Origin of the sequence: Maribacter caenipelagi (assembly GCF_004364175.1) — a bacterium.
GTDB lineage: Bacteria > Bacteroidota > Bacteroidia > Flavobacteriales > Flavobacteriaceae > Maribacter > Maribacter caenipelagi.
This window is the reverse complement of record NZ_SNZW01000018.1, coordinates 57672-115342: the sequence shown is the minus strand read 5'-3', so window position 1 is coordinate 115342 and position 57671 is coordinate 57672. Positions and strand designations below refer to the sequence as shown.

General features: G+C 35.5%; 51 protein-coding genes and 1 tRNA gene (2 of these 52 cut by a window edge). 19 read left to right on the top strand and 33 right to left on the bottom strand.

What is annotated here, in order from left to right; all coding sequences use genetic code 11:
- From DFQ03_RS16715 to DFQ03_RS16670, 10 genes are all read right to left on the bottom strand, one after another.
- On the bottom strand, positions 1–765 hold the 5' portion of the coding sequence (locus DFQ03_RS16715; protein WP_133674387.1) for a glycoside hydrolase family 3 protein. Its footprint begins 1530 nt before the window's first position; the window shows 765 of its 2295 coding nt (coding positions 1–765); the start codon lies at positions 763–765; the stop codon falls past the left edge of the window.
- Positions 766–820: 55 nt separating this feature from the next.
- The gene (locus DFQ03_RS16710) at positions 821–2440 is read right to left on the bottom strand and encodes a carboxylesterase/lipase family protein (protein WP_208295931.1); all 1620 of its coding nucleotides are present in this window, start codon (positions 2438–2440) and stop codon (positions 821–823) included.
- A gap of 24 nt (positions 2441–2464) precedes the next feature.
- The gene (locus DFQ03_RS16705) at positions 2465–3343 is read right to left on the bottom strand and encodes a sugar phosphate isomerase/epimerase family protein (RefSeq protein ID WP_133674386.1); all 879 of its coding nucleotides are present in this window, start codon (positions 3341–3343) and stop codon (positions 2465–2467) included.
- A 30-nt stretch (positions 3344–3373) separates the two neighbouring features.
- Positions 3374–4072, bottom strand: a complete 699-nt coding sequence (locus tag DFQ03_RS16700; RefSeq protein ID WP_133674385.1) for an NUDIX hydrolase — start codon at positions 4070–4072, stop codon at positions 3374–3376.
- Positions 4073–4255: 183 nt separating this feature from the next.
- On the bottom strand, positions 4256–5107 hold the full coding sequence (ablB, locus tag DFQ03_RS16695) for a putative beta-lysine N-acetyltransferase (protein WP_133674384.1): 852 nt from the start codon (positions 5105–5107) through the stop codon (positions 4256–4258).
- Positions 5108–5142: 35 nt separating this feature from the next.
- Positions 5143–6342, bottom strand: a complete 1200-nt coding sequence (locus tag DFQ03_RS16690) for a glutamate-5-semialdehyde dehydrogenase (protein WP_133674383.1) — start codon at positions 6340–6342, stop codon at positions 5143–5145.
- Positions 6342–7130: a glutamate 5-kinase gene (proB, locus tag DFQ03_RS16685; protein WP_133674382.1), complete on the bottom strand. Its 789-nt coding sequence runs from the start codon at positions 7128–7130 to the stop codon at positions 6342–6344. Before proB ends, DFQ03_RS16690 begins: the two co-directional genes overlap by 1 nt.
- Positions 7123–7938: a pyrroline-5-carboxylate reductase gene (gene proC, locus DFQ03_RS16680; RefSeq protein WP_133674381.1), complete on the bottom strand. Its 816-nt coding sequence runs from the start codon at positions 7936–7938 to the stop codon at positions 7123–7125. Before proC ends, proB begins: the two co-directional genes overlap by 8 nt.
- 44 nt (positions 7939–7982) lie before the next feature.
- Positions 7983–8174, bottom strand: coding sequence for a hypothetical protein (locus DFQ03_RS16675; protein ID WP_133674380.1), 192 nt, complete (start codon positions 8172–8174; stop codon positions 7983–7985).
- 144 nt (positions 8175–8318) lie between these two features.
- The gene (locus DFQ03_RS16670; RefSeq protein WP_133674379.1) at positions 8319–9179 is read right to left on the bottom strand and encodes a sigma-70 family RNA polymerase sigma factor; all 861 of its coding nucleotides are present in this window, start codon (positions 9177–9179) and stop codon (positions 8319–8321) included.
- 369 nt (positions 9180–9548) lie between these two features.
- On the opposite strand from DFQ03_RS16670, the gene DFQ03_RS16665 reads away from it, so the two are divergent.
- The 7 genes from DFQ03_RS16665 to DFQ03_RS16640 all read left to right on the top strand — a co-directional run bounded on the left by DFQ03_RS16665 (position 9549) and on the right by DFQ03_RS16640 (position 17716).
- Positions 9549–11201, top strand: a complete 1653-nt coding sequence (locus DFQ03_RS16665) for a sensor histidine kinase (protein ID WP_133674378.1) — start codon at positions 9549–9551, stop codon at positions 11199–11201.
- A 199-nt stretch (positions 11202–11400) separates the two neighbouring features.
- Positions 11401–13197: an alpha-amylase family glycosyl hydrolase gene (locus DFQ03_RS16660; RefSeq protein WP_133674377.1), complete on the top strand. Its 1797-nt coding sequence runs from the start codon at positions 11401–11403 to the stop codon at positions 13195–13197.
- Between the two features lie 178 nt (positions 13198–13375).
- Positions 13376–13909, top strand: a complete 534-nt coding sequence (locus tag DFQ03_RS16655; RefSeq protein WP_133674376.1) for a helix-turn-helix domain-containing protein — start codon at positions 13376–13378, stop codon at positions 13907–13909.
- A 37-nt stretch (positions 13910–13946) separates the two neighbouring features.
- On the top strand, positions 13947–14387 hold the full coding sequence (locus tag DFQ03_RS16650; RefSeq protein ID WP_133674375.1) for a response regulator: 441 nt from the start codon (positions 13947–13949) through the stop codon (positions 14385–14387).
- A gap of 130 nt (positions 14388–14517) precedes the next feature.
- On the top strand, positions 14518–16449 hold the full coding sequence (locus DFQ03_RS16645) for a sensor histidine kinase (protein ID WP_133674374.1): 1932 nt from the start codon (positions 14518–14520) through the stop codon (positions 16447–16449).
- A gap of 119 nt (positions 16450–16568) precedes the next feature.
- Complete coding sequence (locus tag DFQ03_RS18895) at positions 16569–16730, top strand: hypothetical protein (protein ID WP_166637490.1); 162 nt, start codon at positions 16569–16571, stop codon at positions 16728–16730.
- The gene (locus DFQ03_RS16640) at positions 16721–17716 is read left to right on the top strand and encodes a helix-turn-helix transcriptional regulator (protein WP_133674373.1); all 996 of its coding nucleotides are present in this window, start codon (positions 16721–16723) and stop codon (positions 17714–17716) included. Before DFQ03_RS18895 ends, DFQ03_RS16640 begins: the two co-directional genes overlap by 10 nt.
- A gap of 175 nt (positions 17717–17891) precedes the next feature.
- Here DFQ03_RS16640 and DFQ03_RS16635 read toward each other — a convergent pair whose 3' ends face one another.
- The 3 genes from DFQ03_RS16635 to DFQ03_RS16625 form a co-directional block, all read right to left on the bottom strand.
- On the bottom strand, positions 17892–18335 hold the full coding sequence (locus tag DFQ03_RS16635) for a response regulator (RefSeq protein ID WP_133674372.1): 444 nt from the start codon (positions 18333–18335) through the stop codon (positions 17892–17894).
- A 240-nt stretch (positions 18336–18575) separates the two neighbouring features.
- Positions 18576–19097 carry a DUF421 domain-containing protein gene (locus DFQ03_RS16630; RefSeq protein ID WP_133674371.1) on the bottom strand — a complete coding sequence of 174 codons (522 nt, stop codon included), beginning with the start codon at positions 19095–19097 and terminating at the stop codon, positions 18576–18578.
- A 2-nt stretch (positions 19098–19099) separates the two neighbouring features.
- On the bottom strand, positions 19100–19354 hold the full coding sequence (locus DFQ03_RS16625) for a SemiSWEET family sugar transporter (protein ID WP_133674370.1): 255 nt from the start codon (positions 19352–19354) through the stop codon (positions 19100–19102).
- Between the two features lie 207 nt (positions 19355–19561).
- On the opposite strand from DFQ03_RS16625, the gene DFQ03_RS16620 reads away from it, so the two are divergent.
- On the top strand, positions 19562–20011 hold the full coding sequence (locus DFQ03_RS16620) for a DUF6789 family protein (protein WP_133674369.1): 450 nt from the start codon (positions 19562–19564) through the stop codon (positions 20009–20011).
- A gap of 38 nt (positions 20012–20049) precedes the next feature.
- A complete protein-coding gene (locus DFQ03_RS16615) occupies positions 20050–20589 on the top strand; it encodes a hypothetical protein (protein WP_243834529.1) in 540 nt (179 codons plus the stop codon).
- A 55-nt stretch (positions 20590–20644) separates the two neighbouring features.
- Here DFQ03_RS16615 and DFQ03_RS16610 read toward each other — a convergent pair whose 3' ends face one another.
- From DFQ03_RS16610 to DFQ03_RS16600, 3 genes are all read right to left on the bottom strand, one after another.
- On the bottom strand, positions 20645–21076 hold the full coding sequence (locus DFQ03_RS16610) for a BLUF domain-containing protein (RefSeq protein ID WP_133674368.1): 432 nt from the start codon (positions 21074–21076) through the stop codon (positions 20645–20647).
- A gap of 136 nt (positions 21077–21212) precedes the next feature.
- A tRNA-Arg gene (locus DFQ03_RS16605) sits at positions 21213–21286 on the bottom strand.
- A gap of 104 nt (positions 21287–21390) precedes the next feature.
- Positions 21391–21837 (bottom strand): MarR family winged helix-turn-helix transcriptional regulator, encoded by a 447-nt coding sequence (locus tag DFQ03_RS16600; RefSeq protein ID WP_133674367.1) that lies wholly within the window; start codon positions 21835–21837, stop codon positions 21391–21393.
- A gap of 120 nt (positions 21838–21957) precedes the next feature.
- On the opposite strand from DFQ03_RS16600, the gene DFQ03_RS16595 reads away from it, so the two are divergent.
- The 5 genes from DFQ03_RS16595 (at position 21958) to DFQ03_RS16575 (ending at position 27811) form a co-directional block, all read left to right on the top strand.
- Positions 21958–23064 carry a pyridoxal phosphate-dependent aminotransferase gene (locus tag DFQ03_RS16595; protein ID WP_133674366.1) on the top strand — a complete coding sequence of 369 codons (1107 nt, stop codon included), beginning with the start codon at positions 21958–21960 and terminating at the stop codon, positions 23062–23064.
- 64 nt (positions 23065–23128) lie between these two features.
- Positions 23129–24259 carry a 4-hydroxyphenylpyruvate dioxygenase gene (gene hppD, locus DFQ03_RS16590; RefSeq protein WP_133674365.1) on the top strand — a complete coding sequence of 377 codons (1131 nt, stop codon included), beginning with the start codon at positions 23129–23131 and terminating at the stop codon, positions 24257–24259.
- A gap of 75 nt (positions 24260–24334) precedes the next feature.
- Positions 24335–25495: a homogentisate 1,2-dioxygenase gene (locus DFQ03_RS16585; RefSeq protein ID WP_133674364.1), complete on the top strand. Its 1161-nt coding sequence runs from the start codon at positions 24335–24337 to the stop codon at positions 25493–25495.
- 153 nt (positions 25496–25648) lie between these two features.
- A complete protein-coding gene (fahA, locus tag DFQ03_RS16580) occupies positions 25649–26884 on the top strand; it encodes a fumarylacetoacetase (RefSeq protein WP_133674363.1) in 1236 nt (411 codons plus the stop codon).
- A gap of 30 nt (positions 26885–26914) precedes the next feature.
- The gene (locus DFQ03_RS16575; protein ID WP_133674362.1) at positions 26915–27811 is read left to right on the top strand and encodes a flavin reductase family protein; all 897 of its coding nucleotides are present in this window, start codon (positions 26915–26917) and stop codon (positions 27809–27811) included.
- Here the strand turns inward: DFQ03_RS16575 and DFQ03_RS16570 are convergent, their stop codons facing one another.
- Both DFQ03_RS16570 and DFQ03_RS16565 read right to left on the bottom strand, forming a co-directional pair.
- Positions 27812–28684 (bottom strand): cation diffusion facilitator family transporter, encoded by an 873-nt coding sequence (locus DFQ03_RS16570; protein WP_133674361.1) that lies wholly within the window; start codon positions 28682–28684, stop codon positions 27812–27814. It abuts the gene before it with no gap.
- A gap of 67 nt (positions 28685–28751) precedes the next feature.
- On the bottom strand, positions 28752–29294 hold the full coding sequence (locus tag DFQ03_RS16565) for a DUF4287 domain-containing protein (RefSeq protein ID WP_133674360.1): 543 nt from the start codon (positions 29292–29294) through the stop codon (positions 28752–28754).
- Positions 29295–29544: 250 nt separating this feature from the next.
- On the opposite strand from DFQ03_RS16565, the gene DFQ03_RS16560 reads away from it, so the two are divergent.
- Genes DFQ03_RS16560 through DFQ03_RS16550 form a run of 3 tightly spaced genes read left to right on the top strand, consistent with a single transcriptional unit; the run spans position 29545 to position 36322 of the window.
- Positions 29545–32868 (top strand): transglutaminase family protein, encoded by a 3324-nt coding sequence (locus DFQ03_RS16560; RefSeq protein ID WP_133674359.1) that lies wholly within the window; start codon positions 29545–29547, stop codon positions 32866–32868.
- Positions 32868–35429, top strand: a complete 2562-nt coding sequence (locus DFQ03_RS16555; RefSeq protein ID WP_133674358.1) for a circularly permuted type 2 ATP-grasp protein — start codon at positions 32868–32870, stop codon at positions 35427–35429. The genes DFQ03_RS16560 and DFQ03_RS16555 overlap by 1 nt, the downstream gene beginning before the upstream one ends.
- A gap of 2 nt (positions 35430–35431) precedes the next feature.
- Positions 35432–36322, top strand: coding sequence for a transglutaminase family protein (locus DFQ03_RS16550; RefSeq protein WP_133674357.1), 891 nt, complete (start codon positions 35432–35434; stop codon positions 36320–36322).
- Here the strand turns inward: DFQ03_RS16550 and DFQ03_RS16545 are convergent, their stop codons facing one another.
- The 6 genes from DFQ03_RS16545 to DFQ03_RS16520 all read right to left on the bottom strand — a co-directional run bounded on the left by DFQ03_RS16545 (position 36323) and on the right by DFQ03_RS16520 (position 42804).
- Positions 36323–37045 carry a hypothetical protein gene (locus DFQ03_RS16545; RefSeq protein ID WP_133674356.1) on the bottom strand — a complete coding sequence of 241 codons (723 nt, stop codon included), beginning with the start codon at positions 37043–37045 and terminating at the stop codon, positions 36323–36325.
- 193 nt (positions 37046–37238) lie between these two features.
- On the bottom strand, positions 37239–37904 hold the full coding sequence (locus tag DFQ03_RS16540) for a response regulator (RefSeq protein ID WP_133674355.1): 666 nt from the start codon (positions 37902–37904) through the stop codon (positions 37239–37241).
- Between the two features lie 2 nt (positions 37905–37906).
- Positions 37907–39571: a tetratricopeptide repeat-containing sensor histidine kinase gene (locus tag DFQ03_RS16535; RefSeq protein ID WP_133674354.1), complete on the bottom strand. Its 1665-nt coding sequence runs from the start codon at positions 39569–39571 to the stop codon at positions 37907–37909.
- A 254-nt stretch (positions 39572–39825) separates the two neighbouring features.
- Positions 39826–40494 carry a bifunctional 4-hydroxy-2-oxoglutarate aldolase/2-dehydro-3-deoxy-phosphogluconate aldolase gene (locus DFQ03_RS16530; protein WP_133674353.1) on the bottom strand — a complete coding sequence of 223 codons (669 nt, stop codon included), beginning with the start codon at positions 40492–40494 and terminating at the stop codon, positions 39826–39828.
- Positions 40495–40501: 7 nt separating this feature from the next.
- Positions 40502–41722 carry a 6-phosphofructokinase gene (locus tag DFQ03_RS16525; protein ID WP_133674352.1) on the bottom strand — a complete coding sequence of 407 codons (1221 nt, stop codon included), beginning with the start codon at positions 41720–41722 and terminating at the stop codon, positions 40502–40504.
- A gap of 35 nt (positions 41723–41757) precedes the next feature.
- Positions 41758–42804: a sugar kinase gene (locus DFQ03_RS16520; RefSeq protein ID WP_073240465.1), complete on the bottom strand. Its 1047-nt coding sequence runs from the start codon at positions 42802–42804 to the stop codon at positions 41758–41760.
- Positions 42805–42952: 148 nt separating this feature from the next.
- On the opposite strand from DFQ03_RS16520, the gene DFQ03_RS16515 reads away from it, so the two are divergent.
- Positions 42953–43969, top strand: coding sequence for a LacI family DNA-binding transcriptional regulator (locus DFQ03_RS16515; RefSeq protein WP_133674351.1), 1017 nt, complete (start codon positions 42953–42955; stop codon positions 43967–43969).
- A 54-nt stretch (positions 43970–44023) separates the two neighbouring features.
- On the opposite strand, the gene DFQ03_RS16510 is transcribed toward DFQ03_RS16515, so the two are convergent.
- The 9 genes from DFQ03_RS16510 to DFQ03_RS16470 all read right to left on the bottom strand — a co-directional run bounded on the left by DFQ03_RS16510 (position 44024) and on the right by DFQ03_RS16470 (position 57012).
- Positions 44024–44785, bottom strand: coding sequence for an SDR family NAD(P)-dependent oxidoreductase (locus tag DFQ03_RS16510; RefSeq protein ID WP_133674350.1), 762 nt, complete (start codon positions 44783–44785; stop codon positions 44024–44026).
- Between the two features lie 33 nt (positions 44786–44818).
- Positions 44819–46120 (bottom strand): MFS transporter, encoded by a 1302-nt coding sequence (locus DFQ03_RS16505; protein ID WP_133674349.1) that lies wholly within the window; start codon positions 46118–46120, stop codon positions 44819–44821.
- Positions 46121–46240: 120 nt separating this feature from the next.
- Positions 46241–46942: a FadR/GntR family transcriptional regulator gene (locus tag DFQ03_RS16500; protein ID WP_133674348.1), complete on the bottom strand. Its 702-nt coding sequence runs from the start codon at positions 46940–46942 to the stop codon at positions 46241–46243.
- A 272-nt stretch (positions 46943–47214) separates the two neighbouring features.
- A complete protein-coding gene (locus DFQ03_RS16495; protein WP_133674347.1) occupies positions 47215–47583 on the bottom strand; it encodes a RagB/SusD family nutrient uptake outer membrane protein in 369 nt (122 codons plus the stop codon).
- An 823-nt stretch (positions 47584–48406) separates the two neighbouring features.
- Entirely contained in the window at positions 48407–48781 is a 375-nt protein-coding gene (locus DFQ03_RS16490) for a cupin domain-containing protein (protein WP_036156630.1), read from the bottom strand.
- Between the two features lie 19 nt (positions 48782–48800).
- Positions 48801–51029, bottom strand: a complete 2229-nt coding sequence (locus DFQ03_RS16485) for an alginate lyase family protein (protein ID WP_133674346.1) — start codon at positions 51027–51029, stop codon at positions 48801–48803.
- 5 nt (positions 51030–51034) lie between these two features.
- The gene (locus DFQ03_RS16480) at positions 51035–53371 is read right to left on the bottom strand and encodes a chondroitinase-B domain-containing protein (RefSeq protein WP_133674345.1); all 2337 of its coding nucleotides are present in this window, start codon (positions 53369–53371) and stop codon (positions 51035–51037) included.
- Positions 53372–53615: 244 nt separating this feature from the next.
- On the bottom strand, positions 53616–54668 hold the full coding sequence (locus DFQ03_RS16475; protein ID WP_133674344.1) for a polysaccharide lyase family 7 protein: 1053 nt from the start codon (positions 54666–54668) through the stop codon (positions 53616–53618).
- 25 nt (positions 54669–54693) lie between these two features.
- On the bottom strand, positions 54694–57012 hold the full coding sequence (locus tag DFQ03_RS16470; protein WP_133674343.1) for a chondroitinase-B domain-containing protein: 2319 nt from the start codon (positions 57010–57012) through the stop codon (positions 54694–54696).
- Between the two features lie 174 nt (positions 57013–57186).
- On the opposite strand from DFQ03_RS16470, the gene DFQ03_RS16465 reads away from it, so the two are divergent.
- A protein-coding gene (locus DFQ03_RS16465; protein ID WP_133674342.1) for a sugar phosphate isomerase/epimerase family protein crosses the window boundary here: on the top strand, positions 57187–57671 show its beginning. Its footprint extends 499 nt past the window's final position; 485 of the gene's 984 nt are visible here — the first part of the coding sequence; the start codon lies at positions 57187–57189; the stop codon falls past the right edge of the window.

The following is a 57671-nucleotide window of genomic DNA, read 5'->3' as shown; positions in this document are numbered from 1 at the left end:
TTCTGTAGCTAAGTCTATTTGTGGAGAAAGCGATGTTGCAATTCCTAAAGCGCGATACTCTTTAGATCCTATTTCTCCAAATTGTTTCATTAATGCTGGATCAAAAGACGCAGCAATGCCCAAAGTACCAGGCCACATAGAAATGGCACCGCCGGCACCTGCATTAAATTCTGCATAAGAATCACTGCCATGTCGTGGATCCGAACTGTTATTTACTGGAATACCTAAATACAATCCTTCAGCAAAGGCTTGTGCATTATTATTCCATTGAGCAGCAATTGCCGGACTTTCAACAGAGGTAATCAATACATGACGCAAATGATCATCGGTCAAGAATTTCTTTTGCTCATCAGATAGGTCGCTTGCCACAGCACCACCTTCTGGAAAAGGCTTACCGTCATAGGTAGACGATCCAAAACCACGGCTGCTACCAGGCAGGGATTGATGCGAACTATACAGCATAAGGCCCGCAATATCTTCTAAACTCATTTGGCTAGCTAAATCTTTGGCACGTTCCGATACTGGTAAACGCCAATCTTCATATCTGTCAAGCGTTCCATTTTTATTCAAATCTTTAAACGCATATCTGTCTTGCACAATAATGGAAATTCCAGATACTGTTGAGTATCCTAAGGTGGCACCATCTTCATTTTTCACTATAGTAACTCCTTCTTTAATTTCTGCCGTATATTTTTCACCACAACTGGTCATCATCGTAAGTATGATGAGGGTAGCTGTACTAAATTTAAGGGTTGATTTTTTCATTTAATGTATATGTTAAATTGATATGTAAGGAATTTAAATGCTGTCAACAACAGTTTTAATTTCCTAAAACAATATTGAATAATTCTTTATCTAGTTGTGGCTTCACCTCACAAGTAACATTAAAATGCATCGTTGCCGTATTGCTGTCGTTATAAGCGGGCCATTCGGGTAGTCCCATATGATTGGGGTTTCCCGTTTTTGCAAAATTCAGCCAAGCATTACTCATTTTGTCGGCCAATACATGAGCTTCTTTGCCGCCACCGGTCATTTGATTGGCAAGATCAATATTATCAAAGACGAATGGTAATTCCATACAATGTAACGCTTTATATTTGCCATCGAAAACGGGCGATTGCCATGTAAACAAGTACATATAAACATCTGCACCACCGACAAGGGCAGATTTTTCATTCGCTTGTATAACAGCACCAGGTCTAAACATGGTATCTACATCTAGTAAGTCTTTAGGGTCGGTATCATTAGGGTATGCTTTTTTTACCGCCTTTATATAGTCATCAGATTTCTCTTTGTATGTGTTTTTAATATGTTCCATTATTGTTTCTTCTGAAGCACCTACAAAACGCATATTGGCAAAAGGAGCAAATTCGTTTTTTGCCGTGCCTAGCATTAATGGTACATCTTTAGATAAAGCCAAAGCCTCTTTTGCATTCAGTTGATATGGAAGATCGTTACCATCTCTACTTGGTCCCCAATTTAATCCGAAACCTATAACCGGTTTTCTTTCGGATTTCATTTTTTCCCCAACAATTTTAAGGGCTTTTTCACCAGCTTTAGCCAATACTTCAAAAGGGATTTTTTGAATACTATCTATGTTAGTGGCATTCAATCCTAATATGCTCAATGTTTCTGCCGCAATTGCCTGGGTGTCTTCTTTTTCTAACATTGCCGTTCTAAAAGATCCACTTTGATTGATAGCTTTATGAAATAAGCCTTGCGCTTTGGGCATAGACATAAGTGTAGTTACTTTTGCACCACCGCCAGATTGACCAAAAATGGTTACGTTATTAGGATCACCACCAAAATTCTCAATATTGTTTTTCACCCATTCCAGCGCCTTTACCATATCAAGAATACTGTTGTTGGCAGAGTGTTGGTATTTTTCGCCTTGGGCGGATAAATCTAAAAAGCCTAAAATATTTAATCTATGATTGATTGATACGACTACGACATCACCTTTTTTTGCCAAGTTTTCACCGTCGTAAGATGGTAGTTCATGACTAGAACCAGCAGTGAAACCACCACCGTGAATCCAAAAAAGAACAGGTCTCTTTTTAGCGGTAGATGCTTCGGGTGTCCATACATTCAGGCTAAGGCAGTCTTCATTTGGAAATCCCCAATCGTGATCGAATACGAACTCTGACTCATCTTGAATAGCTGTCGTAGGATTTAATAAAGGAGCTACCGGACCATACATAGTGGTGCTTTTTACACCTTCCCATTTTACTGGGTTTTCAGCAGCTTCAAACCTTTTTGCTTGAGCATAAGGAATGCCCTTGAAGGTAGTTATATCATTGTGAATATAACCACGTATTTGTCCGTTTTCAGTATCAGTTACGGGAACTTGAGAACCGGTAAGCACAACATCTTGAGCAGAAATTGGGGTGCAAAGAATCGTAATGACTATTGCGGTCATTAATTGAATTGAATTTTTCATAATGTTAGTTTGTTGGCTGTGAGACTATTTGAAGCCTATTTCTTCTAATCCGTCATGACTAATTTTAATGGCATCTAAGGGTTTTAATCCGTCGAAAGTCATATCCTGCTCTACCATATAATACTTCATACCAGAAAGGGCTTTATTGGCCAAAATATTATTAAAACCTATAGAGCCCTTGCCAACAGGTGCAAATCTACCTTGTTCGTCCATATCTTTAACGTGCCATATTTTAAAACGACCTGGGTATTTGTTGAAATAAGCAATAGGGTTGGCACCAGCTTTGGTTACCCAATATAAATCCATCTGAAAGTTCAATAATTTAGGGTCTACATTTTCTAATAAATAGTCAATTGGAACAATGCCAGCAGAATTCTTCTTGAACTCGAAGTCATGATTATGGTAGAGTAATTTTAACCCTGCTTTATTAGCCTTTTCCCCAAGAGTGGTAAGAATTTTTGCCAAATCTTCTACAGTACCTGTCATACCCATAGTCATATTCTCCTGATTAAAAGTGAACATACCCATTGGCGGAATTGGAACTACGAAATACTTGAAACCGGCAGCTTTGGCATCTGCCATCATTTTATCTGCATTATCAAGGGTCACTGCACTTTGGTGAGTACTAATAGGCTTCAATTTAAGGGATTTTAATAGCCCTTTAAAATCTGCCGGTGTCATACCATAATATTTGCCGTCTTCATAACCGGCAGCTTCTATATTTTTATAACCTGCATCTGAAACGGCTTTTAGTGTAGCCTTTGCATCGGTACCCATATCGTCTCTAACAGTATAAAGCGCTAGGCCGCCAAATTTCTTTTGCGCATAAGTGGTTAGTGTTCCGAGCATAAAAACTGCTAAAACAGTACATTTTAATAAGTTGTTGAGTGTTGATTTTTTCATTGTTGTTGTTGTTAGTTTAAGTATTTAATTTTATTTGAAACTGTATAGGTATGGAGCTTTGTGAGCTTTACCTTCAAAAAGCTTTTCATGCCTTTGTAATATATCTAGAGACAACATTTTACGTTGAAAACTGGTACGTCTTAGTGTTTGGTCTAAAATAGCTTCGAAGACTTGTTGTAACTGCTTCATAGTAAATTTAGGAGGAAGCAGGTTCATTCCTATAATTTTCTCACTTATATTATTACGAAGTACTTCAAGAGCTCTATCTACAATTTCGTTATGATCCATCATTAATTTTGGTACACTATTGATATCATACCAATCAATACTATCCGATAGATGGTCTGGTTTTGGATCAACATCTTCGTAATTTATAAGTGCATAATGACCTACGGTTATAAACCGCCCCATCATCCACTCATTTTTTTTCAAATCTTGATTATTTGCTTCTAAAATGCGGCGCATGGCAATAGGGTCAGCTCTTTCGGGATCTCCAAAAATTTGAAATTGATCTAAGAAAACATCTTTTATTCCTGTACGTTCTTCAACACCCTTATTTACAGCATCTTGTAGACTTTGGTTTTTTTTAATAAATCCTCCCGGAAGTGCAAATAAACCAGTATTGTGATACTCTAAAATGAGTATTTTTAACGTTTTACCATTAAATCCGAAGATTACGCAATCATAAGAAAGGTTAGGGATGAATTTCATATTTTTGATACCTTTCATTAATGAATTTGATAAATTTAAGTTGTGTTTTTCAAATAAAGCACAAAAAACCGTGTAATCAAAGAATTATTGTCATAAAGTGAGACAATAGATAAAATGAGCTTAAAATGAACAATCATTCCATTCATTTTAGGCTCATTTTGTGCTATGTTTCAACAAAGAAGTTTGTAGTTTGAAGCTCTTTTAAGCTTCTTTTTTAAAGTACCACACATTCATACTTTCCATAGTATCTAAAACTTTACAATTATTGGTCAAAGTACCTGCAAGAAGAAAACCGTGCTTGCTAAAAGTAATATTCAATCCATATGAGGTTGCTCTTACCATAGTATAAACCGTTTTACATTTCAAATCATCCATTTGCTGTTTAATTTCTTGTACTAAGAAATAAGAAAGATTTTGACCTCTGTAGTTTGGGTGGGTAATAAAATCAACAATCTCCATATTAGATTCCGTTTCATTTATTGATAAAATGGCAGAAACGAGCAACTCTCCGTTTTGGAATAATCCATAAAACTGGTGATTCAACTCTTTAAGTTTAGAGAAATAGGTAGCATCTTTTATTTGATGAGGATGATATTTATAGGCTTTTTGATACAAATCTTCTAAGCTTTCAAATTCAGATGAAGTTAGCTTTTCAATAATGAAGTCGACCGGCATTTCAAAATAAGAATTTGAATGCGAACTATTGGCTGCCTTCGCTATCGTTTTAACCGTAGCAATCGTTTTTAAGTTTTTCTCGTCATTAGCATAACGTTGCTTGTTAGGGTATTCAGCTAGAAAATAACCATCTACATTACCATGGTAAAGACCGGGAATTTTGGCTTCCATTATAAAACCTTTTGATTTTAATACGTTCAGCTCTTTTTCAGATGCCTTGCCTAGAATTTTCTCATACCGCTTCTTTTTAGCTAGGTCTTTTATTTTTTGAAGCAGATTATCTAAGTTGACATTATCGGCTTCAGAAAAATAGATTCGGTTGTGCATAATACCATGATAGACCAATGCACCGTCTATATTTTCAATTATTTCGAACATCAATTTCGATTTACTTTTGTGAAGTATTCCGTTTACTATTCGCGAATTTGACCATCGCCGAATACATAATATTTGTTGGTGACCAATTGTTTTAGACCCAACGGACCACGATGGTGCAATTTATCTGTACTAATCGCTAACTCTGCACCCACACCCATTTGGCCACCATCGGTAAAACGTGTAGAAGCATTTTGATATACGGCGGCACAATCTACCTCTTCCATAAATTGCAGAGCTGTATTTTTATTCGCGGTCATAATCGTAGCGGAATGTCCGCCAGAATTATGGTTTATTTTTTCGACTGCTTCATCGAGAGATTCAACCGAGCCTAAGCAACACTTCATTGCAAGGAACTCTTCTTTCCAAATAGCGTCATCTTTTATTTGCTGGGCGTCTTTTAGAATATTATTTACATCGGCATCTACCAAAGTTTCTACCCCTTTTGCATTTAAAAGCTGATAAATATCTGTCAATTTCTGTTCGTAGTTTTCAATATTGGAATTAATCAATATTTTGTCCAATGCATTACAAGCCGATATTTTTTCGGTCTTGGCATTCATAATTACTTTCACACTCTTTTCCCAATCGGCCTCTTTATCTACAAACAAAAAGTTATTACCTCTACCACTTACCAGAACTGCGCATTTGGCATATTCTTTTACAAAATTGATCAAGCGTTCACCTCCTCTAGGTACTATAAGATCCAGTTTTTCGGTAGGATTTTTTAAGAAATTTTGCGTTTCTTCCCTATTCATATTCAATTGCTGAATGAAATCGTTAGAAAGTTTGTTTTCGGCTAAAGCCTTATGCCAAAGTTCTACAAGAATGGTATTACTGTGCAAGGCTTCTTTACCGCCTTTCAATAAAATTTTATTGTTCGCTTTAAATGCAAGAACAGCTGCCTCTATCGTTACATCTGGTCTAGATTCATAAATGATCATAATGGTGCCAAATGGAGCTGTTTTGTTGGTAATATCCAATCCGTTTTCTAGTTGCTGCTTCGAAATGGTTTTGCCCACTGGGTCTTCTTGTAATCTTACTTCTTTAATAGAAGTCATCATTCCGTCAATCTTATCTTCGGTAACAATCAAACGATCGTACATGGCTTGATCTGCTACATTAAATAGATCTAAATCTTTCTTGTTGGCTTCGAGAATACTGCTGCGGTTGTCATCTAAAAGTCGCATCATACTATCTAAAACCTTATTTTTTATTTCTGTTGAAATTATTTTCATTATGCTTCTGCTTTTTCTTCTAAGGTTACTTTCGTACCCACATTTTTTCCTTCTATAATATCAATGATCGTTCGGTCTTTTTTACCGTTGGCGATGTAAGTTGGTATGTTTTTAGCTGCTGCCTGTTGTGCGTAATCTAATTTTGAGCCCATACCACCACGGCCTTCACCAGCTTTTTTGTTGTTATCCTGTATAAATTGATCTAAATTCTCTTCAGGATTTACATGTTCGATAAGATCGCTACTTTCTGCATTTGGGTTACCCGTATAGAGTCCGTCAATATCAGTTAGAATAATCAGTTTATCTGCATCGATAAGTTGCGCAATTAAACTTGCTAGCTCATCATTATCAGAAAACATGCTCATGGTAACCGAAACGGCATCATCTTCATTAGCTATTGGAATAACGCCTTCAGACAATAGACCTTCTACACAATTAATCATATTTTGGCGATGTACACCTGGCGTGAAATCTCGCTTTGTTGGAAGTACTTGAGCGCATTTCATACCATAATCATGAAAAATGTTATAGTACAGACGCATCATGCGTGGTTGCCCAATAGCAGAATAAACCTGCCTGCGCTGTGTGTCATTTTCAATAGTTGATGCACCTAAAACCTCGCGGCCTGCAATTACCGAACCCGAAGAAACGAGTACGGTTAAAATATCTTGTTCATATAATTCAGCAATCTGTTGTACCAAATTTCGCAATACCGGTCTCACAATACGATTGTCCTTATTGGTCATTACGTTGGTGCCTACCTTAATTACAATTTTCTGTTTATACATTTACCTTTTCTTTTCCGAGTTCGACTGCACGTTCAAATGCTGCGAAAGCTGCTTCTTTTATAAGTTCACCTACATTATTGTTTTCCATAGAATCTAGTGCTGCACGAGTAGTACCACCTTTACTGGCAACTTTGTCCATCCAAGAATTTGGGGAAAGTTCATTTTGGTTAAATAATTCGATAGCTCCAGTGAATGTCTGTGCGACCAGTACTTTAGATACATTCGGAGTAAAGCCCATTTTTAGGGCAGCTTCCATCATGCTTTGCATAAAGTAAAAAACATAGGCCGGACCGCTACCGGAAATACCGGTTGAAGCGTCAATGAAGTTTTCGTTGCTTACTTGAATTGATTTACCCGTTGTGTCTAGCAAACTTTCAATGGTTAACAGTTCAATTCTAGTTACTTCTTTAGAGGCTACGAATGAAGTTAGTCCTCTACCAATTGATGCGGGCAGGTTTGGCATTGCGCGAACAATTTTTGTGAGTCCTGTTAAATGTTGAATAGTATCGATAGTAACACCGGCCATGATCGAAATTACAATTTGACCAGGTTTTACTAGCGGATTCAGTTTTAAGAATACACTTTCGGCGTGATATGGTTTTACGGCGATAAAAATAATATCAGCTTGCGGTGCACAATTTTTTAAATCATCAAAAGCATCGAATTGCGGATTCTCGCGCAGTTCTTCCAATTTCTCTTCAGAAGTATCGAGCACCATTATATTTCTCTTCTTAAGTAATTTTGATTTCGACATGCCTTCTGCATAAGTCAATCCCATGTTGCCGGCTCCTATTACTAGTATTTTCATGAATTCAATTTTAATTATTAGATGATAGATATGTGATTGTGTAATTATATAAATAGCATTTTTTCGATAGCGTTGTTTTTACGCCTGTAATATATTTGTCTGTAGGTGTGCAGGGTTTTTACGGGGATGCCCATAAAATATTTTGTAATTGAGGTCACCTTCGACTTTTTAAGTCCGTTACGTGTTCTGTATAATTCTTTAGTATTGCTTTCTCTTTTGATATAAATTAATTTCATGTAATGATATTTCAAACAGTAACATAACATATGCATTACCAACTCCAAATTAGAGTTGTTAAGCTTATGTTATACTATTTTTAAATGGATAGAATGAATGTTGGAAAAGGTTTTTCCGTGTAATGGTAAATACTGATGTAATACTTATAGATAGGCGCGTAATAATTCGGTATTCGAAGAACGTCTAAGAGATTTAAGACCCTTGTCTTTTATTTGTCGTACACGTTCTCTAGTAACATCGAAGACTTCACCAATTTCAACAAGGCTCATTGCAGGCTGATTGCCCAAACCAAAGAAAAGACGTAAAACATCACCTTGTCTTTCCGGAATTTTTTTCAACACTTGATTGATGTCCGTTTCTAATGATTCGGCGATCATCTCTTTATCAGGGCTATTTAGTTTTGTAGATTCTAATACATTATATAAAGAAGAAGATTCTCCTTCTTTAAAAGGAGCATCTAAAGAAATAGATTTTCCTGAGTTTTTCATGGAGGTTTTTACTTTCGAAACGCTCATGTCTAATTCTGATGCAATTTCGTCGGCACTCGGTGGCCTTTCGTTTACTTGTTCTAAAGAAGAATATACCTGATAGATTTTGCTGTTTACCGCTATTTTATTCTGCGGTATCCGAATCATTCGTGAAGTGTTGGAAAGTGCCTGTAGAATAGATTGGCGAATCCACCAAACGGCATACGAGATAAATTTAAAACCTCGAGTTTCATCAAAACGCTTAGCAGCCTTTACTAGCCCTAAATTACCTTCGTTGATAAGGTCGGTTAAGCGTAGCCCTCTATTTTGATATTGCTTGGCGGCAGATACCACAAACCTTAAATTGGCGCTCACCAATTTGTCTAGCGCTTTCTGATCACCTTCACGAATTTTTCTTGCCAATTCTACTTCTTCGTCTGCAGTAATTAAATCTATTTTACTGATTTCTTGAAAATATTTTTCTAATGAAATGGAATCTCTGTTCGTGATTTGTTTGGTGATCTTTAGTTGTCGCATAGATTATTTTTAAGTTCACCTATAACATACTATAATTTCGTTAAAATGCAAGAAAATGACGTTTTTTATGATAAATTTGACTATTTTAAAGGGTTTTTTACTTGTTTTTGAGTAAAAAAGGGTGGTTTTTGAAAATTATATTTTGACGGTTTTTATTTAAAAACGCTATGGACGCTATCTTTTTTCGTGATATAGACAATTAAAATGCAATTCTATTTTATTGAGTCAAAAATTTAGCTGCAAATTTGTTTAATTTGTATATACTGCTTTAAATGTGTAATTGAGATAAGAGTTATTCTTAAGTTACATTTTAGAGATTTATCTTCAATGTTTTAATCCTAAAATTAGATATTTCAATTTTGCATCCTTATGAAAAAAGAATTTCATTTTCTTGATGATGGTGGCGAGATGGGTAAGTTAATGCACGAAAAAGATTGGTCGTTGACTCCGCTGGGTCCGCCAGAAAGGTGGCCGCAGAGTTTACGTACTACTATAAACATTATTTTGAATTCTCCTTTCCCAATGTTCTTATTTTGGGGCGACACCTTAAAAGGATTTTATAATGATGCTTATAGACCAATTTTGGGTATAGATGGCAAACACCCTAAAATTTTAGGTTTAAACGGAGCAGAAGCGTGGGCAGAAATTTGGAAAGATATTTACCCTATGCTAAGTGTAGTTACCAAAAAGGGAGAGTCTATTTGGAGAGAGAATTTAATGATACCTATTCATAGAAATGGTAGAATAGAAGATGTCTATTGGACATTTAGTTACAGTCCCGTTAAAGATGAATCTGGAAATGTATCTGGCGTACTAGTCATTGTAACAGATACTACAGAGGCGGTTTTAGCAGAGAGAAGGTTACGAGAAAGTGAACGAAGATTTAGAGAGTTGGCAGACCTATCTCCAGTTTGGATTTGGATTACCGATAATGAAATAAATATAGAATATTCAAATAAGGCATTATTAGATTATGTAGGCATAAAAAACGAATCTGATTTTACAGGGCAAGTTTGGGTCGATGTAGTTCATCCTGATGATTTAGACGTGGTGTATTCAGGCTTTGCCAAAGCATTAGATGAGCAATCTGGTTTTACATTAGAGTATAGAGTTAAAAATCATAGTACCGATAAATACGAGTGGTTTAAGGTTTTAGGTGTTCCTAAGTTCGAAGAAGGTAAAATGATTGGTTTTATCGGCACGGGTATGAATATTGACAAGCAAAAATCATTTTCAGAGCAATTAAAAGAAGAGGTAGACAATCGTACAAGACAGTTGGCCGATAGTAATTTAAAGCTTGAGGCAATGAATAAAGAGCTTCAGTCTTTTGCGTATATTTCAAGTCACGATTTACAAGAGCCTTTACGTAAAATTCAAATGTTTTCAGAGGTGCTGATGGAAAACGAATTTGACAAACTCTCCACTTCTGGAAAGACCAAATTTGAAAAAATACAATCTGCCGCAAATAGAATGCAATCGCTCATAAACGATTTGTTATCGTACTCGCGCACTGATACCGAAAAAAGGATTTTTGAAACGGTCGATTTAAAAAATCTTGTAGAAGATGTTAAAAGTGATTTAGGTGAAGAGCTTCAGAAAAAAAATGGTACTATAACTATAGTAAATTCAGTTGAGCTCGAAATGGTGAAATTTCAATTTCGCCAATTAATGTACAATCTTCTATCTAACTCCATTAAATACTCAAAAAGCGATGTGCCACCGGTGGTCACTCTAGAAATCGAAATAATTACCAATGCGAATACCATAGATGAAAATCTATTAAATGATAAAGAATATGTTCAAATTACGATTACCGATAATGGTATTGGTTTCGATGAACAGTTTTCTGAAAAAATATTCGAGGTATTTCAACGATTACATTCCAAACAAGAATATGTGGGTACAGGTATAGGTTTGGCCATAGTCAAAAAAATAGTTCAAAATCACTTTGGGGTTATTACGGCGAAAGGTGAATTAAATAAAGGATCTGTTTTTACAATTATAATTCCTAAAAAACAATAAATAGCACCTGGTTTCTTATTCAATACTCTTACTGCCCACTCGATTATGTCGATTGGGTAAAGTATGTATGTCATTGTAATTCATTTAAATAGAGGTGTTAAATCGATTTTACCCTAAATATTTAAAAGAAAATTTTATTGAGTTAAAGCATATTTCTTTAAGGATATTATATAGGTGAATTCGAATCTACTTTTGACCTATGAATACAACAATTACAAAATCGGCGGGTATGGGTGCTGTCATAAATGATGGTACGGTAACCTTTAGAGTGTGGGCTCCGAATGCAGAGAAAGTCTTCGTTGGCGGAAGTTTTAATAACTGGGCTAAAAATGATATTTCACTTGAAATAGAAGATAATGGGTATTGGTCTGTAATTACAGATCAGGCATCAGAAGGAGATGAGTATAAATTCTTTATTGAATATAAGGGCGAACTTTTATCGAGAAACGATCCGTATGCTTTTGAGGTCACTAATAGCAACGGTAATTCTATCGTTAGAACCTTAGATTTTGAATGGGACGATACCGATTTTAAAATGCCAAGCTGGAACGAGTTGGTTATATATGAACTTCATGTAGGTACTTTTAATCGTTCTTCACCAGATGCCGTTGGTACATTTGAAGATGTAATCGCCAAGCTCGACTACTTAAAAAATTTAGGAATTAACTGTATTGAATTGTTGCCGGTTGCTGAGTTTGCAGGTGGTATTTCATGGGGCTATAATCCAGCACATCCATTTGCGATTGAGCAAGATTATGGTGGGCCTGACGGATTCGCAAAATTGGTAAACGAAGCGCATAAAAGAGGAATTGCAGTAATAATGGATGTGGTTTATAATCATTTTGGACCATCAGATGTAGATTTATGGCAGTTCGATGGATGGAGCGAAAATGAAAAAGGCGGAATTTATTTCTATAACGACCATAAAAGCGAAACCCCTTGGGGAGACACCAGACCAGATTATGGTAGAGAAGAAGTACGTCAATATTTACGTGACAATGCCTTAATGTGGATAGAAAAATACCATTGCGATGGTTTACGAATGGACGCCACCTCTTACATTCGTTATGAAGGCGGAGGTTTAGGTTACGATACCGAGATTGAAGAAGGCAATGTTTTAATGAGGGATATAAATTCAGAAATCAGAGAGAAATATCCACATGTATTAACCATTGCAGAAGATTTAAAAGGAGATAGTAGGGTTACAGATGCTGTAGAGCACGATGGTTTAGCATATGGTTCGCAGTGGGATATGAATTTCGTTCATCCGGTTAGAGAGGTGATAGAAGATACCCATGACGACAGTAGAGACCTACAGAAAATAGTTGATGCCTTAGAATTTAAGTATAGTAATGATGCCTTTAGCCGTATTGTATATACCGAATCTCATGATGAGGTTGCCAATGGTAAAGCAAGGGTGCCAGAAGAAATACAGCCCGGTGATGCAGAAAGTGATTTTGCAAAGAAGAGAGCCTTATTGGGTATTGTTTTAACATTGACCGCACCAGGTATTCCAATGATTTTTCAAGGTCAAGAATTTATTGAAGATGAATATTTTCAAGATACCGAAGGTTTAGATTGGGAAAAGAAAAAAAAGCATGAGGGTATAGAAAACCTTGTTAGAGATATTATCAAGTTAAGAACAGGAGAAATTGAAGGTGGTAAAGGGTTAAGAAGTCAACATATAGAGATTTTACATAGTAACCACGAAACAAAAATATTGGCATACACACGATTCGATGCTAATGATCCTACAGAACCAGTACTTGTTATTTTGAATTTTAAAAATCAAGAGTATGAAAACTATGGTATAGGTTTAAATGAAGATGAACCATTTGAGCTAAGGGTCAATGCTGGCAGTAAAATTTATGATAAAGATTTTTCAGAATTGCCTGTAGATAGTGTTGCCGTAGTTGAAGAAAGTACCGACGCTAAAAATTGGACGGGGAAAATTAATATTCCCGCTTATGGTGCGTTGATTTTTACAAAATCCTAATCGTCTTAAAATTATCTATTACTGCCTATGTTTTTTTTGTAGTTTTAAACTTACAATTAAACCGTTTTTTAGGCTTAGGTTGAAAAGTGGTAATATTTTATTGTATTTTGTTATATAATGTTTTTCTAAAATAATAGTTTTACAAACTTTTATGCTGCAAATTAATTGTTTTTATTGAATGGAATATAATTTCATATATAACCCTGAAAAAATGGTTAATGAAGTGTTTCGAAAAACAATGATCGCTGCAGAAGTTGATTTTGAAATGTTGCAAGATGGTACCTTTAGGTTACCTGAAGATGTAAGTGACGAAAAGCTTAAATCTATTCAGGTAGAGCTTGAAGGTTTTGGTATAAAGGTTCAAACAAAAGAGAATCGAGATATCGTTGAAGAAATTAAGATTTATATTAAGAAGATGGTTTATGAGGGCGATATTAGAAATGTAAAAATTTCAGAATTGCTTACCAATCAATTGGGTTTTAGTTATCCATATCTTTCAAATCTATTTTCCAGTAAAACGTTTACCTCGATAGAGAATTTTTATATATTAGTGCGCATTGAAAAAGTGAAAGATTTAGTGCTATTAGAGCATACGAGTTTAAGTGAGATTGCTCACGATTTAAATTTTAGCAGTGTACCTCACTTATCGAATCAATTTAAAAAGGTAACTGGGTTAACCATCACCCAGTATATTAAGTTTAGAAAAAAGTGAGAAGAACGGTTCTTCTTTCAATACATGTAAAGTGAAAATGGATAAATTAAGAATACTACTCGTTGACGATGACGAAGACGACAGACAGTTTTTTGCCGATGCATTGGAGGGAATCGAATTGAATACCGATTTGCACCAGTTAGAGAATGGGAAAAGCTGTATGGAATATTTATTGACCGATACTGATAATACTCCTGATTTGGTGTTTCTAGATTTGAATATGCCAATTATGAATGGGTTTGAATGTTTAGAAGCAATAAGACGTACACCTCATTTAAAAGATTTATTGGTGGCAATTTACTCTACCTCATCTGCGGAAAGAGATATTGAGGAAACTTTTGAAAAAGGAGCCAATATTTATATAAAGAAACCTTCTAGCTTTAGTGAACTTAAAAAGTCGTTAAAGCAAGTGGTAAAAATGAACTGGGCATATCATTTAAATGATTTTAAGAAAGAGAATTTTTTATTAAAGATATAAGGTCTCTTTCAAAGTTATATCTTAAAAGTTGTTCCATTAGGAACAACTTTTTTTGTTTTAGCACCAATCAAGTCATATTATAATCGGTTATTTCGTAGTACCTTAACATAGGCTTGAAAAGTGAAATAGTATGAAAAATAATTTAGCAGATGATATTTTTAGAACAATGGTTGATAAAGCCGACACTGCTGTATTATACACTGAGTCATCCGAGCCTAATTCTTTAAATGCAAAAGAATATCTTGTTAAGTATGCGAACCATAAAGCACAAAGTTTCTTTTCTATCTCAGATGATACTAATGAAAATCAATCTTTAGAAGTAATTGTAAAATATGATGAACTGCTTATTATGGCCAATAAAGTTCTGAAAACCGAAGAAGATGAGAACTTTAATATCATTGTTAAAGAAGCAGATAGTATACTTAATTATCATGTTAGAATTAGATTGTTTAATAAAGGTCTATTGTTTGCCTTATCCTTGATTAAGCCAAAGTTTATAACAGATAAAGAATCTAAGCTTCCGTTAGGCACACCACAATCTAGAAATAGGGAACTTGAAATTTCTAATCTTTTTGGTATAAGAGTTTTAGATAGTAACGACAGTATTATTTGCTACTTGAAACCTATTTTTAACAAGAAAGGCGATGTTGAAGACTTTCGTATCGATTATATAAATAATCGTATGGGTGAAATTGCCAAAGATGATTCGGCATTTATTGAAGGCCAGACTATTTTAGAGTATTATCCGAAAAACTCGGAGAACGGAGTTTTGGAAATTCTGGCAGATTGTTATACATCTGGTGAAAATAAAGAATACACCAAAGAATTTATTTTTGATAAAGAATGTGTCTGGTTAACGACCAAGGCAGTTAAAATGAATGATGGTCTCATTCTGTTCTCTAAAGATGTCACTAAAGAGAAAAGATATGAAGCCCAGTTGTTTATACAGAACAGGCTGTTGTCAGAAGCTGAACATGTAGCGAATATTGGTAGTTTTAGATGGAATTTAGCCGAAGATCAAATAAAATACTCTGATAATGTATATCGTTTGTTTGGCTACGACCCTAATGAGTTTGATAATAAATATGATCGCTTGCTCACGTTTTTACATCCAAATGATTTTGAGAAAGTGAAATCTAGTTTTAAAGAGGCTAGAAAGAATAAGTCTAAATCTGACTTGGTTTTTCGTGTATATACTAAATTTAAGGAGTTACGATATATGAATACCATTGGTGAATGTTACCAAAAAGAAGGTAATTGGTATATGGTAGGCGTTATTAGAGATGTTACCAAGCAAATAGAAGCAGAGTCGGTATTGCAGATTAAGAATTCAGAACTGAAAAGAACGAATGCCGATTTAGAAGCTTTCAACCGTGTGGCCAGTCATGATCTACAAGAGCCATTACGTAAAATTCAAATGTTCGTCAGTCGATTAGATGAAGAAGAAGAAGGGCGGTTAAATTATAGATCGCAAGGCTACTTATCTAAAATAAAGTACTCGTCAGATAGAATGCGTAACCTTATTAATAATCTTTTATCGTATTCAAAAATAGATGAAGTAGGTGAGCAACCTAGGCGAGTAGACCTTAATGATGTTTTAAATAATGTTCTTGAAGATCTAGGTGAACGTATAAATGATTTAGGTGCCAAAGTAGAGTCTGTGAGTTTACCGGTAGTAAATGGCATTCAATTTCAATTAGAACAATTATTTGCCAACCTTATTGGTAATTCACTCAAATATGTGAATGAAGGAGTACAGCCAAACATTAAAATTATAGGTAGTATTGTTAGTGGTGATAAAAGCGCGGTAGAGGGCTTATTACCAAATATAAATTACGTGAAGCTACAATTTATCGACAACGGTATAGGATTCGAAAAAAAGTATCAAGAGAAAATTTTTGAAATATTTCAAAGGCTTCATGGTAAAACTGAATTTTCAGGTACTGGTTTAGGCTTGTCTATCTGTAAAAAAATTGTTCAATCGCATAACGGAACCATCACGGCCAAAGGCGAAATGAACAAAGGGGCAGAGTTCATCGTCTACCTTCCTACCCTATTATAGCTCGCTTTTATAGCTTTAAAGAAAGCCTTCTTAAAATTGTGTAACAGCTTCTTAAAATGATGTAACAGATTTACACTGCATCGGCTGCATCTTTGTATCAACAAGAAATGTAAGCCTTTATGAATAATCTTCAATATGCTAGAGTAGGTAACGTAAGACGAAAAGATTCTTATGACCAGACTTTAAATGTACAGAATAGTACTCCTGGTTTTTCCAAAAATTTTAAAGCACAAGAGGCTTCATTAAATAATAACCATCTAAATAATATATCATGCAAATAGTCCATAATCAGTTAAGTCATTTCAATAATGTTTTAGGGGGAAGTATCTCTAGTTTTCAAGGGGATCGTATTCTTCAATACGATAACGATAAGGGTACAGGTAGAATACAGACCGTTTCTTTGGGATCAGGAATTTCTTATACAGAATATGATTTAGATTTGAACGATGATTTCAATTTCGATTTAAAGTTGGATGAAAATCGTTGTCTATATTTTATTTATTGTTTAGAAGGTAGTTTCAGATTTTCAAAAGGAAAAGAAATAAGTAAAGTTGAAGCTTTACAGACAGTTGTTATAGGTGGTTCTAATGAGACTATTAATATTAAACTTAGAGAGGCTACAAAATCTAACTTGTCTATTATTAAGGTTACACAAGATGGTGAGTCATTAAGTAAGAATGTTAACAATAATGAATTGTATGAGCAATTATTTGCTTCGTTTTTAAATGAAGATGGTAGCGCTCATATAGGTACTTTCAATCTTAAAATAAAAGAACAATTATTACAGATAAGATCAATTACTCAGGTAGGTTTAGTAAGAAAACTGCTTATTGAAGGTATTGTGAACTTTACGTTGGCACTAGAGATTTTACATTGTAAGCAAGATATTGAGAATAGCGGTCAGGTTTCGACAATGCTAACAAAAAAAGAGCTTTTAAGAATTGAAGAAGCAGTAAATGCTATCAAGAGAAAGCCAGAGTTTCCTTATACGGTAACCGATTTAAGTAAAGAATACGGTCTTTCGCCAACAAAACTTCAAGAAGGTTTTAAAGTAATGGAAGGTACAACTGTAACCAATTTCATTAGAAACGAGCGATTGATATTAGCGGAAGAATTGATCCAGACATCAGACATGAACATTTCAGAGATTGTATACTCTATAGGGTTTACAAGTAGAAGTTATTTCTCTAAAATCTTTAGAAACAAATTTAAATGTACGCCAAAAGCATACCTAATGAATATTAGAAATGTATCGCTTTCAGCATAAGATATAATATGTGAAAATGATAAGGCCGGCTCTTTAGAGCTGGCTTTTTTTGTTTTATACAACTAGATAAAAAGAAATTTGAATACAACTGACTTAAGTAAGACTAGTAGACTGGGTATATAAATTCCAGGAATAATTGAGTTATAAATAGAAATGATAATTGTAAAAGATAGGCTTAAATAGAAATAACAAATTCTCTTTCTGGCTTGTTATGCTCAGAATTATCTACATAGCGAAGACATTTGTGTAAAAGTGTTTTAAGCTGATTATAAGAAGAAGGTTTTTGTAAATATAAAGAAGCACCCATTTCGTTTAAACGTATAATTTCTTTTGGGTGGTATGATGTAGAGTAGATAATTACCGGGGTATTAGCATATTTCTCAAGATCTCGAATATCTGCAAGACACTCAAATCCGTCCATCATAGGCATCTTTAAATCTAAAAAGATAACATCTGGTATCTCTACTGTATCTGATAGTAATCCTGCCATTAGATCTACACCATTATTAAATTCAGAAATCTTGGTCTGTATTGGGATCTCTCTTAAGGCATCAGAAAAGAATGTTCTGTCGTCGCTATCATCATCAGCTAGGAAGACATTTAGTAAATTTTTGCTCATGGCAATTAATAATTTAAAACTCTAAATAAGTTTGTTCACGAAAATTTCAATTAAAAATTTTAATCAAAATCCAGCAGCAAGATAAAAAATAAGAGGTCTATTCTCTAATTCGATTGGTTTAAAAAATAGCTCAAAACCTAAAATTCATGAATTCAATCGATTAATATTATAGCATATCAATAACTAGTAATCTGAATGCTTAGTATAAATTAACAGTTGAATTATGAGAATTAAAATAGATTAATCTCTTTTTACATCTTTCATAATCCATAAATCAAGAGGTGAATCATCTTTTTTATGTAAAACTGAAATATCACCGGTAGTTTCAAAAATTACAGCTTTGATCTGACTGAGGTCGGTTACATGGGCTTCCCTTAATTTTGACCTAAGGTCGCCTTCCGTAACTCTTGCTTTTCTTAAGTTAGATGATATAATTTTTTCGCCATCCATTAATAATAGCGGAGAGTTGTCCACCATATTTTGAACCGTTTTATTTCTTCGAGCTAAAGCTATGCTTATTTGAAGTACATAAATCATTGTTAAACCCACCAAACCTTCGATCAATTTTACCGATGAAGATAGTATGGTAGTGGCAACGATTGACCCAACGGCAACGGTCATGGCAAAGTCAAAACTGGACATCTTTGAAAAACTACGCTTTCCTATAATTCGGGTAAGTAGAATTATTGCCACGTAAATACCAATGGCACTGGCAGAAATTAGCATTACAGTTTCCCATGAAGTATTGAATAGTTCTTTCATATTTATTTTTTTTTGAATTTTAGAATGAGAACGAGCATTGTGATATTTAATAAGGTTGAAATTCCGTTTGTAATAATAATTGGGGCATCTTGTTTCATGATACCATAAAGGGTCCATAGCAACACACCAATGGTAAGTACCAAAAACATTTTAGGGGAAACATCATCTACCTTTTTGGTTTTCCAAGCTCTAAATATTTGCGGTACTGCAGCTACGGTGGTGAATACTCCGGCTAGAATTCCTATAATTTCTTCCATTTATCCGATTGGTTTTTGTTATACGAAAGAATTTTACTTCATTGGTATTACAACATGTCATCTTTCACATAAAGGAATTTAAGCGGGTTTAATTTTAAAAAGTAATCCATTAAAAACTATTATTTGTTCAATACATTTTAGATGTATTTCAAAGCCAAAAATTTATTTAATTTTCTATACCCTAACCATTGAACTAAATATTCAGTTATGGAGATTTTTGCGATATTTTTTTCTGGCATTTTGGGAACCGCTATCATGACCGGGTTCAGCCATGTGGTAGAATCACTTACCGATAACAAGTTTAATGAGGCACATTTGTTGAACGGACTCATATCAAATTTGAAGTCCGTTAATTCAAGTATCGGAGATAACCATTACCTCGGATGGATTATTCATTTTGCCATTGGCATTTGTATGGCGGCCATATTGTATTGCTACAATTTTTATATAGTTGATGATATTTCGCTATGGACCGGGTTGTTCTTGGGATTCATTTTGGGAATAATTGGTGTTGCAGGATGGTCTCTTTTAATCAGTTATGATGACAATCCGCCAAAAATAGAATGGAAATACTTTTTTATACAATTGGTAGTGGCGCATATGATCTTTGGTGTTACCATTACTTGGGTCTTAGCAAGATTCGCTATGCACGTTTAAAGTTAAACTTTTTAAATATTAATTTTTCTGATTAGATAATGGACATAAATATTTCAGGTTACACAAAACGGGCAATCATTGGTGGAGTCATTTCTTTGGCATTTATAGGTTTGGGAACTTTAATGCTTGGGAATCTAAGTGGGTATGAAGCTAAAGTGTTGATTAAATCTAGCCTCACAGGTTTAAATACGTTATGTAATACCATTGTGTTGGCATCGGCAACCATTCTTGCTTTAATGTTGACCTTATTAGGTGTTAGTTCGGGTACAAATTCAAAATTGAAGAGCGATCACTATATGCATATCATGCAAATTGCAAAGTTGGATACGGCTATTTTTATAGCATCATTGCTATTTTTTCTAGTATTCAATTTACCGGTCACAGAAAGTGAAAATATACCAGAGAATTACTTTGATGTAATCTATTACGTAACTATAGGAGTAAGCGCTATATTGAGTTCTGCACTAATAGTAGTGGTATTAATGCTTTACAACACCATTATCAATATTATTAAAATTATCGGATTAGGTAGAACAGATCATCCTCTAATTCAAAGTGAAGAAGAGGGTGCTAGTTGAATATTAAATAGTTCTTTATTTGACCAATAATTAGAATAGTATGTGTAACGAATGTTTACATAGGTGGTTCTGAAATCATTGTTTTGATTTTCTTCCAAAAGTGTTTTGAAGTAACATTGGTAGGTTCAATAAGATCTGCCATTAGAATTAGGTTTCTCTTGAATTGCTCATACTCATATCTGTTAGTGTTGTTCTCATCGATAGGGTAGTAAGCCATTCCCCAATTTGGGAAAGTTCTTTTGCTTGTTTCATCATCAGAAAAAAGAGTGACATTTTTATGGCGAGGATCTATTTTAATCTTGTCGTAAAGCACTTCTATTTTGGCTTTGTTGCCTTCTAGTAGTTGAACAAAACGACCTTGATAATAGATTAGGCAACCTGTTATATCATCACGTTGATTATTTACACGTGCCTTTTCAAGTAATTCTTCCATTGCTGCGCCGTTAATCTTATTAGTGGCAACAGATTCATAAGTCAATGTATACATCTAAAATGAAATTGGTCTTAATGGGCAAAAATAATAAAAATGTCAAAATATGAAAAAGACTTCTTGAACAAGTGAATAAATAGAAGGTGTGGAAATTGCTATAAAACAAAAAAGCCCCTTAAAAGGGGCTTTAGAGTGATCGCAGGAGGATTCGAACCTCCGACCGTCTGCTTAGAAGGCAGATGCTCTATCCAGCTGAGCTATGCGACCGACACCATTTTTTCAAATGTGGGTGCAAACTTAGTGATTTTTATAGACTGGTAAAACCAAAATCAACAAAAATTTAATTATTTCTTTTATTTGCTAAATTACTGCTAGGAGCGACCTTCGTATTGATCAAAATTTTCCCATAATTGATCAAGAACTTTATAGAATATTTCAAACTCTTCTTCTGTGATACCCAGTGTACTAACTTTTCTTAAGTCGGTAATAAATGGCATAGCCTGTTGTATGAGTGCAGAACCTTCTTCGGTAATGACAAGTTTGTATCTTTTTTGATCATCTCTAAATCGAGACTTTCGTAAAAACCCTTTTTTACATAATCCGCTAATAACTCTAGAAGTTGTAGCCCTATTCCTAAAATTAGATTTGGCAATATCTGCCTGCGACGCATCTTTGCCTTCTAGATGCACACGCTGCAAAATTACCCATTGCTCAATAGTCAAATCAATATTATTCTCTGCAAATACTTGTAAAAAAGTACTCTGAACCTTTTTAAGCGTGCGATCAATGTATACTCCGAATCCTTCCGTCCTGTCCATAATACTAATGTTATTCTTCCAAAAGTAACAGAGTTTATTGTTAATATTGTTGTTAGTGCAACAATAATTAAAAAAAAGTGTATATTTACTACGGATAAATTGGTCAAAAGAAGTAGAAATATGCAACTAAGTTTCAAGAAATATATATTAGAAGACAGCACATATAAAGGTGGTGGCAAGAAAATTGTCATGCCCGATGGTGTTACGGTACACAAGCTTTCTTCTAATGAGAATCCGTTAGGGTATTCGCCAAAAGTAAAAGAAGCTTTAGCTAATACGTTAGATGATTTAAGTTTCTATCCAGATAATACAGATATCAGATTGCGAGAAGCATTGGTAAAAGATTTTGAGGAAGCTTTAGTTGCAGGTAATTTTATAACCGCAAATAGTGGTTCAGAAATCATAGATATGATTTCAAAGGCATTCCTGAGCGAAGATGATGAGGTAATCGTTAGTCAGCCATGCTTTTTGCCTTATACTGCTTTTACCAGATGGATGGGAGCAAAGGCGATCAATGTTCCAATGACCGAGAATTACGACTATAATTTAGACGGAATTCTAGCGGCTATAACAAATAGGACAAAGTTGGTATTTCTTGCATCACCTAATAATCCGTCAGGGAATTATATTCCAATGGCAGATTTACGAAGCTTCATTGAGAAATTACCGGCACATGTAGTATTGGTGTTAGATGAGGTGTACAGACATTTTGCTGAAGCTGAAGATTTCACATCAGGTTTACCCTTTGTGGTAGAAGGTAAAAATGTGATAGCTGTCAATAGTTTTTCAAAGACTTATGGTTTGGCAGGTTTACGAGTAGGGTATTGTTATGCCCCGTTAGAAATTAGCAATTACATGCGTAGAATTTGTAAGCCTTTTTTGTTATCCACACCTGCCTTAGAAGGAGCTATTGCTGCACTTGAAGATGTAGATTTTGTAAACAAGACCGTAGCATTGGTTAAGGAAGAAAGAAGGTTTGTTTTGAACGGACTTGATTCTTTACAGATAAAATACTGGCCTACTCAGGGTAATTTTGTACTAATAGATCCACCTGTTAATGATATGGAGTTTACTTCATTCTTAGAACAGCGTGGTATTATGGTACGCCCGGTAGGTAATTTTGGAGCACCGGGAAAGGTGAGGATATCATTTGGAGTAAGAGAAGCGAATAAAGCACTTTTAGCAGCGTTAGAGGTATTGATGAAATCCCAAGCCACAACAGCATAAAAAAATTTAATATATATGTTGCAGAAGCAACAATAAACGAAATAAAAATATAAAATCCAGAACTATGTCAACAGCAACAGTAGCACAAAACGATCACAAAGAGGCACAAGATTTTATGCCTATTAACGGTACCGATTATTTAGAACTTTATGTAAGTAATTCTAAGCAAGCGGCACATTATTATAAAACAGCTTTTGGTTTTAAATCATTGGCGTATAAAGGTCTTGAGACCGGTAGTAGAGATTTTGAATCTTATGTGGTAGAACAAGATAAAATAAGATTGGTATTGACTTCTCCTTTAAAAAGTGGTACAGATGTAGGTAGGCATATTGACAAGCATGGTGACGGAGTAAAAGTTACTGCCCTTTGGGTTGATGATGCTACCTATGCGTATAATGAAGCAGTTAAAAGAGGAGCCAAAAGTTATATGGAACCTAAGACAGAAAAGGATGAAGATGGTAAAGTAGTTACCTCTGGAATTTATTCTTATGGAGAGGTTGTTCACATTTTTGTGGAGCGTAAAGATTACAGTGGTACATTTTTACCAGGGTACCAAAAATGGGAAAGCGATTATCAACCAACATCTACTGGTTTAAAATTTGTAGATCATATGGTAGGTAATGTCAACGAAGGTAGAATGAACTATTGGGTAGATTTCTACGCAAATGTTATGGGTTTCAAACAAATTATGTCTTTCGACGATAAAGATATTTCTACCGAGTTTACTGCGCTGATGAGTAAGGTAATGAGTAACGGTAACGGTCGCATTAAATTCCCGATCAACGAGCCGGCTCCTGGTATGAAAAAATCTCAAGTAGATGAGTATTTGGAGTTTTACGAAGGTGAAGGTGTACAACATATAGCAGTAGCTACTGATGATATTGTAAAAACAGTTTCAGATTTAAAAAGTAGAGGGGTTGAGTTTTTGACGATACCTACAACATATTATGATGTATTGACCGAAAGAGTAGGAGAGATAGATGAAGATATCGAATCATTGAGAAAACTGGGTATTTTAGTAGATCGTGATGATGAAGGATATTTATTGCAGATTTTCACAAAAACGGTACAGGCAAGACCAACGATGTTCTTTGAAATCATTCAACGAAAAGGAGCTACTTCCTTTGGTAAAGGAAATTTCAAAGCATTGTTTGAAGCTATTGAGCGTGAGCAAGAATTAAGAGGAACGTTATAAGTTCAACAGATTTCTTGACAAGCACAGAATAGCTTAATTTTAATAAAATAGTAGTAACTAGCAAAACGAACGTATATGCCTATTTATCATAAGCAGGGAGCGTTGCCACCTAAGCGGCATACGCAGTTTAGAAAGCCAAACGGAGAATTGTACTCAGAGCAATTGTTCGGTACCATTGGCTTTGATGGTATGTCCTCTTTACTATATCATCATAACAGACCAACTATGGTCAAAGAGATAGTTAAGAGTACTGACGTTTCTCCTAAAATTGCTTTGGAGAAGAATATACGTTCGTTGAAACTAGTGAGTTTTAACGCTTCGCCGCAAGATGATTTTTTAGCCGCGCGCGAGCCACTTTTGGTCAATAGAGATATAATTATTGGTGTAGCGGCACCACGAAAATCGTTACGAGAGTATTTCTATAAGAATACCGATGCCGATGAAATGTTGTTCATTCATAAAGGTTCAGGTACGTTAAGAACCATTTTTGGACAAATACCTTTTGAATATGGCGATTATCTGATAATTCCCAGGGGTACAATTTATCAAATAGATTTTGATAGTGAAGACAATCGCATTTTGTATGCCGAGTCGTATTCACCGATCTATACTCCAAAGAGATATCGTAATTGGTTTGGTCAGCTATTGGAGCATTCCCCATTCTGTGAGCGCGATTATAAATTGCCGCAAAATCTAGAAACCTTTACAGATACTGATGAGCACTTGATTAAAGTAAAAAAGCAAGGGGTTATGCATGAAATGGTATATGTTGGGCATCCTTTCGATGTTGTTGGTTGGGATGGATATAATTTCCCATACGGATTCTCCATTCACAATTTTGAACCTATAACCGGTAGAATTCACCAGCCGCCACCAGTGCATCAAACATTTGAGACGAATGCCTTTGTCATCTGTTCTTTTGTACCAAGGTTGTATGATTATCATCCGCAGTCCATACCGGCACCATACAATCATTCTAATATAGATTCAGATGAAATGCTGTATTATGTTGACGGCGATTTTATGAGTAGAAACGGAGTGCAGCCAGGCAATATATCATTGCATCCCGCAGGTATACCCCACGGTCCGCACCCAGGGGCTGCAGAACGAAGCATTGGTCAAAAAGGATCAGAAGAACTTGCTGTTATGATTGATACTTTCAAGCCTTTAATGGTTACTGAAAATGCGTTAAAATTAGACGATGGCGACTATTATAAATCGTGGTTGGATAAATAAAGTAATTTTTGATTTTAGTAGAATATCATTTTGAGCTTGTCTGGCTATTGGAAGACGTTGTTTAATTGAATTGATATTGTCACCCTGAGCTTGTCCGCCGTTAGGAGGGCGCAGTCGAAGGCTAGATTGGTTAGAATATTTAAATGAAAAAGCTTGAAAAAACTAAATACATGGGTCTCAGTACCCAATAACTCAGATTTTTCTATCTATAACCTTCCTTTTGGAATCTTCTCTTTACATGCAGATGCCCCAAGAGCAGGGATTGCCATTGGTGAGCAGATCATTGATTTGGCAGCAGTGTCAGAATTGGGTTTGTTAGACGTAGATGCTACTTTTTTTAGGCAGAAAACCTTAAATGAGTTTATCGCGTTAGGAAAGAAAACCACCAATAAAGTGCGGTTAGATATTCAGAAGCTATTGGTAATTGAGAATTCTCCGCTGAAGAATCACACAGAAGTTTTTGTATTGCAGAAAGATGCAACAATGCATTTGCCGATACAGGTGGGAGATTACACGGATTTTTATTCCAGTATAGAACACGCTACCAATGTGGGAAAAATGTTCCGTGATCCAGAAAATGCATTGTTGCCCAATTGGAGGCATATTCCGGTAGGGTATCACGGTCGTGCATCATCAATTGTGGTGAGCGGCACTAATATTCACAGACCAATGGGGCAAGTAAAAACCAATGATATGGAAGCACCTGTTTTTCAGGCATCCAATCGTTTGGATTTTGAATTGGAAATGGGGTTCGTAATAAGTAAAAGTACCAAACTGGGCGAACGCGTTTCCATAAAAGAAGCTGCTGAACATATTTTCGGATTAGTACTGTTCAATGACTGGTCTGCCCGCGATATTCAGAAATGGGAATACGTGCCTTTAGGTCCGTTTTTAGGAAAAAGCTTTGCATCATCTATGTCACCATGGATCGTTACCCTAGAAGCCTTAGAACCATTTAAGGTACAGGGTCCGGAGCAACAACCGGCTGTACTTTCTTATTTAGAAATAGAAGGAAAGCATAATTATGATATTCATTTAGAAGTAGGCATGGCTTCGCAAGCATCGGAAGAAACCATAATTAGTCGCTCAAACTTTAAATACATGTATTGGAATATGATGCAGCAATTGGCGCACCATACCGTAAATGGGTGTAATGTAAATGTTGGTGATGTAATGGCATCGGGTACCATATCAGGAAAAGATGAAAGCTCATATGGATCATTGCTGGAGATTTCTTGGGGCGGTAAAAAACCGTTCGAGTTAAAAGATGGTAGCAAACGTACTTTTATTGAAGATAATGATACCGTGACCATGCGAGGTTTCGCAGAAAAAGAAGGTAAGCGTGTAGGATTCGGACAAGTAACCGGAACCATTTTACCTAGTAAATAATTAATACAATTCACACTAGAAGTTTATAGCATGTCAAAGAACGAAGAAATCAATTCTATAGATCCAAACAGTATTTCTCAGCAAGAATTACATGGGTATTTATTATCTGCTGTAGCGCCAAGACCTATTTGTTTTGCCAGCACAATTGATAAAGACGGCAATGTAAATTTGAGTCCGTTCAGTTATTTTAACCTATTCAGTGTAAACCCGCCAATCATGATTTTCTCACCTTCTAGGCGAGGTAGAGATAATACGACGAAGCATACGTTAGAAAATGTTTTGGAAGTAAAAGAAACGGTGATCAATATCGTGAATTATGACATGGTAGAGCAAATGTCGTTGTCAAGCACCGAATATGGTGATGGAGTAAATGAGTTTGTAAAAGCAGGATTCACACAAGTACCTAGCGACAAGGTTCGACCACCAAGAGTAGGAGAAGCACCCGTGGCTTTTGAGTGTGTTGTTGATCAAGTAATAGCATTGGGCGACGGACCAGGAGCAGGTAATTTAGTCCTAGCCAAAGTGGTACAGATTCATGTAAAAAAAGCGTTTCTAGATGCCGAAGGAAAACTGGATACTCCAAAATTAGATTTAGTTGCCCGTATGGGGGGTAATTGGTATTGCAGGGCTAATGGCGATGCTTTGTTTGAAATTCCTAAACCTATACGTACCAAAGGGATTGGTGTAGATATGTTACCGGAAGCCGTACGTAATAGTACCGTTTTAACAGGTAATAATTTAGGGCGATTAGGAAATTTAGAACAATTACCTACCAAAGAAGCAATAGCAATCATTGCTGAAAATGCCGAGGTAAAATCTATACTAAACGGCGATGAAGATGCTGTAGCATTGCACAAACTGGCAAAACAGTGGTTGGCAGAAGGAAAAACAGAAGATGCTTTGGCCTTGTTGCATTTGGGGGTTTAGTTACAAATCATCAGGTTCAATATGTATTAATATGTGACCAAGGTTCGGAATTTCATGATGTAGATGGTCTTTTAGTAAATGTGCAATATCATGCCCTTTTGTAACCGATATAGTGCCATCTACCATGGCATGGAGGTCAATATGAAATTTCATTCCGGCTTTTCGTATAAAACATTTTTCTGTACCGGTAACCCCGGGTACTTCCAGTGATTTTTTACGTATTTCTTCCAATAGTTCGTCATACCGTTGCTCGTCCATTATTTCTCCTAAAGCAGGTCTTAGAATTAAGTAACTATTGTATAGAATAAAGCCCGATGCCATAAGTGCTGCCCAATCATCTGCCGTTTCATAACCTTTGCCAAGTATTACGGCAATAGAAATACCTATAAACGCCATTATTGAAGTAATAGCATCACTTCTGTGGTGCCAAGCGTCTGCTTTTAAAGAGGTGCTCTGTGTCTCTTTACTTTTTTTAATAACAACACGATATGATATTTCTTTCCATACAATTATCAAACCTAAAACGATTAATGTCCATGCTTTTGGAACTTTATGCGGAGTCTGTATGTTCTCAATACTTTCATAAGCAATCACGGTAGCAGAAATCACCAAAAAAGCGACAACTAAAAATGTAATTATAGGTTCTATTTTTCCGTGTCCGTATGGGTGGTTTTCATCTGCGGGTCTTTCCGCATATTTAAAACCTAAGAGTACGAGAGTAGAAGAAAAAATATCTGTGGTAGATTCAATAGCATCGGCTATAAGTGCATAAGAGTTACCAAAAAAACCAGCGAAACCTTTAATTAAAGCCAGGCAAATGTTACCTATGATGCTGAAATACGTGGTCTTAATTGCCGTTTGCTCAATACCCATATTACAAAGGTAAGACACTCAAATTATCAAGTATATTTTTTGTAATCAAATTTAAGATCATAAAATATTACTCCGCTTTTTCATACGCCTCCTTCAACCAATCGATTAATTCATCATCCACTTGGTTAGCTTCAGTGAGTTGAACTCTATGTGTACACATCGAACCAAATGGACCTGAAGATTCTAGTCGGTCAGAGGTAGGTTTGTCTTTTATTTTGAGTCCGAGGTCGATTCTTGTTTTAGTTGCAGGTTTTATAAGGGCAAATTGCTTTTTACGAATAATACTTACAGTAGTTTTTTTAGGGGTAATGGTAACATCATTGCCAAATGCCTTCACTATTTTTAAAATTGCTTTGTAAATTGGTTGTAAACTTTCTTTGCCTTTATATTGTTGTTCAACTAGGTCTGCTGGTGCGTTGTTTTCTTCCTTTGATAATGTAACAATCGTATTAGCAAAGCCATGGGTAACTCTGTGCTCTTTTTTTAGAAAATTGACACCTTCAGAATGTTTCGTAAAAGATTTTGTTTTCAGAATTGATTTCCATTCGCTTAAAGATTTGCCGGTTTTCTCAGGCATATTATCAATCATGGTTTGCAGGGCCTTTTCCATTCTATTAGAGTTTGGTTAAAAATATTAATTTACAAAAATTAAAAGGTTTCAATGTATCTTTCCTAAATCATTGTTCTTCACCAATTATCCTATTCAAAGAAAAAACAACAATTCAATCACCACATTAAGAATCTATCAATAATTATCTCTTCAACTCTTTTATATATAAAAATTTAGCGATTAAGCAATTGTGTTTTCTTTTTGCTGTTATTAGTGCTTATATTAGTTAGTACTGAAATCCCACTGCATTATGGCATTAAAAGTTGCTATCAAACACAAGACAAAATATATTTATGATAGAAGTATAAATCTATCTCCTCACATATTCAGATTACGACCTGCACCACATAGCCGAACACCCATAGAGGCATATTCAATAAAAATAAAGCCAGAAAACCATTTTTTTAATTGGCAGCAAGATCCATTTGGCAACTATATGGCTCGTATCGTTTTCCCAGATAAGACAACCGAGCTTTCTGTTGATGTAGAGATCATTGCAGATTTAAAGACGATTAATCCGTTCGATTTTTTCGTAGAAGAAGCGAGTGAAGAATTTCCTTTTAAGTATTCTGAAGAAGCTAAAAAGGAGCTTTTACCTTATTTAGAAAAAGTGGAAAGTGGTCCGCTACTAAAAGAATATCTCTCTAAAATAGATTTGACGCCGCTACGAAGTATCGATTTTTTAATTAACCTGAATAGCAACTTGTATAATTACCTGAACTATACCTTACGTATGGAACCTGGTGTGCAAACATGTGAAGAAACTTTAGAAGCCAAATTGGGTTCTTGTAGAGATTTTGCGTGGTTATTGGTACAGATACTTCGTCATTTAGGTTTGGCGGCACGTTTTGTATCGGGTTATTTAGTACAATTGAAATCTGATGAAAAATCATTGGACGGTCCTTCTGGTCCTGAAGAAGATTTTACAGATTTACATGCATGGGCAGAAGTATATTTACCAGGTGCCGGATGGATAGGCTTAGACGCCACCTCTGGACTATTTACCGGCGAAGGTCACATACCTTTAGCATGTACGCCATCTTACGAAAGTGCAGCCCCTGTAAGCGGGTTTACAGATTTTGCAGAAACTACGTTTGAATTTGAAAATTCGGTCACCAGAATATTCGAATCTCCGAGGGTTACAAAACCATATACCGATGAGCAGTGGAATGCTATTTACAATCTTGGTTTTAAGGTAGAAGAAGAATTACAGGCAAATGATGTTCGCTTGACGATGGGTGGTGAACCTACCTTCGTTTCTATAGATGATATGGAATCTGAAGAGTGGAATACTGCTGCAGATGGGCAACACAAAAGAGAATTGGCAAGTAAATTGTCTATTCGATTATTAGAGGTTTTTGGAAAGGGCGGATTGTTGCATCATGCTCAAGGTAAATGGTACCCAGGTGAAGCGCTACCTCGTTGGTTGATTGGAATACATTGGAGAAAAGATGGTAAGCCAATTTGGAAAGCCCCAAGCTTATTGGCATCATTTTCTGAGGAATATAAAATGCCAAGAAATATAACGAAACGATTTTTAAAGACATTGGGCGGCTATTTAGGTTGTAAAACCAATAGTGTTATGCCTGCCTATGAAGATGCTTTTTATTTCTTGTGGGAAGAGGGAAAATTACCTGTAGATGTAAATCCGAAAAAATATAATAAAGACGATACCCAGTTACGCAGAAAGCTTGGGGAGATTTTAGAACAAGGATTGGGAAAAACGGTAGGTCATGTGTATCCGTTGATTAAAAAAGATAACAAATGGATTACCAATAAATGGGAATTCAGAAATAAGAATTTACTGCTTACACCCGGTAATTCGGCAATTGGGTTACGTTTGCCTTTAGCGGCTTTGCCAAAAGATCCACCAATTCCATCAGAACCAACGGCAGAGGTAGAGTTATTTGAAAACACGCCAGATTTGCCAACGCCAGGTGCTGCATTGCAAAAGCGAATGAAACTAAAATCTACTTCGCACCCAAGAAAGCACCCTTATGTACGTACGGCAATTTGCGCCGAAGTTCGTGAGAAAAAGTTATTTCTGTACCTTCCGCCATTAGACAGTGCAGAAGACTTTTTAGATTTGGTAGCATGTATAGAAGCGACTGCAAAAGAATTGAACGTTCCGGTTATTTTAGAAGGTTATGAACCGCCAAGAGATAATAGGTTAGAGGTATTAAAAGTAACGCCTGATCCAGGGGTAATAGAGGTAAATATACATCCTGCGAAAAACTGGCAAGAGTTAACCGATAATACTTTGACATTATATGCCGAAGCAAAACAAGCCCGTTTAGGTACAGAGAAATTTATGTTAGACGGTAAGCACACCGGTACAGGTGGCGGTAACCATGTAACTTTGGGCGGTGTAACTCCGGCTGATAGTCCGCTTTTGCGAAACCCTCAGTTATTACGTAGTCTATTAACATTCTGGCAGCATCACCCAGGTTTATCTTACTTGTTTTCTGGGGCGTTTATAGGACCAACGAGTCAGGCGCCACGTGTAGATGAGGCAAGGTTAGAGAATTTGTACGAACTTGAAATCGCCTTCTCTCAAATACCGGACGATGAAGAAGTTCCGTTTTGGATTACAGATCGATTATTCCGTCATCTATTAACAGATATTACGGGGAACACCCACAGAGCAGAATTCTGTATCGATAAATTATACTCGCCAGATTCTTCTTCTGGACGATTGGGTATATTAGAATTACGCGCTTTTGATATGCCGCCACATGCACAAATGAGTCTAATGCAAATGTTGTTGGTACGTACATTGGTTTCTTGGTTTTGGAAAAAGCCGTATAAGCATGACTTGGTGCGTTGGGGTACAGAGCTGCATGACAAATTCTTGCTAGAGCATTATGTAAAAGAAGATGTAAAAGATATCGTAGAGCAATTGAACGACGCGGGCTATCCGTTTAAGTTAGATTGGTTTGATCCATTTTTTGAATTCCGTTTTCCATTATACGGTTTAGTAGAAATAAATTCGATTCAAATGGAATTGCGAATGGCCATAGAACCTTGGAATGTTCTTGGCGAAGAAATGACCGGTGGTGGTACATCGCGTTATGTAGATTCGTCGTTAGAGCGTGTTCAGGTAAAAGTGAATAATTTTAATAGTAAACGATATATACTGACCTGTAATGGGGTAAAAATAGAACTCAGCTCGACCGGCACAAAAGGAGAGTATGTTGCTGGTGTTCGTTTTAAAGCGTGGGAGCCATGGTCGGCATTACACCCTACTATTGGTGTTGATACTCCGTTAGTTTTTGATATTGTTGATGATTGGAACAAGAAGTCTATTGGTGGTTGTACTTATTTTGTGGCGCACCCTGGTGGGCGATCTTACGATACGTACCCTGTAAATAGTTTAGAGGCAGAATCTCGCAGAATCAATAGATTTTGGGATATTGGGGTAACACAAGATGCGGTAACTCCTACAGAATTGGTCGCTTCAACAAATTTTACGGGTAGAATGGTTGAACCTAAGGCAGGTTCAAATACATTTGTATACAAAGAGATGCCGGTTAACCCCGAGTATCCGCATGTAACAGATTTACGTAAGAAGTAATGCCAACAACAAAAACGAGCTGGTTTAATAATTATGATACCCAAAAGGGCAATGATGAAATGTATTCATTGAACAATGGTATGAAGCCCTATTGGAATAAATTATTAACCGAATTTGACACCTTAGGGGTTACAGGATTGACCGCCCGTCAAAGAGATATTGACTGGTTGTTATCTGAGAACGGTGTCACATATAATGTATATAACGACCCAAAAGGTATGCATAGACCTTGGAACCTGAATGTGGTTCCCTTTATGCTGCACCAAAATGAGTGGACAACCGTAGAAGCAGGTTTAAAGCAAAGGGCAGAACTGCTAAATTTGGTTCTCAAAGATGTCTATGGCGAACGAAAGCTTATAAAGAACGGTATTGTACCTTATGAAGTCATTTATGGTCATCGTGGTTTTCTAAGGCAATGTTCAGGTATGGAGATTAAATTAGAGAAATTTCTTTCTATTTATGCAGCAGACCTTTGCCGAGGTACAGATGGGCGTTTGTGGGTTGTAAATGATCGTACAGAAGCACCTTCAGGAATGGGGTATGCGTTGGAAAATAGATCTACCACAAGTAGAATTCTATCAGATATGTACGCAGATATGAAGGTAAAGCGTTTATCGGGTTTCTTTCAAGAATTCAACCAAATGCTTATTGACGCGGCACCGGGTAAAAAAGAGAACCCGACAATTGTAATACTTACCCCTGGATCACATAACGAAACTTATTTTGAACATGCCTATATGGCATCGTTCTTAGGGTATCCCTTGGTTCAGGGTAATGATTTGGTAGTGCGAGATGGTTTTCTTTGGATGAAATCATTGCAAGGCTTAAAGCAGATAGATGTCGTTTTACGAAGAGTAGACGATGCGTTTACAGATCCGTTAGAACTGCGTGAAGATTCCCATTTAGGCGTTGCCGGATTGCTAGATGTTGTACGAAGAAAAAATGTAGCTGTCATTAATCCTATTGGCAGCGGAGTAATTGAAAATCCGGGTTTAATTCCCTTCATGCCGGCAATTGCAAAGTATTTTTTGAAGGAAGAATTAGAATTACCTCAGATAGCTTCTTGGTGGTGTGGCCAGGAGAAAGAAAGAAACTATGTGCTTGAACATATATCTGAATTGGTTATAAAGAGAATAGATCGCACCAATAGAGAGAGCATATACTTTTGCGAGCAAATGAGCACTAAAGAATTAGAAGAGCTTAAAAAAGTTATTCTAGAGCGACCTTATCGTTTTGTGGCGCAAGAGCGTATTAATTTTTCTACGGCACCTAATCTTTCAGACGATAAATTAGAACCTAGAAATGTGGTCGCTAGATCATTTTGTATAGCTTCAAAAGGTGAATATTCGGTTATGCCAGGTGGTCTGGTAAGAGTAGCACCCGATGGCGAAACGGTAAGAGTTTCAAACCAAAGAGGAGGTACCAGTAAAGATTTTTGGATTTTAGATGATGCAGAAATAAAAGAAGATAAGAACAGGCAATGGCAAAAGAAATCATCGATAGCAATTTCTGGACTTGATGATCTACCAAGTTTAACAGCCGAGAATTTATATTGGGCAGGCCGTTATGTAGGGCGTACATTGGTGAATGCACGTTTTTTACGAACGGTAATGCGCCAAATGGCAATTGTTCAGAATAGAGATGAAAAGCCAGATTCTGAGAAGTTAAAAGTCTTGTTTAAAGCTGTTACCCAATTAACAGGTACATATCCGGGGTTTGTCGAAAAGGACAAAGACGGTAAACTGGCAATGGACAATCCGTATGAAGAAATGTTATCGGTAATTCTCGATAAAAATAGAATAGGTAGTCTAGCGCATACCATTAGCATGTTCAGCAATTCTTATTACTCTATTCGTAATCTCTGGTCTTCAGATATGTGGCGTGTATTTGAAAATATTCAGAAACTATGGAATGCCTTGGTAGATGGCAAGGATCATTCTATAAATAAAATATTAAAAGTGTTGAATCAATTAATTACCCGTTTAATTGCATTTATGGGATTGATTGAAGAAAGCATTATGGTACAACAAGGTTTGTTGTTATACTTCATCGGCTTACAATTAGAACAAAGCACCTTGAATATTACCAAATGCAGAGCCTTATTGACTATAAAATATGATGAGCAGGTGGAGTATGACCTGTTAGAGTATTTATTGACCAGTCACGAAAGTTTAAATATTTATAGATACAGTTACCGTTCTCATATAGAGTTGGCACATGTGTTAGATTTGGTAGTGCTTGATTTAGATTACGCACGTTCGCTGACTTTTATGATCAATCGCATTCAAAAAGATATTGCACGTTTGCCGCATTCTAAACATGACCATCAATTAAACAATTATCAAAAATATGTTTTCGAGGCATTTTCAAAGTTGAGGTTGGCAGAGTCTTCAAAATTGGCAATGACCAAATCAGAAACAGATTTTAAACGCGAAGATTTAGATACGCTTTTAGAGGAGCTTTCAGATTTATTGTACAAGGCATCGCAATCCATCTCTAACACCTATTTCAATCATACAGACAAGCAGACCCAATTGTTTACACAGTCTTTTCCTATTTGATTATGATATTCAACGTTACACATATTACTAAGTACGATTATAATGCTCCTGTAAGCTATTGTCATAATATAGCAACGCTACGCCCGAGAGAATCTAAAGGGCAAGAGTTGCTAGAGTACAGTATTGATATTTCGCCAGAACCGGCAGAAATAAGTGAACGAATAGATTTCTTCGGTAATTATATTACCCGCTTTTCTATACAGACAGAACATAAAACCTTAAAAGTTACCACTCGAAGTAAAATAAAAAGGGAATACGCTCAGTTTCACGAATCGTTCAATAGTGATGCCTGTAAGAGTGTAACAATGAGTAATGCCCTTGCTGCATTAAATGGCATGCACCCAGAGATTCTTGAGGCAAAGCAATATATACTAGAATCTATTTTTATAAGAAGAACCGATAAGGCGATACGTGATTATGCCGAAATATCTTTTAAAGGGGATAGGTCGGTTTTTGAAGCAGCATACGAATTAATGCAACGCATTTATACCGATTTCGATTTTGATTCTGAGTTCTCGACTATATCTACTCCAATTGAAGAAGTGATGAAAGAGAAGAAGGGTGTCTGTCAAGATTTCGCACAAATCGCCATTGCCTGTATACGATCTGTTGGTTTACCGGCAAGATATATAAGCGGGTATATAGAAACATTACCTGCCCCTGGTAAAAAGAAGTTGATAGGTGCAGATGCATCACATGCGTGGTTCGCTATTTTTATTCCGGGTTTTGGTTGGGTAGATTTTGACCCGACTAACAATCAAATACCAAAAGACCAACATATTGTAGTAGGTTGGGGTAGAGATTACTATGATGTACCACCTTTAAAAGGCGTAGTTTATGGTAGTGGTCAAAGTAAATTGAATGTATCGGTTGATATTGCTGCGGTGGTTTAATTATTCTTCAAAAAAGAATTCATGTAATTCGATTAAACTACCTCTTTTAATTTGAACTAAATCTCCGGTGTCTTTTAGAAAAATGCCTAGTGACTTTTCGTTGTATATAAATTTCATTTCGTGAGAGTAATCGGTAACAACATACATATCTCCAGAAAGCTGATAAAATGGGATGGTCATTTTGTTTTTAAGTCTAACTCCTTTATTGACAATTCTTCCATTTTTGACAGTGGACTCAACCTCTGAAGTATTTGCAGCGCCAGATGCTACTTTTACATAAGAGACCATCATGTTTGTCCATTCCGGTTCATCAATCAAAAACCATTTTATTTTATTGAAATCAATTCCATATTCATTAATCCATCCATGACTTGTGAAACCCAGTAAAACTTGTTTTTTTCCATCTAATTCTGGCTTGTCGGTCGGTACAAATTCTTGAATTTTAAAGGTAATGACAGATGTTGAAGACATATCTTTCAGTTTTTTGCCATCAAAATCTATCGTTTTTAATGAAAAACTTGTGATATCAGGGTTATTTGCCAATAACCATTCCGTTGCCGTTAATTCAGCACGTTCCTTCATTTGCTCTACAGCAGCAACTCCGGCTCCTATTGCAGCTAATGCTCCCACAGCTCCTGCAATTGCAGCACCACTGTCTTGAGCTTGGTTTTGTTTAGGTATGAGTATAAAGAGAACAATTAAGAACGGAATTAATTTACGCATAGTTTTTAATAAGTGGTTTATAAAAAGGCCATTCCCGCCAAATTGGTTAGTTCCCCCGAAATACCTTTTCAGCAGGATGGCCATAGCATTAATGTTTTAATAAATGGTTAGTGTACCTATCGCTAAGCGAGATCAAAACTAATACCATTGTTTATAAGTTGGTTACGGTTTTCCGTAACGCGCTATATTACTACTAAATTAGACCTAAATCTTTTACAATAGCCACAAGGTGTATGGCGTTATTGGCATTAAATTGAATACGTAATTTGTTTAAACGTTTTTCAATTGAACTTAAGCTAGCTGGTGATATATTCTTTTGCCTATATAATGCACTGATTTCATCTTGAGATAGGCCTTTGCTTAGATTATCTAACAGAGAAATATCATAATCGTCTACTTCTAATTCATTTTCGCTACTGAATGCATTAGAAACTTCTGGTGATAAAAATTTTTCATCTTTAGCAACTTCACTGATTGCTTGAGTCAGATTTTTGAGTCCGGTTCTACTTTTACATACATAGGCATCTATATGATGTAGGTTAAAAAGGGTTCTAACGGCTTGCAAGCGATCTTCGACCGAGTAGACAATTACCTTTAAACCAGGGAATTCTGATTTTAACTTTTCAACCAATGAATGACCAGTTGGGTATGTTTGTGATCTGTGGTCTACTTTAAATGAAAGATCCGATATTACCAGGTCAAATGGTACATCGTCAACATCAGCTCTTTTAATTTTTAGGTAAGCATCATCACAATACTGTACTTGATCTATTTGTGTAACTCCCAATTCGGTCAGTAAAGAAAACACACCTTTGTTGATGTCTTCCATATCTTCCGCAATTAAAACTTTTTTGAACATGCTTAGATTATTATTGATGCCTTAAAGCCATCACCTTTCTTAGATTCAAAATTAATAGTTCCATTTATAGAAGCGATACGGGATTCCGTATGTTGTAAACCATTTTTCTTAAAAAGATCACTTCCAACACCATTATCCTTATAAATTATGTGGATTTTAGAACCTTTTTTTTGAAAAATTAAAGTAACGAAAGTTGCTTGACTATGTTTTCTCATATTGGTCATGAGTTCTTGCAATACCCTGTAAACGGTAGTCTTTTTAAGTTCGGGAACAGTATCCCATGGCATTTTTGAAAGGTTGCGGGTAATTACTTTTACCTTATCGTTCTTATATCCCAGTAGCAAATCGTTTAATTGTAATCCGAAATCCTCTCTAAGGTCAATTGCGCTATTATCTCTAGAAATATCTCGTGTTTTGGTGTAAATTTTTTCCATTTCGTCCAAAATATTACTGTCTATGCCAGAATTGTTCTCAAGAGAAGTCATCACTTTATACATATCATTCGCTACTTCGTCGTGTACTTTTTTAGCGATTCTAGTTTCCGTTTTATAGATTTCTTCAATTTTTGCTTTTCGGTATCTGTTTCTATAAATAAAATAAGAACCTATTAGAATTAGAAAAATAATAAAAGCAAGCGCTTGGTAAGCCAATCTTTTTCGAGATTCAATTTCTTGAAGAAGAATACTGGCTTGCGTTTTCTTTTGTTCTTCAGCAACATTGTATTTTAGAAACGCATTTTTATTTTCGGCTAACTGTTTGGCGTTCGCAATACTATCTGTCAATTTTTTATATTCATGAATTAAGGGATTTTTGTCCATATTCATAAGCGTAGAAATAGCATCAAGCTTAAAGGAGCGGCTATTTATCTTGTCAGAAAGCGCTAAAGCCTCTTTTGCATAGGCAACAGCTGTATTGGTATCTTTTTTATTTAAATAAAACTCAGCTAAATGGGTATTGCTTGCGTGTTGGCCAATGAAATCATTATTTTTTTCACGAAGCTCTAAAGCATACTTTAAATTTTGTAAACCTTCGGGTAAATTTAATTTAGATTGTACATGCCCTAAATTATCAGCTACTAACGACATTTGATTATCATCTTTTAATTCAAAGCGTTTTGCAAATAGAAAGGAATGGATATTAAGGGCACTTTTATAATCGCGTAAATCTTTATAAATATTAGCTTTGTTATTAAGAATGACAACACTGTCCTTTAATTTATTCGCTATCTCTAAGGCCTTGTCAAAAGTTCTTATGGCTTCAGTTGAGTTATTTGAAGTTCTGTAAATACGCCCCAATTGATTATATAGACCTACCCTAGAATTAATTAAAGTGTCTTTGGTCGACATAGATTCAATTAGGTTAATAGCTTCGACTACATGGTTTTCACTACTAAAATTGTTGCCTATTTTAAATTCTGCTATCGATAAAAGTCTTAAGTCATAAATTGCATTTAAGGTATCTTTTAGCTCTAAATCTATTTCTTTTTTTTTGGTGTAATAATAAATTCCAGAGGGTAGGTCTTGAGGGTTGGCAGGCTGTAAGATGGCTTTTCGATATAATCTAGAACTATCAGAAGATGTTTGGGCTGTTCCAATTAATGACAAGCAAAAGGTCATGGTAAACAAACAAAGAAAACGTAGGGGAAATGAAACCTTTTTGTATGACATTCCTCTAAAGTAGACACTTTTTGGGTATTATTTTTTGAATTAGGTTTTTGTTATTATTTATAAAAATTATCACACTGAATATGAGTGATTTAATTAATAAAGAGAAGGTAACTTGATACTGTGATAAACAAAAAGAGCACCAAACCTTAGCGTAACGCTAAAGTTTAAATGCCCTTTTCCAACTAACAACTTAAATATGCACTTTTAAAAGATGACACTGCATGGGCTAAACCATGCAGAGAAACCTTTATACTTTATGAACGAAGCTTTTTAATGGTAGTCAAGGTGTTTTTTACCAAAGCTTCTAGACCAGCGTAATCTTTATTTGCTAAAATATCTTTACTAATAAGTTTTGATCCCATACCAACACAAGTAACACCTGCATCGAACCAACCTTTTAGATTAGCTTCATCGGTACTAACACCACCGGTAGGCATAACGCTTGTCCAAGGTTGAGGTCCTTTAATACCTTTTACGAATCCAGGTCCGTATAGGTCACCAGGAAATAATTTTACGATCTCACAGCCCATTTCTTCAGCCTTATTGATTTCGGTCAAAGAACCACAACCAGGAGACCATAATACTTTTCTGCGGTTACAGACTATTGCAATATCTTCTCTTAAAGAAGGGGTTACAATGAAATTTGCACCAAGAGACATATAGTATGAGGCGGCACCGGCATCAGTAATTGATCCTACACCCATGATCATGCCAGGTAGATTTTTTATTGCATATTTGTTCAATTCAGAAAATACTTCGAAAGCGAAATCGCCACGAGCTGTAAATTCCATTAAACGTGCGCCACCATCGTAACAAGCTTGTAAAACCTTTTTACCTAACTCTACATCTGGGTGATAAAACAAAGGTACCATGCCAGATTCCTTCATTACGTTTGCTACTTCTATTCTTGAATATTGTGCCATTTATTTTTTATTTCTCAGTTAAAATTTTGTTGAAATCGTAGACTGAAGGGTTATCTACATATTTTTTTGCCTCTATATAATCTTCTTCAGTTATATAGAATAAGTTTTGGAAGCATAATTCTGCCAATTCTGAATTAATATCTACCAATCGAGGAGCAATTTTACCGTTCTCATCTTGAATTTCTGATAAGAACAGCGGAGTAATTTCGCCTCTAGAATTCGCAGTGACCATACAGCCGCTTTTGCCTTCATCAAATAATTTTTTTACGCCAAGACCCAGAACCGTACATAATGTAAGGTCAAACCCAATAGGTCTACAACAGCGTAATTCGTAGCCTAGTTCAACTGGTCTACTTTTAATATCAATACCTAACTCCTTTAATTTTTTTTGAACGAGCATATTAAAAATATGCGCTTTACTAACATTACCTAACTCTGGGTGCCCATGGTCGTCATAAGTGAATTTAATATCACATTTATCTAATTCTGAATCGGGCATATTATGAAAGACTCCTTCACTAATCAGTGCGACACCGTAATGAATATCTTCAATTTTACGTTTGATCATTGAAGAGATGACCATTCTAACCACTTTGTCAAAAGTGATAGCAGTGCGGTCAAACATTTCTGGTATAATCATCATAGGGTAGTGGCAGCTAGCCGCAATACCGAATGCCAAATGCCCCGCAGAACGCCCCATGGTAGACATTACAAACCAGTTTTGACTGGTACGAGCATCTTCATAGGTAGTATTGCCAATACGTACACCTTCATCTTTTGCAGAATGGAACCCAAATGTTGGGTTTCTATCTGGTAACGGTAAATCGTTATCAATGGTTTTAGGTACGTGAATATTGGCAATAGAAATACCTTCTTTATTCAAAAAACCCGTAATTCTGTTGGCAGTAGAAGCAGTGTCGTCACCACCTATACTTACCAACAGTTTTACATTATTGTCAATAAAAAGGCTAGTGTTTAGTTTTTCGTTTTTAGGTTTAAAACGGCTCATTATTAACGTAGAGCCACCTCTACTAAAAATCCTGTCAGCATGGAAAAAATCGAATTTTTTGATTTGAGGATTTTGATCAAAAATTCCCTTGAATCCTTCATGTAAACCTAGAACGCGATAATTATCTTTTAAGAATGCCTTTGCCACGGTACTGATCACGGTATTTATACCAGGTGCAGGTCCGCCACCACAAAGAATTAAAACAGATTTTTTCGACATTTTCAGTTTTTAGAAAGGTTAAAGCAATTTTCTAATTATCTAGCAACTCTACCAGAAGCATCACCGCCCATTAGTTTCTCAACTTCAGAAACTGTTACTAAGTTGGCATCTCCTTTAATGGTATGCTTTAAACATGAAGCCGCTACAGCAAAGTCAAGTGCATTTTGATCATCTTCTGGGTATTTTAATAATCCGTAGATCAAACCACCCATAAAAGAATCACCACCACCAACACGGTCAACGATATCCGTAATTTGGTATTGACGGGTTTCGTACATTTTAGAACCGTCCCATAATACACCGGCCCATGTGTTGTGCGATGCAGAAATAGAACCTCTTAATGTTGTAATTACCTTTTTAGCTTTAGGGAATTTCTTCATCATTTGCTTACAAACAGATAAGAAAGCTTCCGCTTTAACATCGGCACCATCTTTATGAACATCAAGTCCTTCAGGGTGAATTCCAAAATGCTTTTCAGCATCTTCTTCGTTACCTAAAATAACATCACAGTATTCAGTTAAACCAGACATGATTTTTTCTCTATGTGCATCATCACAAAATGTCCAAAGTTTAGCTCTGTAGTTTAAATCTGTAGAAATAGTAATTCCTTTTGCACTAGCAGCTTTTACAGCCTCTAAACAAACATCTGCAGCACCTTGAGAAATAGCAGGCGTAATACCCGTCCAATGAAACCATTCTACACCTTCGAAAACAGCATCCCAATCGATCATGCCAGACTCTATTTCAGCAATAGCCGAATGTGCTCTATCATATACTACTTTACTACCTCTAGATACTGCACCAGTTTCTAAGAAATAGATACCTAAACGATCGCCACCATAAACAATTTTATCTACACCAACACCTCTTTTACGCATTTCCATCATTGCACATTCACCAATATCATTCTTTGGTAAACGTGTTACGAAATCTACAGGAACACCATAATTAGCTAAAGAAACAGCTACGTTAGATTCACCACCACCGTAAATAGCATCAAATCTATTTGCTTGTGAAAATCTCAAAAATCCTTCTGGTGCTAAGCGAAGCATTATCTCGCCGAATGTTACTACTTTTTTCATGTGAATATTAAGTTTATATGTATTGATTTATCGTTTGTTTAATCGATTAACCACTTTAGTTAAAAAATAACCAAAACAGACATTCTTTGTTTAAGTTAATTAAAGTCTTACTTTTGGTTAATCGATTAAACAAATATATATAAAGTAATTGAATAAAAAAAGAACAACTTTAAAAGACATTGCCAATGTTTTAAGTATTTCAACAGCAGCTGTTTCCAAAGCTTTAAATGACGATACACGAATAAGCGTAAAAACTAAAAAAGCCGTGAGACAGGTTGCCAAAGAGTTGAACTACCAACCTAATCATCTGGCAAGTGCACTAAGAAAAGGTAAAAGCAAATTAGTGGGCGTTATCGTGCCTAGAACTAATAGTCATTTTTTTTCTTCAGTGGTCGAGAGCATGGAGGGCGTTCTTAATAAAGCCGGGTATAATATTATAATAACGCAGTCTAACGAATCATTTGAAAAGGAGTGCAACAATATAGATACATTGCTTTATTTACAGGTAGATGGTATTATTGCCTCGATGGCTAACGAAACGGTTGATCTATCATATTATGAAAAAATAAAATCTAACGGAATTCCTTTAATTCTTTTCGATAGGGGTGAGAATGATTTGAACGTTGATTATGTAGGTATTAATGATTACGATAGTAGTCATATGATTATAGCCCATTTAGTGGCTCAGGGTTGTAAGCGAATTGCCCATATAGGCGGTTACCGTAGAACTCGAATATTTAATAACAGAATACGTGGGTATATAGATGCTATTAAAAAGCATGATTTACCACATGATGATGAGTTGTTAATTGAAAGCAGCTTGACATTGGAGGATGGTAGACAACAAATTGAAAAATTATTGGCTTTAAAAAATAGGCCTGATGCCGTTTATGTAGCAAGTGATTATGCTGCTTTGGGTGCGCTACAGGTTTTAAAGGAAAAGAATATCAAAGTACCTGAAGAAATTAAATTGGTTGGGTTTGGAAATGAACCGTTCACTTCTTTGGTGACACCTTCTATTACCAGTATTAGTCAGCATAGCGATAAAATAGGAAAGCTTGCCGCAGAAACTTTTTTGGGTTATGTTGATCAAGATGTAATCGTACAATCTTTAAATAAAATAATTTTAGATTCAGAACTGATCGTTAGAAGTTCATCAGAATAAAAAAAGCGTTATTGAGATTCACAATAACGCTTTTTTATAAAGTATAAATATTTACTAGATACCTAAAGCTTGACCTCCACCGATTTGTACAGTTTCTGCAGTAATGAAAGCAGCATCTTTACTAGCTAAGAAAGAAACAACACCAGCTACATCTTCTGGCTGCCCTAGTCTACCTAACATTATGTTATTTGCCCAAGAAGCGAAAACTTCTGGTTTAGTTGCTTTGATCTGAGCGTGGAAAGGAGTGTCAATAGTACCTGGAGATACTGCATTCGCTCTAATACCATATTCAGCCAAATCTTTTGCTAAAGCTCTAGTTAACGCATGAACTCCCGCTTTAGAAGTACCATAGATACCAGCACCTGGTCCACCAGCTGTCCAGCCTGCATTCGATGTATAGTTAATGATAGATGGATGGTTACCTTTTTTAAGGTAAGGTATGGCAGCTCTTGACGCAAAGAAAGCTGAATCAAGGTTCAATGCCATTACAGACCTGTAAAATTCAGTAGTCATTTCTTCGAAACGCGCTCTACCACCTAGACCACCTGCATTGTTTACAAGCGTATCTATTTTACCATATTTTTCACCAATTGCTTTAATGTTTTTCGCAACCGCTTCTTCATTGGTAACATCAAATCCTAAGTACTCAGCAGTAATACCTTCTGCAGTAAGTTCTTTGATTCTTTCGGCACCAGCTGCGTCATCTATTCCGTTTAAGATAACTGTATATCCATCTTGTCCTAATCTTTTAGCAACTGCAAATCCGATTCCTCCAGTTGCTCCTGTAATTACTGCTACTTTTCCTTCTGTACTCATGTTATAATTTATTTAATCTATTCTTAATTCAGTTTAATTATTTCCATTTAACGGTTCAATTTTACCGCATAATAACCAGATACTTGCTAATGCAATAATTGCCATTGTTGCACCTATTACAAATGCAGGTGTATAATTACCACCAGAGGTTAACCAAGGCACTAAATAAATTAATGCAGCAGCTGTTAATTTAGCGGCCATTCCGGCTATACCCGATAAAGTTCCAATTGTTTTCCCTCCAAAAAAATCACTTGGCAAAGTTTGAACATTACCAATTGCAGTTTGAAAACCAAATAATATTAGTGCCATAATTAGTACGGCTCCTGTAGGTCCACCTGGGTTAGCCATTGCTAACAAACTAGGTAACATTATTAAGCAACCTATTGTAATTATTATTTTTCTAGTTTTATCAACAGTCCATCCTGCTTTTAAACGATTCTGAGCAAAAAGTCCGCCGAACCAGGCACCTAGCATAGCACCTACATAAGGCACCCACCCATAAATACCTATAGTTTTTACGTCCATACCGTAAACCTCATTTAGATATATAGGAATCCATACCACAAATAACCACCAGATTGGATCGATAGCTGCCGAAGCAATGATTACACCCCAACTTTGTTTATGCTTTAAAAGATTAGAAGTGTCTGGATTATACCCGTCGTCTGGAGTGCCATCATTATCTATATCTTGATTTTGTTGACCTGTTAATATATAGTTTCGTTCTTCATCTGAGATCCAAGGATGTTTTTTTGGAGGTGCTTTTACTAATATTAACCAAGGTATCAACCATAGCAAACCTAGTGCACCCACTAAAATAAATATCATTTGCCAGCTAAAATATATTGTCATAGTAGCAATAGCAGGTATAGCGATAATACCACCAATAGCGGCTCCAGAATTAAATAGACCTTGAGCAAACGCTCTTTCTTCAGTTGGAAACCACTCTCCATTTGCTTTTGCGGCTCCTGGCCAGTTACCTGCCTCTGCAATTCCTAGAATTGTTCTAAATATTCCAAAACTTAGAACTCCTTGTGCCAAGGCGTGAAGTGCCGTTGCAATAGACCAAATACCGATTGAAATGGCAAAACCGATTCGTGTGCCTAACCAGTCTAAAATTTTACCGAAGATAGCTTGCCCAAAAGCGTAAGCGAACATGAAAACAACTGAAATAGTGGCAAAAATTTCTTTACGTTCATCATTTGATTTATCCGGAAACAAATCTTCTGCAATATCTGGCCAAAGAACTCCGATAGATTGACGGTCAATGTAATTGATTATTGTAGCAATTGCGATTAAAGCAATAACCCACCATCTTAATCCTTTAATTTTCATAATTCTGTTCTTTTTTGGTTATAGCTTGCTGATGAAAATATTAAGGTATACTTTGATAAAATCTAAAATGACCTAAATCTTTTCAATCCGTTGGTTAATTAGGGTAGTTTTATTTCCCCTCTAAATGTTGTAGCAATATTTATACAGTTCAACAAAATGATCTTTCATCATTTGTTTTGCTTTCTGTGTATTTTGTTCTTTAATAGCCTTAAAAATATCTTGATGCTCTTTTAATCTTTTTTGACTTTGGTTCTTATCACATACATGATATTTTTCAAAATTATTGATGATCTCTGGTGTAATAATCAGCATCATTCTATTGATAGTACTGTTGCCACATGCCTGAGCAATTGCCAAATGAAAAAGTAAATCTTCTTGAACTGCGTCTTCGTTATTCAATACTTTTACTTTGTAAGCCTCTAAAGCGGCTTTCATTCTTTCTAAATCGCTGTCAGTTCTTCTTTTGGCAGCTAGTTTAACAGTCTTTAATTCTAAAAGAATTCTGGTTTCAACCAATGACTTGAAATCAGGATCTTCTAAAGCAAGAATATCATTCATCATACCGTTCATTGCCACTTGGCCAATATCGGCTACGAACGTTCCACTTTGTGGTTTCGATTTTAAAATACCGTAAAATTCAAGTTTTTGAATTGCTTCGCGAACATTACTTCTACTAACTTCAAATCGTTCTGATAGCATACGCTCAGAGGGTAATTTGTCTCCTGGTTCAAGATTCTTGCGATTAATTAAATCTCGAATGTTTGCAATTATTAAATTGTGAAGTTCTTTGTGTTCGTTTCTGGTAAGGATTTCTAGCTTCATATATCACATTTCATATTAATAAAAAATTGGTTAACCAGATTGGTTTATCAAATTTATGAAAATAACTGTGTTATCAAATTTTTCAAGACCTTAATATTGAGAACTTCACTAAAAGTTTTCATTATGAAAGATTGCCGACCCGCTTAACAAGCCAGCAATCTTTTTTTAAAAACTAACTCAACAACTTACTTTAGTAAATGCTTTAATTTTCATTACCTAAATATTCTGTACGCTAATTCATGAATCTACAGATAGTAAAAAAAGCTTATAACTTAATACCTTCGGTTTTGTGTAATAACGCCACCACTTGCAAGTACTTCAGATGACGGAATTGAAAACACATAATAGTTACTGTCAATCGTTTGACCCATTGTAGCATCAACGGTAACCGTTCTAACCAAATCGAACCATCTATGATTTTCTAAGACTAACTCTACTCTTGGTTCTTGACTAACCTCAGCTTGTGAGCTTACTGTACCTTTTAAGCTTGTTAAACCTACTCTCGATCTTATAGTATCTAACCATTGAAATACTGTAGAGGCAGGCGAACTTGTTTCGTTTAGTGTTTCTGTATACATAAAGATGGCACCAGTGCTGAGTAACAACATCATTACTAACCCCAATTTTATTTTTAAATTCATTTGTAGTCATATTATGTTTATTTAAGATTGATGATAATTCGAATAATGTGATAGTTTGGTTACCCAAACTGGTTATCCAAATTGGTTTACCAAATATATGTTATTTATTCGTTAAAAAAAGAGATTATCACATTTTAACAACTTTCACTAGGTTAGATTTTTAGAAATCATATTTTAAGTCTAACAAGTATTGAGAATATGGTATATAGTTAACAGAGTTATTAATCTTTGTGATACATATATTCACTTTTGAATAAATTTATTTTTTGGTAATAAATCGTTAATGTTGAATCGCTTTGGGCTCTAGAGTTTCAATTATTTTTTGGTTTCTAGTAGTAGGTGATGAACAGAATGTTTAATAACTTCTTTTAGTTCTGATGGAATAGTAAAATGCCCTTTTTAAAGACAGTTTTTAAAAATATGTCTGTATACCCTTTAGCAATTTTTTAAATAAGGTGTTACCTTATTAAGATGTTAGGGACTAATTTGATGAGTATTAAATATATACTCGTGTAGTTGGTAGCACAATAGGAGAATAGGTATGCCTACCGGAATAACGATAGAAAATAGATTAAAGAACGAATGGCTTTCTTTTTAAATAAATCCGTTAGGCAGTCATTTTGAGTTTAAACTGCCAGTGCCTACAACGTAACCAATAATAAAAAATGCTGGACCAAAATTCTTAAGACGTTCTTTAAATTTCCCTGAAAAGGATATATTCTCTGTTGTCATAAGTATTGGTTCAACATTTTATATGTGATAAAAATAGTACTTCAAAAAATCTATTTGAAGCCACTAAAAGTAACTGTAGATAGCTTAGGTCTTACTCTTTGTCTCCGAAATAAGATGGACCTACTCCACTTAAGAAATCTTCTCTGACAGGGCTAAAAGTATCAATAAGTTCACCTTCTTCAAGGCAAACTGCACTATGTAATAAATTAGGTTCAATATAAACGCCATCACCTGCTTCTACAATTTGTTTCTCACCATCGATTACAAATTCAAATTTACCTGAAACGCAATAGGTAGCTTGTGTATGAAAATGTTGATGAGGGGCACCTAATGCTCCTTTGTCGAATTTTACTCTAACCATCATAATTTGGTTGTCATAGCCTAAGAACTTTCTTGAAACTCCTCCTCCAAGCACTTCCCATTCCATATCTTTTGTAATGACGTATTTTTCACTGAATCTTTTCATAATTTTTATTCTTTAATATTTATTTAAAATAATAAGAACCAGACCACTCATAATTCTTATTGTTAATTTTTACAGTATGTGTAGCTTCTTTTGAAGCATTTGTATTTGCTACAATAAATAATTTACTAATATCTTTAACAGTAGTTATAGAAATAGCTGTGTAATCTTCAGTATCTAAAACGACCTCTAATGCTGAAATAGAACTATTAGAATTAACAGCAGATTCTGAAACCGGACTATAGCTTCCATGCGCTTCTATAGTTGAGACAAAAAGTGTGTTATCTGTATCTTTTCTACGGATAATAAAACCAGCTTCTCTTCTTAAATTAAACTCAGGGTCATTGGCACCTATTCGTACAAATCTTAACTCGTCATCTTCTGAGGTTGCAGATGTTAAGGTATAGAACCTCCCTTTTTCTAGCCAACTTAACTTAGTGTTTTTTTCTGTTGTACTTCCGCAACCTTCTGACCATAAATGTTGATAGCCGTTATCAATACCTAAAGGCTCAAGTATTTTCGGAACTTCATATTCAAAATTTGTTTTCAATACTTGACCCATAAAATAAAATGGCAGATCATATTGGTTTGTACTATCAGATTTAACTCTTAGAATATCAAGCAGAAAAGGCTTTTCAAATCCATCATCTTTTATGATAGCCATTGTTCTGTGCATCTCCGTTCCTGGATACGCGTTAGTTTCCTTGGCACTAACTAGTTGTACATTGGAATTAGAATCATCAAAAACATGTAAAATAGGGTTGTGCTTGCTACCAATATCATATTTGCCTTGGTAGTGAGATTTCTCATTTTGCACAAGGGTGTTGTGGGCAATCGTTTGCTTCGCCCAAGTTTTATTTTCCTTCAGATAATTACCACCACCTTTTTGTTCAATATTCACAAAACGGGCAAGACCATAATCTTGTAATACTTCATCACCATTTTCATAGTAAGAGTATGATAACTTATCATAGTGACCATGGCTTGATCCTTGTGTTGCATATTTAAATACAAGTTCTAAGTCATCACTTCGTAAAATACCGACACCACCTTGTTTTCCGCCAGGTCCGTCAGATAAGTTGATCGATTTTTTAATGAAAGGTTTTGCTTTTCCATTTTTCACTCCCAGTGCAACTGCCAATCCAGAATCATCTAATAATACTTTTTTTTGCTTTTCTGCAATACTCAATAAGCCAGGGTCTTGGTTTCCGTAATAATAAGAAATATCTACAGCGGTAACTAAAGCATCGGTGTAATAAGACATTCCTTTTTGACCATCGTTAAGCGGAAAAAATTCACCATCTGCATCAGATAAATTCAAAAGGGCGTTAATTGATTTTAAAAGAACACCATCTTTATATTCAAAAATTTTCAATTCTGGTTTTACATTTTGTAGGCCTTCCGCGAAAATTAAGAACGGATACATGGCATAACGCTGGTAATATGGCCCCTCGTTATAATACCCATCAGGAGAAAAAGGTTCTTCTATGTTCGCTAAAAACCCTGCTTTACCTTCCTTATTTATAAATCCGCCATCATCGTCCTTAGCGGTTTTATCCATCTCTAAATCTGGAATACCATATAAAGCACGATCAATTAACTCTTTGTCGTTCATTACTAAGCCGATCATACCAACAGCGGCATTACCCCATGTACTATGGTTGTGTACTCTTTGGTAGAATTGCGGACTATCAACTGAAATGTGATCTGCGAATGGTCTAAAAAGGTTTTTTTCTAGCTTTTTTCTTTCAGCTGCACTTAAGTAATTATATATACAATCGTATGCCTGGCTAACGTAAACCAACCAGTTAGAATCGTTTAAACATTGCCAAAACAATTTACCTTGAGCGTATGATCTTGTTTTCGGGTGCAACGGTAATGTTTTATAAATACTTTCATATTGCAATAGCATGTCTTTTACGTACTTGGCATATTTCTCATCTTCCAAAATTTGATATAAAACACCGGCTTGTTGCATTACGAACATGTTACGTTTATGACGTACATGTGTGTAACCACCAGAATAATCTTTAGGTATAGGCGTATCGATACCCAAAGCGATTTCGGCATCAATTTCTTCTTTCAGTTTTTGTAGCGATGCATCAAATAGAGGTAGAGAACTTAATTCTGCTTTAATTTTTTCAACTCCTTCTTTGGTAAGAATTAGGCTAGGATGTTCTTGTGCAGCTGTGCTGATCGTTATTAAAATAGCGCAAATTGAAAGAAGTACTGTTGTTAAGTATTTAATCATGCTAGTTATTCGTTTTTTTGTAGACCTAAGTCTTTACCGTCAGTACCTTTTCCTTTTAATGGAGAATCTGAAGGTAATGAGTAATTAGTGTCTTTTGAAAACTCAGGGGCTAGTTCCCATTGATTTTCCACTTGGTATTTCTGATCGCCGGTGACCATTAGTTTTTCTGAATTACTCAAAGCATTATTAAGAACTTTGACAATTGGCTCACCGACTACCAGATGCATGTTAATGGCCTTGCTATCTTTAAAAATGTTGTTTTTTATTGCTGTTTCTTGAACGCCGTATAAAGAAACGGTAGCATCATATTTATTTTTAGAACCGTAACCAACATGGTCAAATACGTTATGTTCCATTTCTAAAAACGGACCAAAGGTACTTTCATCTTTACCACCTCTATACAATCGTAACGCTGGACCTTGTAAATCTGTAATAGCATTATTATTCATTAAAAAGTATTCTACATTATAAGCCCCAATATCATCACTTTCCTTATCTAGGGCAGCAATGGTACCAGAGATATTTTTGAAGCTAGAGTTTTGAATGCTAATAGTATCGGCAAAAGTTCCTTTAGAAACGCGCAGTACATCAAAAGAATGGTTTACGATCATATCTTTAAATTCACATCTATCAATGAACAACTTATAATTGTCGATCATAGATTTTTTGCTTGTACTTATGACGGAATTACCCGCGTAATCTGGCGATTTGGTACCATCAAAAGTGATGTTTTCTAACGAAAGACTGCCTCCATTTTCAATTTCAAAAGCCATCATTCTTTCAAATAAGATGGTCGCTTTTTCTTTGCCAACTGTCTTGAATGTTAATGGGTGTTTTATTTTAACAGCCTTGGTCAATAAGTAAGTGCCACCATCTTCAAGAATGATGATATCACCTGCTTTCGTCTCTTTTACTTTATCGAATAATGTATTAATGCCTGCGGCTACGTTGATGGTACTGCCAGAATTTAGAGCAATTGTATTATCTGCTTTTGAATACCAAGATACCCCTGTATTCTCTTTGGTTGCAATATTCGGACTAATAATAACTTTAGTTTTAATCTTATTTGAAGTAGGAATCTGGAATCCGTTTTTGTCTTTTACCAATTTAATCTTGGCATTCTTAAAACCCTCCTTAATAGTAGTTCCTGAATTTTCACCAAGAATATTATTGTTGAAAGTAATACCGCTAATATCATCATCAATGGTAAAAACATCTTTTTTGGTATCGTTGTAAATGATATTTTCTGAAAATTCTGAAGTTCTTGGCGCCTGACTTCTCTCTGCATCGCTACCTGCACCAAAAAGAATATTGTCACAGTTTACAAAAGTATTGTTGTTCACTTTGGAATCGATAACGGGTACATACCTGTTTGGTGGCGAATTTGGTACGCCGTTCATCATTACAAAAGCACCTCTAAAACGATAACCTGTTAAGCCGATATGGTAATTGTTAATCACAGTTTGAGATTCATTGATAACACGAATTCCGCCAGTACTCGGTTTATTATTACCAATAAAAACATTACCATCTACCAAGGTTTCATTACCATGGCGCATGGTTAAAGTACCTGTGCATTCAAAAAATGTGTTGTATTTAAAGGTGTTATTACAAGATTTGTTGGAGATGATTTCATGCTCGCCATTTGTTCTGTCAAAATAGTTAGATTCGACCAAGGTGTTCGATTTTTCTAAGGCATGATGACTAGTACCTATTCTTAAGGTTTCTCCTCCATTGTTTCCGTAGGTAGGGCGTGGTCCAAAATAATTGTGATCTATTTGATGGTTATTTGCTCTACTATCTTCAGTATCTAAACCAACAATCATCGTAACCCCTAAATTCTTTTTACCTGCAATATGGTTATGGTCAATTCGGTTGTTTTTTCCATAGATGGTAATCCAGTAATCTTGTACTTGACGCTCAGGGTTATTGAAATTATCGATTACACATTCGGTAAGGCGAGAATAATTTGCCATTTGTTCCCTGCTTTTTCTAAAGGAAATAACAGCGTTGGTAGGAGTGTACCCATTTTTGAATACAAGCCCTTTTACTATTAAATGGTCGCCAGCAATTCTTAGGTTTGAAGCACCAGATAATATCACTTTTCCCTTTTCTTCTGCGATAAGCGTAATGGGTTTTTCTGCGGTACCGTTTGCTTCGAAGAGTAGTTCAGAATCCATCCAAATTCCATTGGCAAGAACTATGCTATCTCCAGGCTGTACTTTTTGAAGCAATGCAGTAAACTCTGCTACATTTTTTACAATATGAGTATGCTGTGGTTTGGTGAAGGAATATAATAGGCACAGAAAAGCAGATAAGAATTGAAGGTGGTATCGTCTCATAGAAAAAAAATTGGTTAACCAAATTGGTTAACCAAAAATAAGGATATTTGTAAGACTGGCAAATATTTAACATAATAAGGGTGGTTTATATTACGGTTTGATAAATTTTGGATTTTGAAATCGTCAATTCGATAAACTTTAGTACCAACAAATTTTTCAATAAATAAAAGTCTTTTGAATTGAATAAAGGTTTTATGTACAATGTAGACCAACTTGAATGACAGCCCAATAAGAAAATTTAGGGTTATTCTTCGCTCGGTGGAGTACCTGCCCCTACAGTCGCCTCTCTGAACCAAACTTCTGCATAATCACCATTTGCATATTGCTTTGCGATATCGCCATCATAAGTATCGGCACCAGTACTCCAAACGATATTATCTTCAGGAGATTTACCATTGGTTTGGTTGTAGGCACCTTGTTTGAAATACTGAATTTCACCGGCATATGCATTTTCGCGTTCCAGACCATCACGACCAATAGAAGCATATAAGGTTTTGATCTGTTCTGGTAATGTTTCGGTGAATTCTGATTTCAATAAGTTCTTAGTGAACCTAACAGTTTCATGGTTGTCGCTTTTAAAAGTAAGATACATGATGCCTTTGTAAACATTGATTTCGTAACTAAATTCCTGACCCAATTCAATACCATTTTCTGGTTCTTCCGGTGCGGTTTTTGTATCGGGTCCAACGACAGACATGTCATTGCCCCAAACAGCCGAAGAATAGTCCCATCTTTTTGAATTGTCGCCTTCTGTGTTAATTTCATAATTCCAGAAAACAGAACCTTTTGTGTGTCCGGGAAATTTCTTGTAGAATATTTTTATAGGTTCATTTTCATGTCCCTCATCACTATGAATTTGTCCCACCACAACAGCATAAGAAGCCGCAACTCTAGCGTCGCCAGAAGTTGATACATGCTGTACTTTTAGGGTTCCTGTTAATTTTCCACCTGTTTCCGGTATCCAATGAGCTTTTTGTCCTAATTCTGTTCTTGTATTGCTAGAAGTTTTTGAGGTAATACCACTATTAGGAGTTTTGTAAACTACCCAATCTGTTTTTCCGTCATTGGCAACATAGAAGAAATCGTCTTTAGCGTAATCTTTAAGATTATTTTCATAGGTTCCATCACCTAAGAGAATTTTCCATTCCTCCATAAACGGAATAACGTCGCTAGGGTATGTAGTGGCTATTATACTATCGTTGGTGGATATTTCAGTAGTGTCAGAAGCTTTCTTTGAGTTGTCTTTACAGGCAAATAACGCTACTACTGCTATGATGGTAATTATTGATTTTTTCATTTTATAATATTTTGCCGGTGTGTATTTAATACATCAGTTTAAGCGGTAAGTTTTCTTCTACGATTATCTTACCGGATTTGGTAATTTCGTTATCAGAAGCCTTGTTGTTTTTAGCTCCCCATAATCGAGCAACTAGTTGCACATTATTGTTTAGAAATTTATTGTTTGCAAGGTTTACATTGATGATGCCATAAGTATTAAGAAGTAGTCCCTCTTCAGCTTTTGCCCCGCAATTGGTAAACGTGCTATTGGTAACAATTAAATTACCGCCAATGGTAGATTCATCATAACCTCCTCTATAATAATCAACAACGTTACTTGCAACGCTATCAAACAAGCAGTTGTCAATGGTTATGTTTTCAGCATTATATTCACCTTTATCATCGGTCTCTTCAGACAGGTCTAAACCATTTGCACAATTTTTAATTTGTGTAGATTTAAAAGTAATGTTCTCAGAAAATGATAGTTTGTAAGCTTTTAAAACGTAATCGAAATTCGATATTTCGCAATCAAGAACGGTTAAGTTATAAAGACTAGACATGTTGTTCTTTAAACTAGCAAAAGCGTATTGTTCGTTATCTCCAATAAGTTGAACATTTTTAAGTGTAAGTTGCCCTTTCGGGTTCATTTCAAAAGCCGGAGTTTTAGCTGCTCCTTTATATTGAATAGTGGCTTTTGCATCAGTTTTGGCAGCAAGTATCGTAATGGCTTTATTAATTTTTATTGATGAATTTATATCGTAACGCTCGGCAGACAAAACAATAGTATCTCCACTTATCGCATCTGAAATCGCACTAGTAAACTCGGCAACATTACTTACTGAATGTGTTTTGTTCATTTCGTTTTTAGAAGCTGTGTTAGCATACCAGTCAGGACCATATTGAGATATATCCATCATGTCCTTTTTGTTCACAGGCTTACCAACAACTGCACCGACCATAGTATTGTCAGTTCGAGAGTTGCCGAACAAATCGGCTTTTATTTGATCAAATTCAAATCCATTATAAAGTTCAAAATCAGATAATGAACTATTTGGCATTAAAATAACACCATCGGTTACAGTAGTACCAAAATCTTTTTGTGTGAGTCCATCAAGATCTTTGAACTTCATTCCTTGATTGTTGATGACGTTACTTTTAAAACTAACACCATCAACAGAGTCATGAGTAATGATAGGTTGCTTGTCGCCCTTGTCATTATAAATAAGGTTATTTGCTACTATAGTTCGTATAGGTGTTGCGGACCTAATCTCTGATTTAGGTAAAATATCTTTTTGGTCGGTATTTGATCCTACTCCAAATTGCCAAGGCGATACGCAATTTACCCATGAATTGTTGGCGACTACAACATCGGTAACCTGTAGGTACCTATTCAATGGAGATTTTGGAATACCGTTCATTACGGCAAGTGGACTCCTAAAAGTTTGTCCCTTTAAATTGTAGAAGTAGTTATTGGTAACCCAATGTCCCGTACCAATTAAGCGTATGCCACCAATTTGTTCAGAATCTACATCCCCAATAAAAATATTGCCATCAATCATACAATAGTTGCCATGTCTGGTTACCAATGAACCTTCGCTTTTGTAGAATACATTATTTCTAAATTCATTAAAATTTGATTTACTAGAGATGACCTCTACTTCACCATTGCAATGTTCAAAATAATTATTGGCAACTAAAGTATAGCTAGGTGCCATAGAAGTAAAGCTATTACCAAGTTGTATGGTCTCTGCACTGGGTCCGCCTTTTGGAGGTCTTGGTCCAAAATAGTTATTGATAATCTTGTGATAATTTTTAATACTGTTGTTTCCTGCTAAATCAATTCGAACTGTTGGTCCTCTATTAGATTTTCCGGCAATATAGCAATGGTCTAGTTCATTATGTCGTCCTTTAAATAATACCCACAAATCTGTTTGATTTCTCTGTGCTTTGTTAAAATCTATTATTGCACTGTTGGTAATTTTGCTATGATTGGCTACAGAGTCTTGGCTAATACCAAAATCAATAACGGCTGAAGAAGGTGATGATCCGTTGGTGAAGTGTAAACCATTTACGATTAAATATTCACCGGCAAGTTTTAAATCAGAAGTACCTGTAATTCGAACTTCACCAGGTGTTTCTGCACGTAATGTAATTGGTTTTTGCTCGTTTCCGTAGGCAACAAATTTAATGTTTACATCTTTCCAATCTCCATTAGCCATTACAATATCGTCGCCAGGTTTAGCATTAGATATCGCTGAATTCAATTCAATAATATCGTTTACGGTGATAGCGTTACTGGTTGATTTTTCATTACAAGAGATGAGTAGAAAAACGGAATTTAATAGTAGAAAATACTTTTTCATTATCTATGTTGTTATTCTGGTTTGAAACTGAATGTAGGTATTAGGTGTGTCATTTATTAAATAACCACAACCAAACTGGTTAACCAGTTTGGTTGACCAAAAATACATATATTTGTAAGAATGGCAACTAATTAACACAAAACCTATTGATAAAATATAAAAGAGATATCAAAAATGAGAGAAAATAAAAAGGGTATTTCTAGAAGAAATTTTACCAAAAAATCAGCTATAGGTTTGGTAGGCATACCTTTAGTACAGCTAGACAATCATTTTATTAAGTCTATTTATAATACAGATGAAACTATTGAAGTAAACTTATTCTCTAAACATTTGCAATTTCTTGATTATAATGAGATGTCTGCAGCTGCCGCAGAAATAGGTTTTAATGGTTTGGATTTGACCGTTAGGCCAAAAGGGCACGTGTTGCCAGAAAACGTAGATGACGATTTACCGACTGTAGTAGAAGCAATGAAAAAATATGGGTTAAAACCCAATATGATGACTACCAATGTTTGGGATATTACAGATGCCGGACAACAAAAAGTTTTGGAGACCGCAAGTAAATTAGGTTTTGGTTACTACCGAACAGCTTGGTTGAGTTATCCTGAGGAAAAATCAATAGAAGAAAGTTTGGCGGCATATTCCACTCAAGCTAAAAG

Coding starts and splice junctions, on each gene's coding strand:
- DFQ03_RS16520 (WP_073240465.1), bottom strand. CDS start 42,804: ATGAAAAAAGTAGTAACATTCGGCGAGATAATGCTTCGCTTAGCACCA.
- DFQ03_RS16650 (WP_133674375.1), top strand. CDS start 13,947: ATGGATAAATTAAGAATACTACTCGTTGACGATGACGAAGACGACAGA.
- DFQ03_RS16655 (WP_133674376.1), top strand. CDS start 13,376: ATGGAATATAATTTCATATATAACCCTGAAAAAATGGTTAATGAAGTG.
- DFQ03_RS16470 (WP_133674343.1), bottom strand. CDS start 57,012: ATGAAAAAGTATTTTCTACTATTAAATTCCGTTTTTCTACTCATCTCT.
- DFQ03_RS18895 (WP_166637490.1), top strand. CDS start 16,569: ATGAATAATCTTCAATATGCTAGAGTAGGTAACGTAAGACGAAAAGAT.
- DFQ03_RS16490 (WP_036156630.1), bottom strand. CDS start 48,781: ATGAAAAGATTCAGTGAAAAATACGTCATTACAAAAGATATGGAATGG.
- hppD (WP_133674365.1), top strand. CDS start 23,129: ATGTCAACAGCAACAGTAGCACAAAACGATCACAAAGAGGCACAAGAT.
- DFQ03_RS16480 (WP_133674345.1), bottom strand. CDS start 53,371: ATGAGACGATACCACCTTCAATTCTTATCTGCTTTTCTGTGCCTATTA.
- DFQ03_RS16710 (WP_208295931.1), bottom strand. CDS start 2,440: ATGAAAAATTCAATTCAATTAATGACCGCAATAGTCATTACGATTCTT.
- DFQ03_RS16485 (WP_133674346.1), bottom strand. CDS start 51,029: ATGATTAAATACTTAACAACAGTACTTCTTTCAATTTGCGCTATTTTA.
- DFQ03_RS16575 (WP_133674362.1), top strand. CDS start 26,915: ATGTCAAAGAACGAAGAAATCAATTCTATAGATCCAAACAGTATTTCT.
- DFQ03_RS16530 (WP_133674353.1), bottom strand. CDS start 40,494: ATGGCACAATATTCAAGAATAGAAGTAGCAAACGTAATGAAGGAATCT.
- DFQ03_RS16570 (WP_133674361.1), bottom strand. CDS start 28,684: ATGGGTATTGAGCAAACGGCAATTAAGACCACGTATTTCAGCATCATA.
- DFQ03_RS16660 (WP_133674377.1), top strand. CDS start 11,401: ATGAATACAACAATTACAAAATCGGCGGGTATGGGTGCTGTCATAAAT.
- DFQ03_RS16615 (WP_243834529.1), top strand. CDS start 20,050: ATGGACATAAATATTTCAGGTTACACAAAACGGGCAATCATTGGTGGA.
- proB (WP_133674382.1), bottom strand. CDS start 7,130: ATGTATAAACAGAAAATTGTAATTAAGGTAGGCACCAACGTAATGACC.
- DFQ03_RS16610 (WP_133674368.1), bottom strand. CDS start 21,076: ATGTATACATTGACTTATGAATCTGTTGCCACTAATAAGATTAACGGC.
- DFQ03_RS16475 (WP_133674344.1), bottom strand. CDS start 54,668: ATGAAAAAATCAATAATTACCATCATAGCAGTAGTAGCGTTATTTGCC.
- DFQ03_RS16640 (WP_133674373.1), top strand. CDS start 16,721: ATGCAAATAGTCCATAATCAGTTAAGTCATTTCAATAATGTTTTAGGG.
- DFQ03_RS16495 (WP_133674347.1), bottom strand. CDS start 47,583: ATGAATTTAAAAATAAAATTGGGGTTAGTAATGATGTTGTTACTCAGC.
- DFQ03_RS16675 (WP_133674380.1), bottom strand. CDS start 8,174: ATGAAATTAATTTATATCAAAAGAGAAAGCAATACTAAAGAATTATAC.
- DFQ03_RS16505 (WP_133674349.1), bottom strand. CDS start 46,120: ATGAAAATTAAAGGATTAAGATGGTGGGTTATTGCTTTAATCGCAATT.
- DFQ03_RS16600 (WP_133674367.1), bottom strand. CDS start 21,837: ATGGACAGGACGGAAGGATTCGGAGTATACATTGATCGCACGCTTAAA.
- DFQ03_RS16705 (WP_133674386.1), bottom strand. CDS start 3,343: ATGAAAAAATCAACACTCAACAACTTATTAAAATGTACTGTTTTAGCA.
- DFQ03_RS16645 (WP_133674374.1), top strand. CDS start 14,518: ATGAAAAATAATTTAGCAGATGATATTTTTAGAACAATGGTTGATAAA.
- ablB (WP_133674384.1), bottom strand. CDS start 5,107: ATGTTCGAAATAATTGAAAATATAGACGGTGCATTGGTCTATCATGGT.
- DFQ03_RS16595 (WP_133674366.1), top strand. CDS start 21,958: ATGCAACTAAGTTTCAAGAAATATATATTAGAAGACAGCACATATAAA.
- DFQ03_RS16510 (WP_133674350.1), bottom strand. CDS start 44,785: ATGAGTACAGAAGGAAAAGTAGCAGTAATTACAGGAGCAACTGGAGGA.
- DFQ03_RS16565 (WP_133674360.1), bottom strand. CDS start 29,294: ATGGAAAAGGCCCTGCAAACCATGATTGATAATATGCCTGAGAAAACC.
- proC (WP_133674381.1), bottom strand. CDS start 7,938: ATGAAAATACTAGTAATAGGAGCCGGCAACATGGGATTGACTTATGCA.
- DFQ03_RS16500 (WP_133674348.1), bottom strand. CDS start 46,942: ATGAAGCTAGAAATCCTTACCAGAAACGAACACAAAGAACTTCACAAT.
- DFQ03_RS16550 (WP_133674357.1), top strand. CDS start 35,432: ATGATATTCAACGTTACACATATTACTAAGTACGATTATAATGCTCCT.
- DFQ03_RS16540 (WP_133674355.1), bottom strand. CDS start 37,904: ATGTTCAAAAAAGTTTTAATTGCGGAAGATATGGAAGACATCAACAAA.
- DFQ03_RS16585 (WP_133674364.1), top strand. CDS start 24,335: ATGCCTATTTATCATAAGCAGGGAGCGTTGCCACCTAAGCGGCATACG.
- DFQ03_RS16635 (WP_133674372.1), bottom strand. CDS start 18,335: ATGAGCAAAAATTTACTAAATGTCTTCCTAGCTGATGATGATAGCGAC.
- DFQ03_RS16560 (WP_133674359.1), top strand. CDS start 29,545: ATGGCATTAAAAGTTGCTATCAAACACAAGACAAAATATATTTATGAT.
- DFQ03_RS16625 (WP_133674370.1), bottom strand. CDS start 19,354: ATGGAAGAAATTATAGGAATTCTAGCCGGAGTATTCACCACCGTAGCT.
- DFQ03_RS16700 (WP_133674385.1), bottom strand. CDS start 4,072: ATGAAAGGTATCAAAAATATGAAATTCATCCCTAACCTTTCTTATGAT.
- DFQ03_RS16630 (WP_133674371.1), bottom strand. CDS start 19,097: ATGAAAGAACTATTCAATACTTCATGGGAAACTGTAATGCTAATTTCT.
- DFQ03_RS16535 (WP_133674354.1), bottom strand. CDS start 39,571: ATGTCATACAAAAAGGTTTCATTTCCCCTACGTTTTCTTTGTTTGTTT.
- DFQ03_RS16555 (WP_133674358.1), top strand. CDS start 32,868: ATGCCAACAACAAAAACGAGCTGGTTTAATAATTATGATACCCAAAAG.
- DFQ03_RS16665 (WP_133674378.1), top strand. CDS start 9,549: ATGAAAAAAGAATTTCATTTTCTTGATGATGGTGGCGAGATGGGTAAG.
- DFQ03_RS16670 (WP_133674379.1), bottom strand. CDS start 9,179: ATGCGACAACTAAAGATCACCAAACAAATCACGAACAGAGATTCCATT.
- DFQ03_RS16690 (WP_133674383.1), bottom strand. CDS start 6,342: ATGAAAATAATTTCAACAGAAATAAAAAATAAGGTTTTAGATAGTATG.
- DFQ03_RS16525 (WP_133674352.1), bottom strand. CDS start 41,722: ATGTCGAAAAAATCTGTTTTAATTCTTTGTGGTGGCGGACCTGCACCT.
- DFQ03_RS16620 (WP_133674369.1), top strand. CDS start 19,562: ATGGAGATTTTTGCGATATTTTTTTCTGGCATTTTGGGAACCGCTATC.
- DFQ03_RS16545 (WP_133674356.1), bottom strand. CDS start 37,045: ATGCGTAAATTAATTCCGTTCTTAATTGTTCTCTTTATACTCATACCT.